Origin of the sequence: Bradyrhizobium barranii subsp. barranii (genome assembly GCF_017565645.3) — a bacterium.
In the GTDB taxonomy this organism is placed as follows: domain Bacteria; phylum Pseudomonadota; class Alphaproteobacteria; order Rhizobiales; family Xanthobacteraceae; genus Bradyrhizobium; species Bradyrhizobium barranii.
Genome location: NZ_CP086136.1, coordinates 3,212,946 through 3,269,392 on the forward strand (window position 1 = coordinate 3,212,946; position 56,447 = coordinate 3,269,392).

Annotated in this window: 50 protein-coding genes (2 of these 50 cut by a window edge); 24 read left to right on the plus strand and 26 right to left on the minus strand. The window is 64.0% G+C overall.

The window, feature by feature from the left end:
* The 3 genes from J4G43_RS55135 to J4G43_RS15490 form a co-directional block, all read right to left on the minus strand.
* A protein-coding gene (locus tag J4G43_RS55135; protein ID WP_208085296.1) for an outer membrane protein crosses the window boundary here: on the minus strand, window positions 1–74 show its 5' end (the start). It extends 166 nt beyond the left edge of the window; the window shows 74 of its 240 coding nt (coding positions 1–74); the start codon lies at window positions 72–74; its stop codon lies beyond the left edge, outside the window.
* A gap of 19 nt (window positions 75–93) precedes the next feature.
* On the minus strand, window positions 94–597 hold the full coding sequence (locus J4G43_RS55140; RefSeq protein ID WP_208085297.1) for an outer membrane protein: 504 nt from the start codon (window positions 595–597) through the stop codon (window positions 94–96).
* A 258-nt stretch (window positions 598–855) separates the two neighbouring features.
* Window positions 856–2,100 (minus strand): MFS transporter, encoded by a 1,245-nt coding sequence (locus J4G43_RS15490; protein ID WP_208085298.1) that lies wholly within the window; start codon window positions 2,098–2,100, stop codon window positions 856–858.
* A 58-nt stretch (window positions 2,101–2,158) separates the two neighbouring features.
* Here J4G43_RS15490 and J4G43_RS15495 point away from each other — a divergent pair, with 58 nt between their 5' ends.
* The 3 genes from J4G43_RS15495 (at window position 2,159) to J4G43_RS15505 (ending at window position 7,329) form a co-directional block, all read left to right on the plus strand.
* Window positions 2,159–2,626, plus strand: a complete 468-nt coding sequence (locus J4G43_RS15495; protein ID WP_208085299.1) for a hypothetical protein — start codon at window positions 2,159–2,161, stop codon at window positions 2,624–2,626.
* A 310-nt stretch (window positions 2,627–2,936) separates the two neighbouring features.
* Window positions 2,937–4,145 carry an efflux RND transporter periplasmic adaptor subunit gene (locus J4G43_RS15500; protein WP_208085300.1) on the plus strand — a complete coding sequence of 403 codons (1,209 nt, stop codon included), beginning with the start codon at window positions 2,937–2,939 and terminating at the stop codon, window positions 4,143–4,145.
* Between the two features lies 1 nt (window position 4,146).
* On the plus strand, window positions 4,147–7,329 hold the full coding sequence (locus tag J4G43_RS15505) for an efflux RND transporter permease subunit (protein WP_208085301.1): 3,183 nt from the start codon (window positions 4,147–4,149) through the stop codon (window positions 7,327–7,329).
* A 173-nt stretch (window positions 7,330–7,502) separates the two neighbouring features.
* On the opposite strand, the gene J4G43_RS15510 is transcribed toward J4G43_RS15505, so the two are convergent.
* On the minus strand, window positions 7,503–8,090 hold the full coding sequence (locus J4G43_RS15510; protein ID WP_244623191.1) for a LysR substrate-binding domain-containing protein: 588 nt from the start codon (window positions 8,088–8,090) through the stop codon (window positions 7,503–7,505).
* 294 nt (window positions 8,091–8,384) lie between these two features.
* Between J4G43_RS15510 and J4G43_RS15515 the strand changes: the two genes are divergently transcribed.
* The 3 genes from J4G43_RS15515 (at window position 8,385) to acuR (ending at window position 11,377) form a co-directional block, all read left to right on the plus strand.
* The gene (locus tag J4G43_RS15515) at window positions 8,385–8,903 is read left to right on the plus strand and encodes a hypothetical protein (protein WP_085404515.1); all 519 of its coding nucleotides are present in this window, start codon (window positions 8,385–8,387) and stop codon (window positions 8,901–8,903) included.
* Between the two features lie 85 nt (window positions 8,904–8,988).
* Entirely contained in the window at window positions 8,989–10,617 is a 1,629-nt protein-coding gene (locus J4G43_RS15520; RefSeq protein WP_208085304.1) for an alpha/beta hydrolase domain-containing protein, read from the plus strand.
* 127 nt (window positions 10,618–10,744) lie between these two features.
* The gene (gene acuR, locus J4G43_RS15525) at window positions 10,745–11,377 is read left to right on the plus strand and encodes an acrylate utilization transcriptional regulator AcuR (RefSeq protein WP_085404513.1); all 633 of its coding nucleotides are present in this window, start codon (window positions 10,745–10,747) and stop codon (window positions 11,375–11,377) included.
* 324 nt (window positions 11,378–11,701) lie between these two features.
* Here acuR and J4G43_RS15530 read toward each other — a convergent pair whose 3' ends face one another.
* Together J4G43_RS15530 and J4G43_RS15535 are read right to left on the minus strand one after the other, a co-directional pair.
* Entirely contained in the window at window positions 11,702–11,971 is a 270-nt protein-coding gene (locus J4G43_RS15530; protein ID WP_208085306.1) for an HGGxSTG domain-containing protein, read from the minus strand.
* Window positions 11,968–12,639: a hypothetical protein gene (locus tag J4G43_RS15535; RefSeq protein WP_208085308.1), complete on the minus strand. Its 672-nt coding sequence runs from the start codon at window positions 12,637–12,639 to the stop codon at window positions 11,968–11,970. Before J4G43_RS15535 ends, J4G43_RS15530 begins: the two co-directional genes overlap by 4 nt.
* A 422-nt stretch (window positions 12,640–13,061) precedes the next feature.
* Here J4G43_RS15535 and J4G43_RS15540 point away from each other — a divergent pair, with 422 nt between their 5' ends.
* Entirely contained in the window at window positions 13,062–14,036 is a 975-nt protein-coding gene (locus tag J4G43_RS15540; protein WP_208085314.1) for a Bug family tripartite tricarboxylate transporter substrate binding protein, read from the plus strand.
* A 158-nt stretch (window positions 14,037–14,194) separates the two neighbouring features.
* On the opposite strand, the gene J4G43_RS15545 is transcribed toward J4G43_RS15540, so the two are convergent.
* From J4G43_RS15545 to J4G43_RS15555, 3 genes are all read right to left on the minus strand, one after another.
* Entirely contained in the window at window positions 14,195–14,470 is a 276-nt protein-coding gene (locus tag J4G43_RS15545; protein ID WP_208085316.1) for a hypothetical protein, read from the minus strand.
* Between the two features lie 79 nt (window positions 14,471–14,549).
* On the minus strand, window positions 14,550–15,407 hold the full coding sequence (locus J4G43_RS15550; protein WP_208085318.1) for a VOC family protein: 858 nt from the start codon (window positions 15,405–15,407) through the stop codon (window positions 14,550–14,552).
* A gap of 152 nt (window positions 15,408–15,559) precedes the next feature.
* Window positions 15,560–16,750 (minus strand): urate hydroxylase PuuD, encoded by a 1,191-nt coding sequence (locus tag J4G43_RS15555; RefSeq protein WP_208085320.1) that lies wholly within the window; start codon window positions 16,748–16,750, stop codon window positions 15,560–15,562.
* Between the two features lie 236 nt (window positions 16,751–16,986).
* Here J4G43_RS15555 and J4G43_RS15560 point away from each other — a divergent pair, with 236 nt between their 5' ends.
* Window positions 16,987–18,327, plus strand: coding sequence for a PQQ-dependent sugar dehydrogenase (locus tag J4G43_RS15560; protein ID WP_208085322.1), 1,341 nt, complete (start codon window positions 16,987–16,989; stop codon window positions 18,325–18,327).
* Window positions 18,328–18,373: 46 nt separating this feature from the next.
* On the opposite strand, the gene J4G43_RS15565 is transcribed toward J4G43_RS15560, so the two are convergent.
* From J4G43_RS15565 to J4G43_RS15575, 3 genes are read right to left on the minus strand one after another with little or no spacing between them, the layout of a single operon-like run.
* Window positions 18,374–19,174 carry an SDR family NAD(P)-dependent oxidoreductase gene (locus J4G43_RS15565; RefSeq protein ID WP_208085324.1) on the minus strand — a complete coding sequence of 267 codons (801 nt, stop codon included), beginning with the start codon at window positions 19,172–19,174 and terminating at the stop codon, window positions 18,374–18,376.
* A gap of 1 nt (window position 19,175) precedes the next feature.
* Window positions 19,176–19,730 (minus strand): carboxymuconolactone decarboxylase family protein, encoded by a 555-nt coding sequence (locus J4G43_RS15570; RefSeq protein ID WP_208085330.1) that lies wholly within the window; start codon window positions 19,728–19,730, stop codon window positions 19,176–19,178.
* A gap of 11 nt (window positions 19,731–19,741) precedes the next feature.
* Entirely contained in the window at window positions 19,742–20,554 is an 813-nt protein-coding gene (locus J4G43_RS15575; RefSeq protein ID WP_208085332.1) for an SDR family NAD(P)-dependent oxidoreductase, read from the minus strand.
* A 233-nt stretch (window positions 20,555–20,787) separates the two neighbouring features.
* Here J4G43_RS15575 and J4G43_RS15580 point away from each other — a divergent pair, with 233 nt between their 5' ends.
* Genes J4G43_RS15580 through cyoD form a run of 4 tightly spaced genes read left to right on the plus strand, consistent with a single transcriptional unit; the run spans window position 20,788 to window position 24,638 of the window.
* Entirely contained in the window at window positions 20,788–21,621 is an 834-nt protein-coding gene (locus J4G43_RS15580; protein WP_208085333.1) for a cytochrome ubiquinol oxidase subunit II family protein, read from the plus strand.
* Window positions 21,611–23,611 (plus strand): cytochrome o ubiquinol oxidase subunit I, encoded by a 2,001-nt coding sequence (gene cyoB, locus J4G43_RS15585; protein WP_208085335.1) that lies wholly within the window; start codon window positions 21,611–21,613, stop codon window positions 23,609–23,611. The genes J4G43_RS15580 and cyoB overlap by 11 nt, the downstream gene beginning before the upstream one ends.
* Window positions 23,611–24,252, plus strand: coding sequence for a cytochrome (ubi)quinol oxidase subunit III (locus J4G43_RS15590; RefSeq protein ID WP_028150138.1), 642 nt, complete (start codon window positions 23,611–23,613; stop codon window positions 24,250–24,252). The genes cyoB and J4G43_RS15590 overlap by 1 nt, the downstream gene beginning before the upstream one ends.
* On the plus strand, window positions 24,249–24,638 hold the full coding sequence (gene cyoD, locus J4G43_RS15595; RefSeq protein ID WP_028150137.1) for a cytochrome o ubiquinol oxidase subunit IV: 390 nt from the start codon (window positions 24,249–24,251) through the stop codon (window positions 24,636–24,638). Before J4G43_RS15590 ends, cyoD begins: the two co-directional genes overlap by 4 nt.
* Before the next feature lie 214 nt (window positions 24,639–24,852).
* Here cyoD and J4G43_RS15600 read toward each other — a convergent pair whose 3' ends face one another.
* Window positions 24,853–25,641 (minus strand): thermonuclease family protein, encoded by a 789-nt coding sequence (locus tag J4G43_RS15600; protein ID WP_208085337.1) that lies wholly within the window; start codon window positions 25,639–25,641, stop codon window positions 24,853–24,855.
* A 201-nt stretch (window positions 25,642–25,842) separates the two neighbouring features.
* Here J4G43_RS15600 and J4G43_RS15605 point away from each other — a divergent pair, with 201 nt between their 5' ends.
* From J4G43_RS15605 to J4G43_RS15615, 3 genes are all read left to right on the plus strand, one after another.
* The gene (locus J4G43_RS15605) at window positions 25,843–27,441 is read left to right on the plus strand and encodes a GMC family oxidoreductase (protein ID WP_208085338.1); all 1,599 of its coding nucleotides are present in this window, start codon (window positions 25,843–25,845) and stop codon (window positions 27,439–27,441) included.
* A 7-nt stretch (window positions 27,442–27,448) separates the two neighbouring features.
* The gene (locus tag J4G43_RS15610; RefSeq protein WP_208085340.1) at window positions 27,449–27,898 is read left to right on the plus strand and encodes a hypothetical protein; all 450 of its coding nucleotides are present in this window, start codon (window positions 27,449–27,451) and stop codon (window positions 27,896–27,898) included.
* Window positions 27,899–28,004: 106 nt separating this feature from the next.
* The gene (locus J4G43_RS15615; RefSeq protein ID WP_208085342.1) at window positions 28,005–29,024 is read left to right on the plus strand and encodes a S1C family serine protease; all 1,020 of its coding nucleotides are present in this window, start codon (window positions 28,005–28,007) and stop codon (window positions 29,022–29,024) included.
* 9 nt (window positions 29,025–29,033) lie between these two features.
* Here J4G43_RS15615 and J4G43_RS15620 read toward each other — a convergent pair whose 3' ends face one another.
* Window positions 29,034–30,098, minus strand: a complete 1,065-nt coding sequence (locus J4G43_RS15620; RefSeq protein WP_011084514.1) for an IS630-like element ISRj1 family transposase — start codon at window positions 30,096–30,098, stop codon at window positions 29,034–29,036.
* A gap of 105 nt (window positions 30,099–30,203) precedes the next feature.
* On the opposite strand from J4G43_RS15620, the gene J4G43_RS15625 reads away from it, so the two are divergent.
* Both J4G43_RS15625 and J4G43_RS15630 read left to right on the plus strand, forming a co-directional pair.
* Window positions 30,204–31,934 (plus strand): FAD-dependent oxidoreductase, encoded by a 1,731-nt coding sequence (locus tag J4G43_RS15625; RefSeq protein ID WP_208085344.1) that lies wholly within the window; start codon window positions 30,204–30,206, stop codon window positions 31,932–31,934.
* Window positions 31,935–32,126: 192 nt separating this feature from the next.
* The gene (locus J4G43_RS15630) at window positions 32,127–33,302 is read left to right on the plus strand and encodes an IS481 family transposase (RefSeq protein ID WP_208085346.1); all 1,176 of its coding nucleotides are present in this window, start codon (window positions 32,127–32,129) and stop codon (window positions 33,300–33,302) included.
* Between the two features lie 47 nt (window positions 33,303–33,349).
* Here the strand turns inward: J4G43_RS15630 and J4G43_RS15635 are convergent, their stop codons facing one another.
* A complete protein-coding gene (locus tag J4G43_RS15635) occupies window positions 33,350–36,826 on the minus strand; it encodes an indolepyruvate ferredoxin oxidoreductase family protein (protein WP_208085348.1) in 3,477 nt (1,158 codons plus the stop codon).
* A gap of 164 nt (window positions 36,827–36,990) precedes the next feature.
* On the opposite strand from J4G43_RS15635, the gene J4G43_RS15640 reads away from it, so the two are divergent.
* The 3 genes from J4G43_RS15640 to J4G43_RS15650 all read left to right on the plus strand — a co-directional run bounded on the left by J4G43_RS15640 (window position 36,991) and on the right by J4G43_RS15650 (window position 40,638).
* Window positions 36,991–37,941: a hypothetical protein gene (locus tag J4G43_RS15640; RefSeq protein WP_208085349.1), complete on the plus strand. Its 951-nt coding sequence runs from the start codon at window positions 36,991–36,993 to the stop codon at window positions 37,939–37,941.
* 322 nt (window positions 37,942–38,263) lie between these two features.
* Window positions 38,264–38,968, plus strand: a complete 705-nt coding sequence (locus J4G43_RS15645; protein ID WP_208085351.1) for a cysteine hydrolase family protein — start codon at window positions 38,264–38,266, stop codon at window positions 38,966–38,968.
* A gap of 2 nt (window positions 38,969–38,970) precedes the next feature.
* Complete coding sequence (locus J4G43_RS15650) at window positions 38,971–40,638, plus strand: regulator (RefSeq protein ID WP_208085353.1); 1,668 nt, start codon at window positions 38,971–38,973, stop codon at window positions 40,636–40,638.
* A gap of 56 nt (window positions 40,639–40,694) precedes the next feature.
* Here J4G43_RS15650 and J4G43_RS15655 read toward each other — a convergent pair whose 3' ends face one another.
* The 11 genes from J4G43_RS15655 to J4G43_RS15705 form a co-directional block, all read right to left on the minus strand.
* Window positions 40,695–42,626: a S9 family peptidase gene (locus J4G43_RS15655; RefSeq protein ID WP_208085355.1), complete on the minus strand. Its 1,932-nt coding sequence runs from the start codon at window positions 42,624–42,626 to the stop codon at window positions 40,695–40,697.
* Between the two features lie 160 nt (window positions 42,627–42,786).
* The gene (locus J4G43_RS15660) at window positions 42,787–43,641 is read right to left on the minus strand and encodes a carbohydrate ABC transporter permease (protein ID WP_210387335.1); all 855 of its coding nucleotides are present in this window, start codon (window positions 43,639–43,641) and stop codon (window positions 42,787–42,789) included.
* A complete protein-coding gene (locus J4G43_RS15665; RefSeq protein ID WP_208085356.1) occupies window positions 43,638–44,576 on the minus strand; it encodes a carbohydrate ABC transporter permease in 939 nt (312 codons plus the stop codon). Before J4G43_RS15665 ends, J4G43_RS15660 begins: the two co-directional genes overlap by 4 nt.
* Window positions 44,573–45,922, minus strand: coding sequence for an ABC transporter substrate-binding protein (locus tag J4G43_RS15670; protein ID WP_071915996.1), 1,350 nt, complete (start codon window positions 45,920–45,922; stop codon window positions 44,573–44,575). Before J4G43_RS15670 ends, J4G43_RS15665 begins: the two co-directional genes overlap by 4 nt.
* A gap of 58 nt (window positions 45,923–45,980) precedes the next feature.
* Complete coding sequence (soxA, locus tag J4G43_RS15675; RefSeq protein ID WP_208085358.1) at window positions 45,981–46,760, minus strand: sulfur oxidation c-type cytochrome SoxA; 780 nt, start codon at window positions 46,758–46,760, stop codon at window positions 45,981–45,983.
* On the minus strand, window positions 46,757–47,074 hold the full coding sequence (gene soxZ, locus J4G43_RS15680; protein ID WP_014497100.1) for a thiosulfate oxidation carrier complex protein SoxZ: 318 nt from the start codon (window positions 47,072–47,074) through the stop codon (window positions 46,757–46,759). Before soxZ ends, soxA begins: the two co-directional genes overlap by 4 nt.
* Complete coding sequence (locus J4G43_RS15685; RefSeq protein ID WP_063984851.1) at window positions 47,074–47,541, minus strand: SoxY-related AACIE arm protein; 468 nt, start codon at window positions 47,539–47,541, stop codon at window positions 47,074–47,076. The genes soxZ and J4G43_RS15685 overlap by 1 nt, the downstream gene beginning before the upstream one ends.
* A 4-nt stretch (window positions 47,542–47,545) precedes the next feature.
* The gene (gene soxX, locus J4G43_RS15690) at window positions 47,546–47,998 is read right to left on the minus strand and encodes a sulfur oxidation c-type cytochrome SoxX (RefSeq protein WP_071915994.1); all 453 of its coding nucleotides are present in this window, start codon (window positions 47,996–47,998) and stop codon (window positions 47,546–47,548) included.
* Window positions 47,991–49,274, minus strand: coding sequence for an NAD(P)/FAD-dependent oxidoreductase (locus J4G43_RS15695; protein WP_208085360.1), 1,284 nt, complete (start codon window positions 49,272–49,274; stop codon window positions 47,991–47,993). Before J4G43_RS15695 ends, soxX begins: the two co-directional genes overlap by 8 nt.
* A gap of 46 nt (window positions 49,275–49,320) precedes the next feature.
* A complete protein-coding gene (locus J4G43_RS15700) occupies window positions 49,321–51,507 on the minus strand; it encodes a xanthine dehydrogenase family protein molybdopterin-binding subunit (protein WP_208085361.1) in 2,187 nt (728 codons plus the stop codon).
* A gap of 11 nt (window positions 51,508–51,518) precedes the next feature.
* On the minus strand, window positions 51,519–51,968 hold the full coding sequence (locus J4G43_RS15705) for a (2Fe-2S)-binding protein (protein WP_014497095.1): 450 nt from the start codon (window positions 51,966–51,968) through the stop codon (window positions 51,519–51,521).
* A 266-nt stretch (window positions 51,969–52,234) separates the two neighbouring features.
* Here J4G43_RS15705 and J4G43_RS15710 point away from each other — a divergent pair, with 266 nt between their 5' ends.
* The 4 genes from J4G43_RS15710 to J4G43_RS15725 form a co-directional block, all read left to right on the plus strand.
* Window positions 52,235–52,489 carry a hypothetical protein gene (locus tag J4G43_RS15710; RefSeq protein ID WP_028150121.1) on the plus strand — a complete coding sequence of 85 codons (255 nt, stop codon included), beginning with the start codon at window positions 52,235–52,237 and terminating at the stop codon, window positions 52,487–52,489.
* A gap of 70 nt (window positions 52,490–52,559) precedes the next feature.
* Window positions 52,560–53,618, plus strand: coding sequence for a radical SAM/SPASM domain-containing protein (locus J4G43_RS15715; protein ID WP_208089331.1), 1,059 nt, complete (start codon window positions 52,560–52,562; stop codon window positions 53,616–53,618).
* Window positions 53,615–55,579, plus strand: coding sequence for a RiPP maturation radical SAM C-methyltransferase (locus J4G43_RS15720; RefSeq protein WP_208085368.1), 1,965 nt, complete (start codon window positions 53,615–53,617; stop codon window positions 55,577–55,579). Before J4G43_RS15715 ends, J4G43_RS15720 begins: the two co-directional genes overlap by 4 nt.
* Window positions 55,576–56,447, plus strand: the 5' portion of a protein-coding gene (locus tag J4G43_RS15725) for a radical SAM protein (RefSeq protein WP_208085370.1). The gene runs 289 nt beyond the window's last position; 872 of the gene's 1,161 nt are visible here — the first part of the coding sequence; the start codon lies at window positions 55,576–55,578; the stop codon falls past the right edge of the window. The genes J4G43_RS15720 and J4G43_RS15725 overlap by 4 nt, the downstream gene beginning before the upstream one ends.

Consider the following 56,447-nt stretch of genomic DNA (forward strand, 5'->3'; position numbering starts at 1 on the left):
TTGTATTCGGCCTTCAACGACAGGTTTGGCAGCAGCGCATATTCGAGGCCGGCGCCGACGACGAATCCCGTCACATCGCGCGACCCCTTGAAATCAACCGAGAAGGCGGCAGAAATCGGTCTGCGTCATCTGATAATTGAAGTGGGCGAAGGCGGCGCCGCCCTTGGCGTAAAACAGCACGCGATCGAAGGCGTAGCCGATGCGGCCGGTCGCGGTGGCGACGCGATCGAGCTGGGTCGTCAGCAGGAAGCCGGCGGCGCCGCCCGGAATCAGTGTCGTGCTGGTGTCCTTCATATCGGCCCAGTCGAACTGGCCTTCGAGGCCGACCACGAGGGAGCCGACCTGATAGTCGCAGCCGCCCTGCACACCGGCGAGCCAGCCGCTGTTGTGATTGGCGGTGAATGCTTGCCCGACGATGGGCTGCTGCTCGTTGACCCCGCGGCCACCGCCGCCATTGCCGCCGACATAGCAACCGGTCCAGGAGAAGGCCGGGGCCGCAGGCGCCGCCTTGTACGGCATCGACACGTCCGCCGCCATGGCCGAGGTCAACGTCGAAACGGCCAGCGCAATGGCGCTGAAAAGGGTTTTGGTGGTCATGCGAGGATCTTCCTTCAACTAACGGCAATGGCGCCTGAGGCGCATCGTGCGTGTCGGCATCGCACAGGCCAGCGACTTCATCTGGTGAGTTGTCCGACTTCGCGATCGGGTCACAGTATCCGGCGAGTCACGCGGCGGCTGTAACCACCGGGTCACAGTGGAAATAACGGCCACTGCAGGTTGCGACTTTTCACAGAGGCTGGCGCGACAGGAAGAATCGGGAGCATCCCCTGCGCCACGCTGTTGTACGAGGCTGCTTCACGCAGTGCGCGTATAGGCCAGGAAGATCAGCGCGCCCAGAAGTAGCGCCGCCGCCATGAACAGCAGCACCGCCGGCAGCCCCGCGAATGCCGCCACCGCGCCTGTCATCGACTGCATCAGGGCGGCGCCGAGGAAGAAGGCGAGGTTGATCGCCGCGAGCGCCTTGCCCGCGGTTTGCGCATCGACCAGCTGCCGCGACATGCCGAACAGCAGCGGCTGGGCGGAGGTCGCAAGGCCGATGAGCACGAACAGCACGAGATCATATTGTGGCGGCATCACGGGAACGCCGAACAGGATCGCGACTGCATAATGCGGCGCCCCCAGCGCCATCAGCGCCAGCAGCAGCGCGCCGACCATATGCGTGCCCGCCACCAGCTCGCGGCGGCGACTGAGCCTGCGGTCGATCATGCCGATGCACAGGGGACCTGCGATCATCGCCAGCGTGAACGCGCCGAGCTGGTTGCCGGCCTCGACCCGCGTCAGTCCCTTGATCTCCATCAGCCAAGGTCCGCCCCACAGGCCGCGCAGCACCAGCGAGGTCGCGAGCGACACCAGCGCCAGCGCGATCAGGCCACGCAGGGGGCGCGAGAGTCCGAGCCTGAGCACCTCGATCATCTGCGACAGCGGCGAGGACTCGTCCTTGTGCTCGGCCGGCTGCCTCGGCACCAGCACGAACACCGCGAGCGCGACGAGGACGCCGCCGAGCGCCGAGATCCAGAATCCGGCGCGCCAGCCGTAGTGATCGACCACGAAGGCGAGCGGGCTCGACGACAGCAGCATGCCGATATTGCCGATCGAGAGGATCGCGCCGGACCACAGCCCGAACCGCGCCGCCGACAATTGCTTGGCCGCCAGCGTCATTGGGCACATCAGCATGCCTGATGTCGCGATGCCGAGCATCACCTGCCCGACCGCAAAACTTTCCGGCCCCGTCGCGAATCCCGACGCGATGGCGCCGATCACGGTTCCCGCAAGCAGGCTCAGCGACACCGGCCGCACGCCAAAGCGATCCATCGCCGCGCCGACCGGAATCTGCGCGGCGGCAAAGGCAAAGGGATAGACCGAGGTGAGGCTCGCCAGCGCCTGCGGCTCGATGTGGAAATCCGCCGCCATCAGGTCGAGGCTGACGGCGGGAATCGTGCGCAGCAGGGTCGAGAGCATGTGCCCGCAGGCGAGCGCAAGCAGCGCAAAGATCAGCGCGCGGGTGCCATCTCCCGCGTTATCAGTGGCAACCGCACTCATCAGCGTCCCGTCCCGGCGAGGGTTTCGGCCGAGTTACACGATTGGCGGGACGGTGCCAATGGGGTCTTCCGGACCTTCGTTCCTCGTTGAAGGCAAGCCGGACATCGCTGACATCCGTGCGAACGCCGGTTGGCCGACACGCCTGCCGCTGAAACTGCGATTCGTCGTTACGTCGTCAGTTGATGACGAACGCTGTTCAATTCTTGCATTCCGATTTATCGAAGCAAAGGTTCGATTGCTCGAGCCTGGAAAAGTCCTCTGTTGCAATGAATACGAGAAGCCCGAGCAGAACCATTGCCGCGATGTTGGAACGCATGCTGGGGCGGCTCTCGACAGTGGCGCGATGGTGTTCGAACTTCGAGAGGTCGAGCATGCGCAAGATGTTGTCGGGCCGTGCATCATCGACCGGATCTCTGCCGCCTCCCGATCGCGTTCGAAACGGTACGACATTTCCCTGGTGGTTCGGTTGATCAGCCTTCATCCCGCGCCTCGTTCCCATCAAGCAGCGCTTGCTGAGTTTCAATGATAAGGCCTGACTTGAGGCGAGCGATCCTGAAATTCGCGAGCGCTGGCGCAATTCAGCGTGATGCCGCGGTGACCTCTCACGTCTCTCCATTTCGTTTCTGTTTGTTTCTGCCTCTCCTTCGTTGGACGGCTTTGATCGAGCGACTGCGTTTTGCGGCGAGCGAACATGAAAATTTGTACAGATTTTCGCACGCGATCGTCATTTTGACGCTGGGATTTTGTCCGCGATACTTCCAATCAGAGGCGGCGGTTTCACCTGCAATCAGTCGGGTCACCCGTAGGCAGGTACAAACAGTTAGAGGGCCATCAATTTGTCAACGCGACCGAAGCTCAGCGTTGCGCTGTTTGGAATCCTTGCAATAGCCGCGGTGGCCTATGGCGTATGGTATGAGCTCCTCGGGGGCGTCAAGCCAGCCGCAGCGGCCGCCCAAAGCGCTGCCAGTCAGGCCGCGGCGAAGATTCCCGTCACCTCGTTCGTAGTGAAGAAGGCCGACTTTCCCGTGCGCGCCTACGGTCTCGGAGTCGTCTCGCCGTTCAAGACGGTGACGGTCAAGAGCCGCGTCGACGGTCAGATCATCAAGGTGTTCTTCAAACAGGGGCAGATGGTGAAGGAGGGCGATCCACTTCTGGAGATCGATCAACGCCCCTTTACCGCGGCTCTCGAGCAGGCGGTGGCGAAGAAGGCCCAGGACGAGGCCAATCTGAGGAACGACCGGTTGAACCTGGAGCGCTTTCAGAAGCTCGCGAAGCAGCAATTCGAGACCCAGCAAAATCTCGATACCCAGCAGGCCCTGGTCGATCAGATGATCGCGCAGGTGAAGGGCGACGAGGCCGCCATCGACAATGCGCAGACCAATCTCGGCTACACCTCGATCAAGGCGCCGATCAGCGGACGAACGGGTTTCCGGCTGGTTGACCCCGGCAACATCGTGCATGCCGCGGATACGACGGGGATCGTCACCATCGCCCAGCTTCAGCCGATCGCCGTGCAGTTCACGGAGCCTGAAGAGCAATTGCAGGCCATCGACAAGGCCTTTGACGCCGGCGAGGTGCCCGTCGAGGCGCTGACCTCGGACGGAACCAGGACACTGTCGCAAGGCAGGCTCGTGGTCATGGACAATTCGGTGAACCAGGCCACCGGGACCATCAGCCTGAAAGCGCGCTTCGACAACAAGGACAATGCGCTGTGGCCCGGCCTGTCGGTCACTACGCGGATGCTGATCGATACGCGCAAGGACGTCATCGTCGTGCCGCAGGATGGCGTGCAGCACGGGCCGTCGGGTCTGTTCGCCTACATGATAGGCGACAATGGCAAGGTCAGCGCGAGGCCGATCAAGGTCAGCCAGAGTGGCGACGCGAATGCCGTGGTCTCCGAAGGGCTGAACGTCGGAGACAGGATCGTCGTGGCCGGGCAGTCGCGCCTGTTCGATGGCGCGCTGGTCGACGACAAGCCGCAGGCCGCGCCGACGGCGGATGCGAGCGCCAGTGCCACCCAGGTCAAGACCGGATCGGCTGACTGACATGGCTGGCGGTATCTCGGCTCCCTTCATTCGCCTCCCCATCGCGACGTCGCTGCTGATGGTCGGCATCGTCTTCGTCGGGATCATCGCCTATCCGCAATTGCCGGTGGCGCCGCTGCCGGAAGTCGACTTCCCCACCATCCAGGTCTCCGCCAACCTTCCCGGCGCGGATCCGGAAACGATGGCTTCTTCGGTGGCGCAACCGCTCGAATCGCAGTTTGCGCTCATTCCCGGCGTCTCGGAGATGACGTCGCAGAGCCAGACCAGTTCGACCCAGATCGTTCTGCAGTTCGATCTCTCGCGCAACATCGATGGCGCCGGCTCCGACGTGCTCGCCGCCATCAATGCCGCGAGCGGGCAATTGCCCAAGAACATGCCGACCCCGCCGACCTACAGAAAGGTCAATCCGGCCGACTCACCCATTCTCACGCTCGGTGCCACATCGACGACGCTGCCGATGACGCAGGTGTCCGACGAGACCTACACCAAGCTCGCGCAGGCGATCAGCCATATCAGCGGCGTCGGCCAGGTCAGTGTCGGTGGACAGCAGGCGCCGTCGATCCGTGTCCAGATCGATCCCGCCAAGCTGGTGGCCAAGGGCCTGTCGCTGGAGGACGTGCGCACCCCGCTCTCTGTGATCACCGTCAACAATCCCAAGGGAACCCTCAACGGCGACACCCGCACCTACACCGTCTATGCCAACGACCAGTTCACCAAGGCCGAGGCCTGGAACGACATCGTCATCGCCTATCGGAACGGCAGTCCCGTCCGTGTCGGCGACATCGGCCATGCCGTGAGTGCACCGCTGGACAATACCCAATACGGCTGGGTTGACGGCAAGCCCGGCGTCTTCCTGGTCATCTTCAAGCAGCCGGGCGCCAACGTCATCGACACCGTCGACAGCGTCATGAAACAGCTTCCGCATCTGCAGGCCGGTATCTCGCCGGCCATCAAGGTCTCGGTGCTGTCGGACCGCACGCAGACGATCCGCGCGGCGGTGAAGGACGTGCAGTTCACGCTGCTGCTGACGATCGGCCTCGTCGTGATGGTGATCTTCGTCTTCCTGCGCAGCGTCTGGGCCACTATTATTCCGTCGATCACGGTGCCGCTTGCGTTGCTGGGCGCCTGCGCGCTGATGTGGATAGCCGGCTACAGCCTCGACAATCTGTCACTGATGGCTCTCACCATCGCGGTCGGCTTCGTGGTCGACGATGCAATCGTGATGCTGGAGAACATCACCCGCTACATCGAGGAGGGCGAGACGCCGATGGCCGCCGCGCTCAAGGGCGCCAGCGAAATCGGCTTCACGATCATCTCGATCTCCGTTTCGCTGATCGCGGTCTTGATTCCGCTATTGCTGATGAGCGGGATTATCGGCCGCCTGTTCCGCGAATTTTCGGTGACGCTCGCGATGACGATCGCCGTGTCGGCCCTGGTATCGCTGACGTTGACGCCGATGATGGCGTCGCGCTTCCTCAAATCGCACGACGAGGAGCATCACGGCAGGCTCTATATGCTCAGCGAGCGGATGTTCCAGGCCCTCGTGAACGGCTACGAGCGAGGCCTCGACCTCGTGCTGCGTTTCCGCTTCATCACCTTGATGGTGTTCTTCGCGACGATCGCGCTGACGGTCTATCTCTTCGTGATCATCCCCAAAGGGTTCTTTCCGCAGCAGGATACCGGGCTGATCACCGGAATCGTCGAAACGTCGCAGGACGTGTCGATCGCCGATATGGCGAAGCACATGCAGGAGATCGGCGCGATCGTGCTGAAGGATCCGGCGATCGACCACATGGCGATGCGGATGGGCGGAAGCGGCAATACGCTCAACGACGGCACGATGTACATTACGTTGAAGCCGCGGGATGAACGCACCGACTCGGCCGACCAGGTCATCCGTCGTCTGCAGGTCCAGACGGCGAAGGTCCAGGGCGCGCGGCTCTATCTCCAGTCGGCGCAGGACGTACGTGTCGGCGGCCGGGCGTCCCGGACGCAATTTCAGTTCACCCTGCAGTCGACCGACATGGACCAGCTCAACGCATGGGCCCCGAAGCTGCTCGCGAAGATGAAGGAGATGCCCGAGCTTCGCGACGTCGCGTCCGACCAGCAGACGTCGGGCACGACGCTGACGCTGTCGATCGACCGCAACCAGGCCGCGCGTTTCGGGATCACGCCCGACGTGATCGACGCGACCCTGTATGACGCATTCGGGCAGCGGGAGATCGCGACATATTTCACCCAATTGTCCACCTACTATGTCGTCCTCGAGGTGCTGCCCTCGCTGCAGAAGAATCCGTCCACGCTGGAGCAGATCTACCTCCGTTCCCCGACGACGGGAGGCGAGGTGCCGCTGTCGGCGTTCACCAAGTGGACCACGGCTCCGGTCCGGCCTCTGGCCATCAACCATCAGGGCCAGTTTCCCGCGGTGACGATCTCCTTCAACCTCGCGCCCAACGTCGCGCTCGGCCAGGCGACGCAGGCGATCGACGCGATGGAACAGCAGATGAACGTGCCGGCCGCGATCACCTCGACTTTCGCAGGCACGGCGAAGGCGTTCCAGGAGTCTCTCTCCTCCGTGCCTTTGCTAATCGTGGCGGCGCTGATCGTGGTCTATCTCATTCTCGGCGTGCTCTACGAGAGCTACATTCACCCCTTGACGATTCTGTCGACCCTGCCGTCGGCCGGTGTCGGCGCTCTGGCGACGCTCCTCATCTTCCATTTCGACTTCAGCCTGATCGGGTTGATCGGCCTCGTCCTGCTGATCGGCATCGTCAAGAAGAACGGCATCATGCTGGTCGACTTCGCGATCGCTGCGGAGCGGGATCAGGGCCTGTCGCCGGTTGAGGCCATTCGAAGGGCATGCCTGCTGCGCTTCCGTCCGATTCTGATGACCACGATGGCGGCGGTGCTCGGCGGCGTGCCGCTGATGCTCGGCCACGGCACCGGCTCGGAGCTGCGTCAACCGCTCGGCTACGCCATGGTCGGCGGTCTCTTGGTCAGCCAGGTCCTGACGCTCTTCACCACGCCGGTTGTCTATCTTTATCTGGACCGTGTCTCGCAATGGTTCAGTCCGAAACCACACGCAGGAAGCGATCCTCAGGAAGAGGACGTTGTCGACGACGGCGATCTGGACGTCGTCGAAAAGCTGGACCCGAAGAAATCAAGGGTCTTTGCGGCAGAATGACTGTTTGACATCCGCGCCGACGACGGCGAGCGCGGCGATCTGGCTCATGTATGCATGGCCAACGCGCGGCGGCTAACCATGCGCAAATTCGGACTGGTTGTACCTGATTTTCGTGATTGTCGGACCGTTTGACGATCAGCATTTCAGCTTCCGTCTGACAGTCTCCCCCTGCTTCACGCCACCGCCTGGGCAATGAAGTTGCGGACGATCTTCGAGGTCTCGCCACGCCGGAACGCCAGAGCCAAGCGCACGATTGGAGCGATCCCTTTGACCTCACGATAGGTGACGCCGGTTACATGAAGCTGGCGCATTGACGCCGGCACGAGCGAAAAGCCAAGCTCAGCTGCCACCAGGCTGACGACAGAGCTGATCTGCGGCGCGGACTGCCCGAGGGTCGGCTCGAAGCCCGCCCGCCGACAGGCCGCGATGACTGTGTCAACCCAGGCCGATCCGCGCGGCGTCAGAATGAGCGGATCCCCCTTCAGCCTGATAAGATCGATTTCAGTCGACTTCGCCACCGGATGGCTTGCGGGCAATACGACGAGCATCGGCTCGTTGGAGAGACGCCGAAACTGTAGATCGTCCTCGCCCTCATCGGGGCGCAGGAACACCGCGTCCCGCTCTCCTTCCCGAAGGCCCGCAAGGAGGCGGGATGTGCTTGCTTCCTCCAACGTCAGATCCACATCGGGATAAGCTCGGCGAAACGATCGGATTGTCGAGGTAACAACGGGATTAAATGGTGCCGAGTTGGTAAAGCCCACCCGCAGCGAACCGATTTGACCCCGCGCAGCCCTCTGCGCGGCGCGAATGGAGCGCTCCGTCGGCCTTGTCCGACAAAGCGCTGTCAAAAAAGATTGATGGGCGAAATCGCTTGCAGCCAAGCCGAATACGAGACGATCGGTCTAATTTATGGCACCTCGGAAAAGCGCGGTGAAATCAGCTTTGGTTGGGGCTCGGTCGCTACCGAGCGCTGACTGGTTGATGAGGGAATCTTCAACAAACATCGTCCGACCATATCTTCATGGTTGGGTGGATTTCAGCATGAGAGGTCACGCATGTTTCGCAGTATCGCGCTTGGAATGATGATCACTCTCGCAATGGCTCTAACCGCGCCGGTGGCCATTGCGCAGCAAAAGCACCACGTCAGCTATGATACGCCGGCAACTCAGACGGTATACACCCAACAACACGTCATCGACGTTGGCGACATTCCGGGACATCAAGCTCGGCTCTTCGAAATTCGGCGGACCTATGGTGACGATGCCCCCCTTATCAACGGATCGAGGTTGAAGGAGCAGTGGACACGCGGCATGTCGGACTACATCGACAACAACGGTCCGGCTCTCATCTACAACGTTTGGATACTGGAGAACGGGGAGAAGTTTTTTGTCAGGACATCTCTGGTCGCTCAAAGCAGTGGAGATGGGAAACTTACGAACATGACATCGGGCGTCATTACCGGTGGCACGGGTAGCCTCGCCAGAATGCGTGGCATCATCAGCAGTCATGGCCCGTCCGAGCCGAAGGCCGGCACCAATGCAAATCAGACGGACATCGACTATTGGATGGAGTGAGAAGGCCTTCGCCATAGGCGATGGACCGGTGAAAAAGTTGCCGGTCCATCATGTCCGTTCTGATACGGCGTGTCGTGATCAAAAAATGCTCGAAACCAGCCGCTATCCCCTATGGAGAATTCTCATGCCGCACCGTCGAAACGGGCGAATTGTGATGTTCTTGTTTTGCGTGTTCAGCCTGATCTCTACGGCGCGGCCAGTGAGCGCAGAAGTTACCCGGATCGAGTTCACGTCGAAGCAGCCTTACGGCACATTTCGCGCCGGCGACTATGTGATCTGGCAGGGCAAGATCCGCGGCGACCTATCGCCGCAAGAAGCCATCCCTGGGATCAACAAGGCGCCGCGCAATGAACGCGGGCGCGTCGACTACGCGGCGAAGGTCATTCTCATGATGCCGGCGGCTCCGCGCGGGGAAAACGGCGCGTTGCTGGTAGACGTACCCAACCGCGGGCAAGTCTGGGCCGAGGCGATCTACAACTCGCCACGCGACGTGCGGTTTCTCCCGGGCACGCTGGAGCAGGGCACCGGCTTTCTTCAAGACCATGGTTTCGCGGTTGCGGAGGTATTTTGGGAGCTTGGACAGAGTGCGGACCTGCCTTCGTTCGCTGACGCCGATGGCAAGACACGGTTCGTCGAGGGAGTGGGCTTTGCGATCGTCCGCGATGCCGCGGATTTCTTCGCGCATGCAGCTTCTGACAAGGGTGGAACGCCCAACCCGCTCAAGGGAGCGATCAACCGCGTGCTCGCGAGCGGCAGGTCGCAGGATGGACGATTCCTGAAGACCTTTCTCCTGAACGGCTTCAACATGATGGGCAACCGGCGCGTCTTCGACGGAATGCATGTGTTCGTCTCGGCCGCTGGCCTTCTACCGATCCTGCAGACGGGCCTTGGACCAATGTCGAGCGCCGAGGGGGCTCCAACATTCGACAACCCGGATTTTCCCGGCGTGAATGACGGACCGCTCACGATCGGGGAGATCACGGCCAAGGTCGAGGCGCGCGGCGAGGTGCCTCCGAGGATGATACTCGTGAGCTCCACCACGGACTACTATTCGCTGCGCGCTTCGCTTGGCCGCACGGGCGCGTCCGGAACCGCGGATCAGCCACTGCCCGCCAATGTGCGGATGTACGATATCGCGGGAGGCCCGCATATACCCGCCCCCAAGGCACCGGCCTGCACACTGACGCCAGGCCGCCTCGATTGGTCGCCGCTGTCGCGGGCCCTCCTGCTGCACCTTGATGCCTGGGTAAGCCGCGGCACCAAGCCGCCCGCCAGCGAGCTGATGTCGCTTGAAGCCGCGGGCGGCGAGCCACCTGCGCTGCGCGCCCCGACTCGGCTTTCCGCCGCAGTGATACAAGTGCCAAAGCGCGATCAGGACGGCAATGCGCTCGGCGGCGTGCGGCTGCCGGATGTCGCGGTGCCGACCGGCACCAATGGCGCCCAGAACCAGCCGCAGACATTCACCTGCATGCTGATCGGGTCCTTCTCGCCATTCGCAGCGACGAAAGCGGAACGAGAGCGTACCGGTGACGCCCGCCCGTCGATCGAAGAGCGCTATCACGGCCGCGACGATTACGTGAACCGGATCCGGATCGCCGCCCAGGATCTGCTAGCGCGTGGGTTTCTGCTGCCGGAAGACGCGGCAGTGATCGTTCAGGAAGCCGCGTCGACTAACCTGTTCGCGCCCGCACCAACGAATGCCGAGCCACGTTGAGTGAGCCAAGCCGGAGCCTAGGCCTACCACCGAACTGGTGGATGGAGTGAGAGGGTTTCCGCCACCTGCAGAACGCCGCATCACGGGCAGTTTGCTTCTTCTAGACGATCGGTCTATTACGATTTGCATGAGCAAGACGCTGCCTCGCCGCCGTCGCGGGCGACCTCCTAAGGAACTTGCCGGCACCAGCGCGACCCGTGACGCGCTTGTCCGTGCAGGTGTCGTTATGCTGACGGAGAAGGGCTATTCCGCGACGGGGATCGAGGAAGTCTTGCGGAGCGTCGACGTGCCAAAGGGGTCGTTCTACCACTACTTTCCGAGCAAAGAGGCATTTGGAGCGGAGCTGATCGACAGCTACGCTGGCTACTTTTCGCGAAAGCTCGACAGCTTCTTCCTGAACGAGCAGCATTCCCCGCTCGAAAGGCTCAGAAGTTTTACCGACGATGCTACGTCCGCCATGAAGCGCTTCCGTTATGCGCGAGGCTGTTTGGTGGGCAATCTTGGGCAGGAGATGAGCGTACTTCCACAATCATTTCGCCAGCAGCTGTTCGATGTGTTCATCGACTGGCAGCAGCGCACTGCCAAGTGCTTGAGAGCTGCCCAGGCTACTGGTGCAATCTCTTCCAACCAAGATTGCGACTGGCTTGCCGAGTTCTTCTGGATCGGTTGGGAGGGCGCGGTTCTTCGCGCCAAACTCGAACGCCGTTCCGAACCGCTTCATTCCTTCTCGAAGGGCTTTTTCAAGCTCCTCGGTGAATGAGTCGTTTTTCGTGTAGATGGCCGAAGGCACAATCCACCACACTATCTCCGCGCTATCATTTCAACCGACTTGATCAGCCGCTCGCGCTCGGCCGCGAGAGCCTGCCGATCTAGAGCATCCCGTTGAGCTGATCGATCTCATGCTCGTGGCAAACGGCGCTAAGGTTGCGATTCTTGGTTTTGCAAGTGCATCCCCGAGTTGATCTGAATAAATGTCGCCTTCTGGCCCATCGCGACCTCTTGCCTTGCCGCACGAACCTGGTCGCTATTGGGGCAACGCAGACGTAGCCTTCGCATCACGCCGCGGGGTTTATGGGCACACGGCCTAGCCCAGCTCCTGCAGCAGCTTCCGCGTCTCGCCCAGCAACGCCCGTATCGCCCTTCGTTCTGCGATCCGGTCCTGCGTGAATAGCCCATGCTTCCGCGCATTTTGATTTCCCTTCGGTGCGCCTGATCTCGCGGCGCTGCCATGCATGCGGCAGCGGGTCTTGCCGTGCACCGCCGGCGCGAGGCAGGCGCTGCCGCTGCGTGTCCTGGCGCCGCAGCGTGGACTCGCCAGCATCGCAGCCATGATGCGGGGGTGATCGCCGCTCATGCGGTGGCACCTTGTGCGGCATCGACCAGTTCATGTTCGCCTTCGCCGGCTTCGTGAGGCGAGACCGATCCTGCTCCCATCGGCGTGTCCGCGACGCTTTGCTCCGTTACGATCATGCCCGTGTGCTGGACGGGGTGGCTCGCGATGGCTCCTGCGCCATCCTGCACCGTCAGACTCTCCACCGTGATCGCCCGCTCGCCATTGTTGCGGTACCGGTTGAGCGCCTCGACCTGGGCCGGAAAGATTCGCGCCAGCTTGGCGAGCGCGCGTGAGGCGCTGTCCTGCCGCGGGATGTCGTCAGCGAAGGCGAGGCGATGGGCGCAGCGCATCGCCAGGACGTGAATGGAGACCATCTGTGCCGCCAGCATGGCCTCGATGGAGTCCCTCGGCGCGATGCTCTTCATCATCGAGATCATGAAGGCGAGATTGGCCTCGTCCGGCTTCTGCGCAGTCACGCTGGCCTTCACCAATTGCTTCAGGATGCCTTGCAACGCGTCACGGTCGACGGCACCGAGCGCGTCGGCTAGCAGCCGTTCGCCGGTTCTCGGGTCGGGATGATCGATGGCAATGCGCCGCCTGTAGAGTTTGACGCGCGGGCTCGCAGCCGGGTCGCTGCGATCGTTTGCCGCAACCGGCGGCGTGGTGTGGCGATCGGGGGATGTCGTCATGTGTCGTGTCCTTTACCGGCGCAGGTGCGCGAACGACCGCTCGCGTGCTGCGCGCGGCTACGAATTTTGAGATGTCGATGAGAGGCTTGCGCGCGATCGCGGCGAGGCGGCCGTGGAGCGGGCGGCGTGGACGCTGGCGATTGTTGCGATGATGCCATCATGCCGGTGTTTTGCCCGACGTGTCAAATTGCATTTCGTGGTATCCGAAGGTGCTTGTCCTGCGCAAGTCCTTGTCCTGACCGGGGCCGGCTACTGTGCATGGGGTTGTTTTCGCATTTTTTGTTTGGATGCGGCTCTCGCGTGCCGCGCGACGGAATGCCGGCGTGCAAACGCGATTGCGAAATCCGGCGCGGCCGCTAATCATGATCTCCAGAGGCGCCGCACCATGCAAAAGCGGCAGCGCGGGTCCGGGGAGAGAACGAATGCAACGAACGCTTCGCCTGCTGGCGATTGTCGCCGGATTGTGCGTGACGACCGAGGCTCTCGCGCAGAAATATCCGACGCGTCCGTTCAAGATCATGGTCGGCTTCAGCGCGGGCGGCCCGGTCGATGTGGTCGCGCGCATCATCGGCGACCGGCTGAGCAACAAGCTAGGCCAGCCCTTCGTGGTCGAGAACCGCGCCGGCGCCAACGGCATGATCGCAGCCGAGGGCGTGGCGCGCGCGGACGCGGACGGCTACACCATCCTCGCCTGCAACTCGTCCACCATCACGCTCAACAAGACGCTGTTCAAGGACGCCCGCTACGATCCGCAAGGGGACTTTGCGCCGCTCACCACCGTCATCTCGGCGCCGCTGGTTCTCGTGGTCAATCCCGAGAATCCCAAGACGGCCAACATCAATACCGTCGCCGATCTGGTCGCGGCGGCGAAGGCCGCGCCGGGCGCGCTCGCCTACGGCTCGGGCGGCAACGGCAACCTTGCCCATCTCGCCATGGAGCTGCTCAGCCAGAAGGCCGGCATCAAGCTGATCCACGTGCCCTATCGTGGCGGCGCGGCGTCCGAGGTCGGCATCCTCGCGCAGGAGGTTTTGGCGGTGTTCGATCCCTTGTCCGCCGTGCCGCTGGTGAAGGCCGGCAAGCTGCGCGCGCTCGCGGTGTCATCGGCCGAGCGGCTGCCGGCGCTGCCTGATGTGCCGACCGTCGCGGAGGCCGGCTATCCCGGCTTCGACATCTCGTTCTGGGTCGGCTTCTTCATGCCGAAGGCCGTGCCCGTGCCGATCCGTGAGACGCTGCACCGTGAGATCGTCGCCGCCGCCAAACATCCGGCGGTGCAGGAGCGCCTGGAGTCGCAAGGCGTCGTCAGCGTGCTCAGTCCGGCCGACTATGCCGCGAAGATCGCGAAGGAGACGACGGAGCTTGCCGAGGTCGTCGCGGCCGCGAACATCAAGGCGGAGTAGGGGGCGTCACGGCGAGAGGATCTGCTTGCGGTAGCGGATCAGCGCTCGCTCGATGCAAGGCGGATGGCGCGGGCCTTCGCGCCGGTCGTCTTCCTCGATGCGCCGACGGAATCCTCATTAAAGCAGCAGGGAAAACCGGCCGCGAAGCGGGCTTCGAGCTAGTCCTTGGGAAAGTCTTTGCGCATCGCGATCTCGGCGGCGTCGCCGGGCGACAGTACGGTCTGCTCGAACGCCGCTTGCGGCTTCGTCATGATGTCGTAGAGCGAGATGCCCTTGATCGGCTTATCCATGAGCACGCGAACGCAGTCGGCGAGCGTGCCGTTGTAGGCGAGATAAGGCGGACCCCGGTCCTTCTGTCTCTCGCCTTTCAGCGACGGCCACTTCTTCAGTTCGGCCGGCGCGTCGTAGGCGATCGGCGATTCCTCTTTGAACATGCGCTTGGCCTCGGGCGGCGTGAAAAGCCCGAAAAGCCTAGGCTTGCCCGGTAAACGCTCGTTAAAGAATTAGTTCAAATCAGCCGGCAACGAAGGCGAGCAGGGTGCCGTTGGCCTTGGCCGGTGGCACCACGATTGCGGTCCCGCTTCGTACCGCGGCCGGACCCAGCGCCTTCTCGGTGGCTGCGAGATCGCCGCTGACGAGGACCAGGGCCGCGCCACCGCGCGCGGAAAGACCGGTGAGCGGCACGCCGGGATAGCGTTTGCCGAGCTGCTCCAGCGTCAGATAGACGAAGTCGGCGCGGTCGCCGCCGGACGGCACGGCGACTGCACCATCGGCTTCCGTCCTCGGTTCGCGGTCGATCAGGCGGCCGAGATGCGCCGCATCCTGCGCGGGCTCGGGCGTTGCGATCAGCGTCTGCCTGATCCGCTTCGCCGCATTGGCGTGCTTCATCAATTCAGGAATCCACACCGTCTCGCGGGTCTTGTGCTGGCAGGCGAAGATGCGCACGCCGCCGGGCGCCTCAGCGGTCGGCCACATGAAGGTGCGGAATTTTGCCGCCGAGATCGTGCCATCGGGCAGCGTCACCGGCCGTTCGAAATCGGTCGGGCCGATCGGCGTCAGGCCGCGCGCACGGATCTCCTCGGCGCCTGCTGCGCTGTCTACCGCCGTGAAGGCGATGCGCTCGATGCCCTCGCCGTGCCTGTCGACGAAGGCGCGGGCAGGTGCGTTGTGCTCGGTCGCCACCAGCACGCCGAGCAGCTCCATATAGTCGGGGTCGAACATGATGGTGTAATTGCCGGTGCCCATATGCGCGCTGTGGGTGCCGCGCGGCGACAGGGTGAAACCGAGCTGCCTGTAGTTTTCGGCGGCCTTGTCGAGGTCCGGAACCATGACCACGGCGTGGTCGATACCGATGATGTTCTTGAGGGCCACTGTTCTTTCCCCGCAGCAAATGCAAATTACGACCTGGACCGCGCCGGCGGCCGCTGGCCCTGTCTACGCCGGATAGGCGATCAAGTCATTTTCAAATCGGCGCTAGATGCGGAATTTCATTTCGCGAAATGCGGTATCGACGCGTGATGGCGTCACTGCGCCTGCTCGATATAGGCGGCGAGGATGGCGCGCTCCTCGCTGGTCATGTCGGTGATGTTGCCCGGCGGCATCGCATTGGACCACGCCGCCACGCGGCCGATCAGGCGGATGTTGCGATGGATGTGCTCGGGCGCGTCGAGCAAGATGCCCTTGGGCGCGGTCACGATGCCGGCCCAGACCGGCTCTGCCGCGTGGCACATGCTGCAACGGGACATCACGATCTCCTCGACATTGGCGCGCGTCGGCTGTGCCGACAGCGCGCCCGTCTTGACCTCGCGGGGGCCTGCGGCGGAGAGCAAGAGGATCGCGATCACGCCCAACGCGGCGACACCCCACACCCACCACGGCGATTTGCGCCCCGCGTGCCGCTCGTTGAAGAAGTGGCGGATCACGGGGCCGAGCGCCAGAATGATCGCGACGATGATCCAGTTGAAGCGCGTCGCGTAGAGCAGAGGATAGTGATTGCTGATCATCAGCACGACGACGGGCAGGGTCAGGTAGTTGTTGTGAACCGAGCGTTCCTTGCTGGCCTTGCCGAGCTTCGGATCGGGCGCCTCTCCCGCGATCAGGCTGGCGACGATCTTCTTCTGGTTCGGGATGATCAGTGCGAAGACGTTGGCGACCATGATGGTGCCGATGATCGCCCCAATCTGGTTGAAGGCGCCGCGCCCGCTCAGGACGTGGGTGAAGGCGTAAGTGAGCGCGACCAGGAACAGATAGCCGCCGATGGCAAAGGGCAGCTCGCGCTGCGCAAGCCCGGTGCGGCAGGCCGCCTCATAGAGCAGCCATGCCAGCGCCAGGCTGCAGAAGCTGAACAGCCCGGCCTGGACCGGTGTGAGGTCGAGAATCGACTTGTCGACCAGGAACAGGTCGGCATCGAGATAGTACACCACCACCATCAGCGCGAAGCCGGACAGCCAGGTGGTGTAGGCCTCCCATTTGAACCAGGTCAGCTCCTCCGGCATCTGGCTCGGAGCCACCAGATATTTCATGATCCGGTAGAAGCCGCCGCCATGGACCTGCCAGGCTTCGCCCTGCACGCCGTCCGGCAGGTCAGTCTTCGGCTTCAGGCTGAGATCGAGGGCGATGAAGTAGAAGGAACTGCCGATCCAGGCGATCGCCGCGACCACGTGCAGCCAGCGCAGCAGCAGGCTCGCCCATTCCGATATGATGGATCCCCACATGATCACCCCATCAATTGCGACCTGGATGCCGCAGCTTTGATGACCGCAACCGGCGGTCGCGCCCTTACAATGTGTCGCACCGATCTGCCGCATTTTCCAGTACGATGGGCCGCGGCTGATGCACATCGTGCGGGCATGAGCTGACGTGGGATTCGGCAGGTGTTTGAACTGCCGCAGAACATTTGCGGACCTATAAGCGTCGACGTTCAGGACGCGCTGGCTGGGAGGAAGACGACGTGAAAAGCAGGATCTCGTCCGCAGCAACGGCTGCGGGATTGCTGGTCGCGGTTGCTGCCAGCGCGCAGGCCGAGCCGATTCTGCAGGGCAAGGACGCCTATGGCGATTGGCAGGCCGACAAGCCCGGCACGGTCAGGTTGATCCGGCCGCAGGACCTCGTCAGGCCCGGCGCGACACGGTCGGTTGCGAGCACCGCGCGTGTGGCGTCGCGACCGCCGGAGGCCCCGCCACGTGTGCCGGCGGGTTTCAAGATCGAGCTGTTCGCCGAAGGCTTGCGCGCGCCGCGCATTGTGAGGGTCGCGCCGAACGGCGATGTCTTCGTCGCGGAGACGCGGGCCGACGCCATCCGCGTGCTGCGCGCCGGGGATGACGGCAAGGCCGCGACCAACGAGGTGTTTGCCAGCGGATTGAGACGGCCGTTCGGCATCGCCTTCTTTCCGAACGGCGACAATCCGCAATGGGTCTATATCGCCAACACCGACAGCGTCGTCCGGTTTCCCTATCAGGCCGGCGATCTCAAGGCGCGCGGCAGGGCGGAGACGATCGTGGCAAGCCTGCCGCAGGACGGCAGCCATTCCACCCGCGACATCGTCTTCACGCCCGACAACAAGCGCATGCTGGTCTCGGTCGGCTCGCTCAGCAACGTCGCCGAGGGCATGGGGACGCCGCCGGGCGGGTTGGATGGCTGGTCGAAGACGCAGCCGCTCGGCGCGGCCTGGGCCAGTGAGCTCGAGCGCGCCACCGTGATGGCCTTCACGCCTGACGGCAAGGACCGGAAGATTTATGCCACCGGCATCCGCAATTGCGTCGGTCTTGCGATCGAGCCGCAGAGCGGGCTGCCCTGGTGCTCGACCAATGAGCGCGACGGGCTCGGCGACGATCTCGTGCCCGATTACGTCACCAGCGTGAAGGAGGGCGCGTTCTACGGCTGGCCGTGGTTCTATATCGGCGGCAACGAAGATCCGCGTCACGCCGGCGCGCGGCCGGATCTCAAGGACAAGGTGACGGTGCCCGACGTGCTGATCCAGCCGCACTCGGCTTCGCTCGGCATGACTTTCTATCAGGGCACGCAGTTTCCGTCCGACTATCAAGGCGATGCCTTCGCCGCTGAGCACGGCTCCTGGAACCGCTCCAAGCGCACCGGCTACAAGGTGATCCGTATCAGGATGAAGGACGGCAAGCCCACCGGCGAGTACGAGGATTTCGTCACGGGGTTTGTCGTGAGTGACACGGAAGTCTGGGGAAGGCCGGTTGGTGTCGCCGTGGCGAAGGATGGATCGCTGCTGGTGTCGGAGGACGGCAATGGCACCATCTGGCGGGCGACGCGCGCACCGCAGTGACGCTGTTTCCCTCCCCCTCCAGGGGAGGGTAAGCAGCGCGCTCGAATTACCCCCGTCTCACACTCGCGCCACCATCCACCGGCAGCGTCACGCCCGTGATGAAATTCGCCTCGTCCGACGCCAAAAACAGTGCGGCATTCGCGACGTCCCAGCCGGTGCCCATCTTCCTGCGCAGTGGCACCTTGCTGTCGCGCTCGGCTTCGACTTCAGCGCGGGGCTTGGACCATTCGCGGGCGCGGGTGTCGACGGCCATCGGCGTGTTCATCAGGCCGGGCAGGATGACGTTGGCACGGATGCCGTATTCGGCGTTCTGGTAGGCGAGCTGCTCGGTGAAGGCGATCATGGCCGACTTCGTCGCCTTGTAGGCGACGTAAGGATAGGTCGTGATCGCGGCCATCGAGGAGATGTTGACGATGGCGCCGCTTCCTTGCGCGCGCATGATCGGGATCACTTCCTTCGCTGCCAGAATACAGCTCTTCAGATTGATGGCGACGACATGGTCGAACGCCTCCTCGGTGATTTGAAGCAGCTCGGCATCGCCACCGGACAGGCTGACGCCGACATTATTGTGCAGCACGTCGATGCGGCCCCAGCGCGCCAGCGCATCCGCGACCATCGCCTTGATGTCCGCGGATTTGGTCACGTCGGCCTTGAAAGCCGCGGCGGTGCCTTGCTCCGCTGCGATCAGATCGACGGTTTCCTGCGCCGATTCCAGGTGATGGTCGACGCACAGCACTTTGGCACCCTCGCGCGCGAAGGTCAGCGCGGTGGCGCGGCCGTTGCCCATGCCTTCACCGGGGCTCTGGCCGGCGCCGACGACGATCGCGACCTTGTCCTTCAAGCGCATGTCACTTCACTCCCGGGATCGGGTACTGCTGGAGTACCTCTTTGTAATACGGTTCGTTGTCGATCTTCATAGTGGCGAGCACGCGTACCACGCCGCAATAGAAGGCGATGGTGAGCACGAGGTCGACCATGTGCTCGTCGGAGAGATCTTTCTTGATCTCGGCGAAGGTCGCGTCCGACATCGTGAGCTCGCGCACCATCTCGCGGGCGCCTTTCAGGATCGCCCTGGCGAGCGGCTCCAGCTTCGACGGCTTGCCGTCGGTCTCCGCCATCAGACCTGCGATGTCCTCGTCGGTGACGCCGAACTCCTTGCCGATCTTCACATGGTGGGTGAATTCGTATTCCGACTTCTCCATCCAGCCGACCTGGAGGATCGCGAGCTCCCGCAACCGCGGGTCGAGCTTGCTCTTGAAGCGAATATAGCTGCCGATGCCGTTGAAGGCGCGCGCCATCTCCGGCGAGTTGACCAGCAGCTTGTGCAGGTTGGTGTTGCGCTTGAGCATGTCGCGATATTCGGGCGCGACCTGGTCGGCCTCGAGATAGGGCAGGCGGGCCATCCGTGTTCCTTTCAGTGTTCCTGTGATTCACGTTCCGGCGCTTGCAGCGTCACGCCGCCGTCCACCACCAGCACCTGGCCGGTGATATAGCGTGCGAAGTTGCTGAGCAGGAATTTGACGGCGTGGCCGACATCCCAGCCGGTGCCTTCGGTCTTGAGCAGGGAGGCCCTGGCGCGGTTGGCGCGGGCCTGCTCGCTCATGCCGCGGGCATAGACCATCGGCGTGTACATCGGTCCGGGGCAGATGCAGTTGACACGGATGTTATCGCGACCGTGATCGACCGCCATCGCGCGGGTCAGGCCGATGATCGCAGCTTTTGAGGTCGTGTAGGTCGTGAGCCCGCGCGGCCGCAGCGCCGAGATCGAGGAGATATTGACGATCGCGCCGCCCTTGGCGGTCTTGATCATCGCGGGGATCGCGTGCTTGGAGAGCAGGAACATGGTCTCGACGTTGACCTGCATGACGCGGCGATACTGCTCGGGCGTCTCGTCGACCACGCTGCCGCGGCTGCCGATGCCGACATTGTTGTCGAGGAAATCGAGCCGGCCCCAGCGGTCGAGCGCGGCCTCGACCAGTGTCTTGCAATCGGCTTCGCTGGTGATGTCGCCGCCATGCGCTGATGCCGTGCCGCCCTCGGCCATGATCATCTCCACGGTGCGCTCGGCGAGCTTGAGGTCGCGATCGGCCACCAGCACTTTTGCGCCGGCGCGGGCCAACAGAATTGCTGCAGCGCGGCCGTTGCCGATGCCGTCGCCAGCGGCGCCGCCGCCGCTGATCAGCGCCACCTTGCCGGCGAGGCCGGCATCGTCCTCGGGGCCCTGCATGTCGTTTCATCCCAATTATTTTCGTGCAGATTAGCAATCGCCCTGACAGGAGAGAAGGCCGGTGGTCCCGCGCAGATGTCATTGACATCGCATGGAATTGCATGCCGCCGGGCGGCACGGCGCACAATTAAGCGGGCGTATCGCGGAACCGTTCTGCCGAGCTTGCGTTTGTTGCGGGGGCTTTTCCGCGCTAGGCTCTCGCCTGGGGTTTCCCAATCGCCAGTGGCTTGCCGATGAATCTGCTCGATCCAAAAGGGCCGGTGGCTGCCGCCAACAGCACCATCCTGGTCGATTCCGTCTTCATCATGCTCGTGATCGTGGTGCCGACCATTTTCGCGATTTTGGCCTTTGCGTTCTGGTTTCGCGCGTCCAATCCGAGAGCACGTTACCAGCCTGACTTCGTCTATTCCGGCCGCGTCGAGATGGTGGTGTGGGCGATCCCCGCGCTCACCGTGATCCTGCTCGGAGGCGTCGCCTGGATCGGCTCGCACCAACTCGATCCCGCCGCGCCCGTGCCGGGCACCGGCAGTCCGGTCCGCATCCAGGCGGTCTCGCTCGACTGGAAATGGCTCTTCATCTATCCGGACCAGCGCATCGCCACCGTCAACACGCTGACGGTGCCGGCCGGTGCCGAGCTGAATTTCCAGCTGACGTCGTCGAGCGTGATGAACGTGTTCTTCATCCCGCAGCTCGGCAGCATGATCTACACCATGAACGGCATGGTGACGAAGCTGAACCTGCGCGCCGACAATGAGGGCAAGTTGCAGGGTCTGTCGGCGCATTTCTCCGGCGACGGCTTTCCCGACATGATGTTCGACGTCAACGTGATCTCGCCGCTCGCGTTCCCGGATTGGGTCGCGACCACGGCGAAGACCGATGCCGTGCTGAACGAGGAGAGCTACACGAAGCTGATGCAGCAGGGCATCGAGAAGAACAGGCTGACCTTTCGCCTGGACGATCCCCGTCTGTTCGACCTGATCGCAACCCAGCACATTCCGCCAGGGCCCGGCCCGGAGCTGCTCTCCGATGCCGGCAGGCCGCACAGTGGAGGCCACGATGCTCGGTAAGCTCGATTGGTCGGCGATTCCGTTCGACCAGCCGATACCCCTCGTCGCGGGTGCCGTGGTGCTGGTCGCGATCCTCGGCGTGCTGATCTGGGTCGTCGTGAAAGGGCATTTGCCGTATCTCTGGCACGAATGGATCACCAGCGTCGATCACAAGCGCATCGGCGTGATGTACATCCTGCTCGCTTCGGTCATGCTGCTGCGCGGCGGCAGCGACGCCATCATGATGCGGCTCCAGCAGGCGGTCGCCTACCAGTCACAAGGCTATCTCCCGCCGGAGCACTACAACCAGATCTTCTCGGCGCACGGCACCATCATGATCTTCTTCACGGCGATGCCGTTCGTGATCGGGCTGATGAACCTGATCGTGCCGCTTCAACTCGGCGTGCGCGACGTTGCTTTCCCGACGCTGAATTCGGTCGGCTTCTGGCTGACAGCGACCGGCGCGCTGCTGGTCAATATCTCGCTCGTGGTCGGCGAGTTCGCGCGCACCGGCTGGCTGGCTTTTCCGCCGCTGTCGGAACTGTCCTATTCGCCGGGCGTCGGCGTCGACTACTACGCCTGGTCTCTCCAGATCTCCGGCGTCGGCACCCTGGTCGCCGGCATCAATCTGGTGACCACCGTGCTGAAGCTGCGCACCAAGGGCATGAACTATCTGCGCATGCCGATGTTCTGCTGGACCACGCTGGCCTCCAACCTGCTCATCGTCGCCGCCTTTCCGATCCTCACCGCCACGCTCGCGATGCTGCTGCTCGACCGTTACCTCGGCTTCCACTTCTTCACCAATGAAGCCGGCGGCAACGTCATGATGTTCATGAACCTGATCTGGGCCTGGGGGCACCCGGAGGTCTATATCCTCGTATTGCCGGCCTTCGGCATCTTCTCCGAGGTGGTGTCGACCTTCTCGGGCAAGGCGCTGTTCGGCTACCGCTCGATGGTGCTCGCGACCATGGCGATCTGCGTCATCTCCTTCATGGTCTGGCTGCACCATTTCTTCACGATGGGCGCTGGCCCCGACGTCAACGCCATCTTCGGCATCGCCAGCATGATCATCGCGATACCGACGGGCGTGAAGATCTACAACTGGCTGTTCACGATGTATGGCGGCCGCATCCGCTTTGCGACGCCGATGCTGTGGGCGGTCGGCTTCATGGTCACCTTCATCATCGGCGGATTGACGGGCGTGCTGGTCGCCGTGCCGCCGGCCGACTTCATGCTCCACAACAGCATGTTCCTGGTGGCGCACTTCCACAACGTCATCATCGGCGGCGTGCTGTTCGGCGCCTTCGCCGGCTTCGAGTACTGGTTCCCGAAGGCGTTTGGCTTTCGTCTCGACGAGCGCTGGGGCAAGGCCGCGTTCTGGTTCACCTTCCTCGGCTTCTACGTCACCTTCATTCCGCTCTACATCGCCGGCATGCTCGGCATGACCCGGCGCATGCAGCATTACGACGTCGCGGCCTGGCGGCCATGGATGTTCGTGGCGGCCGCCGGCATGGCCGTGCTGTCGATCGGCGTGATCTGCCAGATCGTGCAGCTCGTGGTCAGCATCCGCAACCGCGAGGCCCTGCGCGACCGCACCGGCGATCCCTGGGACGGCCGCTCGCTGGAATGGGCGACCTCGTCGCCGCCGCCCGTGTTCAACTTCGCCTTCTATCCGGATGTGCGCGGCGAGGATGCTTATTGGGATCAGAAGGCCCATGCCAAGCAGCAGCAGCTCGAGCATGATCGGCCGGAGTATCAGGATATCGACATGCCCAGGAATTCACCGACCGGCTTCGTCTGCGCGTTCTTCGCCACCATCATGGGCTTCGCGCTGATCTGGCACATCTGGTGGATGGTGATTTTGGGCGGCATCGGCGCATTCGCGACCTTCGTCGTGTTCGCCTGGCGCGACCATGACGAATACATCATTCCGGCCGACGAGGTCGCTCGCATCGACCGCATCAATCTCGAGGAACGGCGCAGCCTCGTCAGCATGGCGGGAGCGCTCTGATGTCGATGACGGCGACAGCCGGCCGCGCGCATGCCGACCCCCACCACATCGGGCTCGTCGTCGAGCATCCAGGCCCGGCATCGAAGCGCATCGTGACCGCCTACGGCTTCTGGGTCTTCCTGCTCTCCGATATCGTAATGTTCTCCTGCTTCTTCGCGGCCTATGCGGTGCTGTCCGGCCAGACCGCGGGTGGCCCCAGCGGCTCGGAGATCTTCGAGCAGCGAAACGTCGCGATCGAGACGGTCTGCCTGCTGCTGTCGAGCTTCACCTGCGGCATGGCCAGCATTGCCGCCGACGTACGCAACCGGTTCTGGTTCTATCTCGGCATGACCGTGACCTGCGTGCTCGGACTGATCTTTCTCACCATCGAGTTCCGCGAGTTCGCCGACCTCGTTGCACGCGGCTATGGCCCGTCGCGCAGCGCGTTCCTGACGTCGTTCTTCTCGCTGGTGGGCTGCCACGGCCTGCACGTCTCGGCCGGCATATTGTGGCTGCTCACCATGATGGCCCAGGTCTTTGCAAAGGGCTTTCGCGCCGACGTCCTGCGCCGGATGATGTGCTTTGCGCTGTTCTGGCATGCGCTTGACATCGTCTGGGTCGGGGTCTTCTCCGTCGTCTACCTGCTTGGGAGTGCCGTATGAGCGATCAGACGCATGTGCGGACCGGACACGATCTCGCACCGGGCGAGGAAGAGCAACACAGCGTCGGCGAGCGGGTGCTCGGCTACGTCGTTGGTCTCGGCCTCGCGCTATTGCTCACGGCAACGTCATTCTTCATCGCTGGAACCGACCTGGTCTGGCAACCATCGATCCCTGTTGCTCTGATCGTGCTGGCGATCGCGCAGATGGGCGTGCACCTCGTGTTCTTCCTGCACATCACGACCGGGCCTGACAATACCAACAACGTGCTGGCGCTCGCCTTCGGCCTTCTGGTCGTCTTCCTGGTCGTCGGCGGCACCGTCTGGATCATGGGGCATCTGAACGCGAACATGCCGCCGATGGACCAGATTATGCCGATGCGGAAATAGGGCGCACAAAAAAGAAGAGCCGCTTGTTTTGACAAGCGGCCCAAGTCTAGGGAGGAAACGCCCGAGCAAAGCAATCGGACCGAAGCCGGATTGCTGCCAAGGAACGCTCGCGCAAAGCGCTTGCGTACATATTAGATGTAGCAACCACCGAGAGAGTTCAATTCCGGATCAATACTGTCTCCGGCTACCGCTCACATGCTCGTGACGGGCTTCCTCATTTCGGCCGACGGCAATTGTAGGCCTTGCGGAAGCCGGCGGCCTGCGCGTCGTCCTCCGAGCAGAACCAGCGGTCCGGCTTGGTGGTCGCGGGATAGCTCGGGCAGCCCCTCAAGTGATAGATGCCGATATTGCCGGTGACGCGTGCGCGCACGGCGAGCTTGCCCTTGATGCTGCAACTCGGCGGCATGGTCAGCTCCTCCGGAAACAGCGCCGCGCGGATTTCCTTGTCGCGGTCGGCGCGGCAGGCGGCGCCGAGCAGCGTGCCGTCCTTCTTGCCCATGCGGAATTCTTGCGGTGCAACAAAGCAGCCCTTCCAGATGCCGGCTGACGCGGTTTTGGCATCGGCCGCGGCAGCCTTGACGTTCGCCTTGATCGGCTCGCGGGCGATGCCATAGCCAAGCTTGACCAGCTGCTCGTTCAACGAGACCTTGTCGCCCTCGGCGGTGCAGATCGCCCGGTGCCGTTTGCCGAAGCTCTTTTCCGGCCCGACATCGTCACAACGCACGCTGCGTTTGTTGATCAGCTTCGCCAACTGGTCGCGGGCCTCGATGCCGCAGGTCCAGGGATCGGCGTGATCGTCGATGCAGACCTGGTCCAGCTCGGGCGCGTCGACGCCGTCGAGGCGGTAGGTGACGTCGCCGAGCTGGATCGAATTGGCGTCCCGGACGGTCGCCGCCGCCGTCAGCGCGGAGGCCGGCCCGGAAGAGGCCAGAAACCCGGAGAGAGCGAGAAACGAAACAAGCGCGAAGGCGCGGGCGGCGGCAAATGAATTCCTAAGGGACATAACGTCTCGCTATCGATTGCTCTGGCGCCTCGTTCCTAGCATCCGGAGGTCGCGATACCAATGGTCTGCGCCCTGCGAAGTGCGACATTCGCGGGCCAGCCTTTACTGACCGGCCGGTCTGCCCCTATCGTTCGGCACGATCAAAAACCTGCGTAGACCGAATCGCCCTTGAAGCGGCGAGGGCGGGAGGAAGAAAGTTCGATGAAAGACCCCGTGGACGTCCTGATCATCGGCGCCGGCGCTTCAGGTGCCGCGATCGCGTGGTCGCTGGCCGAGACCAAGATGCACATCCTCTGCCTGGAGCAGGGCGGCTGGATGAACCCGGCGGCATATCCCAGCACGGGCCGCGACTGGGAGGCCAAGTTCTACGGGGAGTGGTCGTCGAGCCCGAATGTCCGCGGCCGGCCCGAGGACTATCCGATCAACGACGACAATTCGCCGATCAAGGTCGTCAACTACAACGCGGTCGGCGGCTCGACGGTGATGTACACCGCGCACTGGCCGCGGCTGCATCCCTCCGACTTCAAGGTGAAGACGCTCGACGGTGTCGCCGACGACTGGCCGATCGACTACGACGCGCTGACGCCGTTCTTCGAAGAGAACGACCGCATCATGGGCACGTCTGGGCTATCGGGCGATCCGCTGTCGCCGCTGACGCATCCGCCGATGCCGCAGCAGCCGATGGGATTGTCCGGCGCCATCATCGGCAAGGCCATGAACAAGCTCGGCTGGCACTGGTGGCCGTCGGATACGACAGTCGCGACCACGGACTATGAGGGCCGCGCGCGTTGTATCAATCTCGGCCATTGCACGCCGGCCTGCGCCCAAGGCGCAAAATCCTCGACCGACATTACCTATTGGCCGCACGCTATCCGCGCCGGCGTCGAGCTTCGCACGCATTGCCGGGTGCGCGAGATCACCACCGACGAGAACGGCATGGCCTCGGGCGTGGTCTATTACGACAAGGACGGCGTCGAGCAGTTCCAGCCGGCGCATGTCGTCATCATCGCCTGCAATGGCGTCGGCACGCCGCGGCTGCTGCTCAACTCGGCATCCAACCGCTTCCCGCACGGTCTTGCCAATTCGTCGGGCCTCGTCGGCAAGAACCTGATGTTCCATCCCTATGCGCAGATCTATGGCTATGTGAAGGAGCCAACCGACAGCAACCGCGCGCCGCCGACCTGCCTATGGAGCAAGGAATGGTATGACACCGACCTGTCGCGCGGTTTCGTACGCGGCTACGGCGTCCAGTTCGTGCGCGGGGCAGGGCCGGTGTTCGAGGCTGTCGTGAGCGAGCAGAGGGGCATTTTGCCGTGGGGCGCGGATCATCACCGCGTCTTCCGCAAGCTCAATGGCCATCGGCTGGGATTCTCCGCGATCTGCGAGGACCTGCCGGAGGAGCACAATCGCGTCACGCTCGATCCTGTCCTGAAGGACAGCCACGGCATTCCAGCGCCGAGGATCGACTACACCATCAGCGAGAACAGCCGGAAGATGATGGAGCATGCGCTCGCGCGCGGCCGCGAGGTTCTGGAAATGGCGGGGGCGACCGACATCTGCGTCAACTCGCCGATCCCGTGGGGCGGCTGGCATCTGCTCGGCACCGCGCGGATGGGCACCGACCCCGAACGCTCCGTCGTCAACGAATGGGGCCGCACGCACGACGTGAAAAATCTCTTCATCGTCGACGGCAGCATCTTCGTCACCTCGGGCGGCGTCAATCCGACGTCCACCATCCAGGCCCTCGCGCTCTACATCGCCGACCAGATGAAGCAGCGCCTCGCAAACTTGTTCGACTGAGGCCGTCATGTCCGCAGACAATCAACTCAACCGCGCCCAATGCAACGATCTCCGCACCATCGCTGCGATGATCGTTCCCGCCAGCGATGAGTACAAGGTGCCCGGCGCCGACGATCCCGCGGTCCAGACCGACATCCTGACGACGCTGGGCCGCGACACCAAATTGGTGGCGGCGGCGCTGGACCATCTGGCGCGGCTCGCGGGGCAACCGCTCGCCGGGCTCGATGCCGCCAGGCGCGATGCGGTGGCGCAGGAGTTCCGCAGCTCCGGCGGCGCGGCTGCCGCAACGCTCGTCCGCGTCGTCCTGCAATGCTACTACCGCGACGACCGGGTGCTGCGCTCGCTCGGGCTCGAGCTGCGCGCGCCGTTCCCCAAGGGTTACGTGCTCCCGGACGGCGACTGGTCGCTGCTCGACCCGGTTAAGGCGAGGGCGGGCACGCTGCGGCGGGCGCCCTAGCCACCTTGGTAGGTCAAGTCCTGACAGCCCAGCCTTGCGCCCCAGGCGGGTCCCTTGCGCTGGCAGGAACAGGCCACCATTTGTGTGAGCCTCAAGGACTCTTGCCATGCTGGATTTTACCTCAGACATCGTCGATGACGCCGCGTCATCGCGAGCGACAGCGTCTGCCCCGGTCGACGACCGGGCCCTGCTGGACGCCTATTCCAATGCCGTGATCGACGTGACCGACCGTGTCGGTCCCGCCGTCGTGCGCGTCGAGACCGGGCCAAAGGTGCCGAACGGCCGCGAGCGCGGCGGGCTCGGCTCCGGCATCGTGATCTCGCCGGACGGGCTCGTGCTCACCAACAGCCACGTGGTCGGTTCCTCCAAGGAGATCCGGCTGCGGGACGTCGAGGGTAACGTCGGTGAGGCCCGGGTGCTCGGCGTCGATCCCGACACCGATCTGGCGCTGCTCCGCGCCAACGGCGTGCGCGACTTGCCCTATGCCGCGCTCGGCAACTCCAAGACCCTGCGGCGCGGCCAGCTCGTGATCGCGATCGGCAATCCGCTCGGCTTCGAGTCGACCGTGACCGCCGGCGTGGTTTCGGCGCTGGGGCGCTCGATCCGCTCGGTGAGCGGCCGCACGATCGAGGACGTGATCCAGACCGATGCTGCGCTCAACCCCGGCAATTCCGGCGGTCCGCTGGTGTCGTCGAATGCCGAGGTGATCGGCATCAACACCGCCATCATCAACGGTGCGCAAGGCATCTGCTTCGCGGTCGCCAGCAACACCGCGCAGTTCGTGCTGTCGGAGATCATCCGCCACGGCTATGTCCGCCGCGCCTATGTCGGCGTCGCCGGGCAGACTGCACCGGTGCCGCGGCGGCACGCGGTGCTGGCCGGTGTCGACAACAAGATGGGCGCGCTCTTGATGCAGATCGAGCCGGACGGACCGGCGGCGAAGGCGGGCCTGTTGCCCGGCGACGTCGTCATCAAGCTCGACGGCGTCGAGATCAACGGTGTCGACGATCTGATCCGCGTGCTCGACCGCGACCGGATCGACCGGCGGCTCGCCATGGACGTGCTGCGGCTCGGCCGTTTGCGGGCGATCAATATCGACCCGATCGAACGCAAGCCGGCGCGCTAGTACCCGGAATCAGAGCTGAGTGATACGGCGGCCTTTGAAACGGCGTTGACGGACCTTTTTCTTGGTCCAGACGAAGGGCTCGGCTCTGTCGTTGTATGCGTTGACGTAGGCATCGATGTGTTCCTGAAGCTGCTTGAGGCTCGTGAAGGAGGTGCCGCTGAGCGACTGCCCCTGCAAGATGGAAAACCATACTTCGACCTGATTGAGCCATGACGCACTTGTCGGCGTGAAATGAAATTGCACGTTGGGGTGGGCCTTGAGCCAGTCCTCGTTCTTTTTATGGGTGTTGAGGTTGTCGAGGATGACGTGAAGCTTGCGGTTCGGAAAAGTCGCGGTGACGCTGTTCATGAAATCGAGAAACTCGACGCGGCGCCGGCGTTTTGAATGGGTCGCGATGATCTTTCCGGTGGCGACTTCGAGCGCCGCAAACAATGTTGTGGTGCCATGCCGCTTGTAATCGTGGCTTTGGCCGGTTAAGGCGCGGCCATTGGGCAACTTCAGATAACCCTGCGCTCGCTCCAAAGCCTGGATCGAGGGCTTCTCGTCCACGCACAGCACAATGGCCTTCGCCGGCGGCGCGACATAGAGGCCGACAACATCGGCGGCTTTGGCCGTAAAGTTCGGGTCGTTGCTCTCGCACCAGGACTTGCGAGCCACCAGGTCAATCTTGTGGCTGCGCAGGAACCGCCAGACATATTGGACATCGACATCGCCCAGCGCCTCGGCCAGCAGGGGGCCGGTCCAGCGCGCAAACCCTTGCGGTGGCGGCTTATCCAGCAGCTTCAGAATCCGCTTGTCGGTCGTCTTCGTATAGATCGGCTGCTTGCCAGGCCGCGGCTTGTCTTGCAGCCCTTCAAGGCCATGGTCGGCATAGCGATGCCGCCAAAGGCTGACAATCCGCGGCTGGACCCCAACTTCCTTGGCGATCGACCGGGTGCTGCGCCCATCCGCCGCCAACAGAACTATCCGCGCCCGCTTCAAATCGCGCTGCAACGTCACCGGTGAGCGACAGCACGCCTCAAGCACCTTGCGATCTTTCCTCGAAAGGTGGACTTCTCTTGCTTCGGGTATCATCCCGACCTTGAATCACGACTCACGTTCCAAGAAAAGTGGGTACTAGCGTTGGTGCCTCCGGGCGAGGTATGACGGTGTCATGCCTCGTTCCCGGACCCTTGCCGCATGATGCCGGCGCATGAGACCTACGATGTCATCTTCGTCGGCGCTGGTGCCGGCGGCATGACGGCCGCGGCCGTTGCCGCCGCTGAAGGCTTGCGCGTGCTGGTGATCGAGAAGACGGCGTACGTCGGCGGCACCACCGCCTGGTGCGACGGCATGGTCTGGATCCCCGCCAATCCCAAGATGAAGGACGTCGGGCTGTCCGACAGCATCACGGACGCGGTCCGGTATCTGTCGAGCACGGTGCCGGAGCCTGCCAATGCCGGCTTGCGCGCTGCCTTCCTCGCGCGCGGGCCGGAGGCGGTCGCCTATCTCGAAGCCAACACGGAAGTGCGCCTCCAGCCGGTGAAAGCCTGTCCGGACTGTTATCCGGAGCGGTTGGGCGCAACGCCCGGCGGGCGCGTGCTGGAGCCGGTCGCGTTCGACGGCGCCCGGCTCGGCGCGCCTGTCGCACGGCTGCGCGCGCCGCTGCCGGAGTTCACGCTGTTCGGCGGGATGATGGTCAACCGCCTCGACATCCCGCATCTACGCCGGGCCGGAAAATCGTTGCGTTCGACCCTGCGCGCGGCGCGGCTGGTTTCCGAATATGCGTTGCAGCGGCTGCGCAACCGGCGCGGCACGACGCTGCATCTCGGCAACGCGCTCGCGGCGCGGCTCTATGCCTCGCTGCTGGCGCGGCAGGTCGAGATTCTCTTCTGCGCCGATGTCGAGGACCTGTCGATGCAGGGCGATCGCGTCGGCGGCGTTGTCATCCGCCACGGCTCCCGCGACCGCCTGATCGCCGCGCGTCGCGGCGTGGTGGTTGCGACCGGCGGCTTTTCGCACGCCGCTGTGTTGCGCAAACGCTTCTTCCCGGCCGCGGCTGGTTTCGTCTCGGCGGCCAGCACCGCTGGCACTGGCGACGGGCTCCGGCTTGCGGCCACGGCCGGTGCCGCGCTCAACACGGAGGCGACGAGTCCGGCCTATTGGGTGCCGGCCTCGCTGTTCCGCCGCGACGATGGCAGCCGAGGCGTTTTTCCGCATACGGTGACCGACCGCGCCAAGCCCGGCGTGATCGCCATCAACGCGGCCGGCCGTCGTTTCGTCAACGAGGCGCAGTCGCACCATGAGTTCGTGCTGGCGATGTTGCGCGACGGCAATGGCGAGCCGGACCGGCCGTTTTATCTCGTCTGCGACCGTCAGTTCCTGTGGAGCTATGGCCTCGGCCGCATCAAGCCGTTTACGCTCAACCTCCGGCGCTATGTGGCGGGCGGCGAGTTGCTCAAGGCTCCCGACATCGCGCAGCTCGCGGCGAAGATTGGCGTCAATCCGTCCGTGCTCACGGCGACGATCGCAGGTTACAACGTTGATGCGGAGCAGGGCCGCGATCCCGAATTCGGTCGCGGCAGCACCATCAATCAGCGCCACCTCGGCGATGCCACCCACAAGCCCAATCCCTGTGTCGCACCGATCCTCCGCGCGCCGTTCTTCGCGATGCGTATCTATCCGGCCGATCTCGGCACGGCCATCGGCATGAAGGTGGATGCCCAGGCGCGCGTGTTGCGCGAGGACGGCACGCCGGTCGCGGGGCTCTATGCGTGTGGCAATGACATGGGCTCGATCATGAATGGGAATTATCCGGGGCCGGGGATCATGCTCGGGCCGGCGCTGACGTTCGGGTATATCGCGGGGCGGCATCTGGCGGAGGGTGGTGCGGCGCGTGAGACGGCTGCCGGCGTGTCAGCTTCGGTCTAGCCACTACCTCCACCGTCATGCCCCGCGAAGGCGGGGCATCCAGTACGCCGCGGCCTATCGATTCAACCACAACCGCCTCGGAGTACTGGAACGCCCGCCTTCTGTTTAGCCCGGACAGATCACTGACGGGTGTTCGGAGACATAGCTGACACATCAACATTGGCTGGATTGGTCCGATTCGGGAGGCCGTCCATGCCTTGGAGCGAGGTGTCAGTGATGGATCAGCGTCACGAGTTTGTGCGGCTGGCTTTGCAGGAGGGCGCCAACCGGCGCGAACTGTGCCGTCGGTTCAACGTCAGTCCTGACGTCGGCTACAAGTGGCTGGCGCGCTGGCAGGCCGGCGATCGGGAGCTGGCCGACCGCTCCCGGCGCCCGCATGCGATGCCCAAGCGGAGTGAGGCTGCGGTCGAAGTAGAAGTCCTGGCTGTACGCGACAAGCATCCGGCTTGGGGAGCACGGAAGATTGCCCATTGCCTGAAGCGGGGCGGGCAGACGGTGCCTGTGCCATCAACGGTGCACCAGATCCTGTGTCGGAACGGCCGGGTCAAACCGAGTGAGAATGCGCCGCCCAATCCGGGCCACCGGTTCGAGAAGGAAGCTCCCAATCTGCTGTGGCAGATGGACTTCAAGGGCCACCTGCCGCTGGCCGACGGGACACGATGCCATCCGCTGACCATCGTCGACGATCACTCGCGCTACGTGCTGTGCCTGAAGGCATGTGCCGACGAGCAGCGTCTCACCGTGCAGAATCACCTGTCGACGACGTTCCGCTGCTATGGCCTGCCAGAGGCCTTCTACACCGACAATGGCTCACCCTGGGGCGATACGTCCGGCATTCGTTGGACCGGACTGAAGGTGTGGCTGCTCAAGCTTGGCGTCAGGGTGGTGCACGCCAGGCCATGCCACCCACAGGCCCGCGGCAAGAACGAGCGCTTCCATCGCACCCTGAAGGCCGAGGTGTTTGCAATGCGCCGCTTCCGAACTCTCCCGGAAGTCCAGCGCGCCTTCGACGCCTGGCGGCCGGTCTACAATCTGGAGCGGCCTCACCAAGGCCTCGATATGCAGGTCCCTGCCGATCGCTTCCGGCCAAGTGCTCGCCCCATGCCGGCCCGCGTTCCGAACGTCGAATACGACAGCGGCGAGATCGTGCGCAGGGTCTCATCGACAAGACCCTACATCTCCTTCAAGGGACGCTTCTGGAAAGTTCCCCAGGCCTTCGCCCGCGAACGCCTTGCCATCCGGCCACTGGTTCGTGACGGCCACTACGGAATCTTCTTCGCCAGCTGGCAGGTCGCATCGATCGACTTGACCAATGGCCAACCTGTCAGTGATGTGTCCGAACAGGTGTCAGCCATGTCTCCGGACTAAACATCAAGCCGGGCGATGACACCGAGAATGAGGCGACAGCTCCCCCGCTACTCCGCAGCCGCGGCAAAGCGGCTGTTCTCCAGCTCGGCCGCCAGCCGCGCTGTCTCGGCCGCCGCCAGCTTGATGTTGGCTTCCTTGACGTGGCCGAAGCCGCGGATCGTCTCGGGTACGCGGGCGAGCCGCGCCAGCAGCGGGATCTGCTCCGCCTTCAGCCCGGCCATCCGCTGGTCGATCATACCGAGATAATCCGCGACCAGCTTCCGCTCGGTCCGGCGCTCTTCGGTGCGGCCGAACGGGTCGAACGCGCCGCCCCGCAGGAATTTCAGCTTGGCGAGAACGCGGAAGGCGTGGACCATCCAGCCGCCGAACTCCTTCTTCTGAAGGTGTCCGGTCGTCTTGTCGCGCTGCGCGAAGATCGGCGGGGCGAGGTGGTATTTCAGCGTGAAGTCGCCGTCGAACTTCTCGGATACCTTCCTGGCAAAGCTGCCGTCGGTGTAGAGCCGCGCAACCTCGTATTCGTCCTTGTAGGCCATCAGCTTGAACAGGTTTTTCGCGACCGCCTCGGTCAGCTCGGTGGAGGCGGGCGAGACTGTGCTCTCCGCCTTGCGCACCTTGGCGACGGCTGCGAGGTAACGGTCGGCGTAGGCCTTGTCCTGATAGCCGGTCAGAAACTCCGCGCGGGTCGCGATGACGTCGTCGAGCGACTTCGTCGGCGCGGAAGCGCGGCTCTTGAACTGGAGGACGCTGCGCACCCGCGACATGTCGTGGGCGGCCAGCCGTCCCCAGGTGAAGGCGAGCTTGTTCATCTCGATCGCCGCGCCGTTGATCTCGATGGCGCGGAGCAGGGCCTCCAGCGACAGCGGGATCGCGCCCTTTTGGAAGGCGAAGCCGAGCGTGAAGGGATTGGTCGCGATGCTGTCACCCATCAGGGCCGAGGCAATGCCTGTCGCGTCGATGATGTCGAGGTTCTTGTCGCCGACGGCGTCGCGCAGCACGGTCTGCATCGTGCCCATCTCGAAGTCGAGATCGGGGTTTTGCACGAAGCTCGCGGTCGGCTGCAGGTCGGCGTTGATATAGGCCTTGGTCACGCCGCGCTCGGCACGGCTCAGCGCGGCGGGACCTGCCGAGACGATCATGTCGCAGCCGAGAATGACGTCGGCGCCGCCGGTGGTGATGCGGACCGCGGAGATATCCTCCGGCCTCTGTGCGATGCGGACATGGCTCATCACTGCGCCGTTCTTCTGCGATAGGCCGGTGAAGTCGAGCGCCGAGCAGCCGCGGCCGTCGACATGGGCCGCCATGCCGAGCAGCGCGCCGATGGTGATGACGCCGGTGCCGCCGATGCCGGTGACGAGGATGTTGTACGGCGCCTCGAGCTCGCGGGCAGGAGGCAGCGGCAGGTCGGCGAACAACTGTCCGGAGTCGACCGCCGACGTCTTCATCCGCTTCAGGCTACCGCCATGTACGGTGACGAAGCTCGGGCAAAAACCTTCGACGCAGGAAAAGTCCTTGTTGCAGTTGGACTGGTCGATCTGCCGCTTGCGGCCGAACTCGGTCTCCAGCGGCTGCACCGAGACGCAGTTGGAGGCCTGCGAGCAATCGCCGCAGCCTTCGCAGACGAGCTCGTTGATGAAGGCGCGCTTGGCGGGATCGGGATAGAGACCGCGCTTGCGGCGGCGGCGCTTCTCCGCCGCGCAGGTCTGGTCGTAGATGACGACCGTGAGGCCCTTGATGTCGCGCAGCTCGCGCTGGACGGCATCGAGCTCGCGGCGGTGATGGATGGTTGCGCCCTGCGGGAAGTAATTGCCTTCCGGATATTTCGTCGGATCGTCCGAGACGATTGCCAGCCGCTTGACTCCCTCGGCCCAGACCTGGTGCGCAATCTGCGCGACGTTGAAGGCGCCCTCGGCGGGCTGGCCGCCGGTCATCGCGACGGCGTCGTTGTAGAGGATCTTGTAGGTGATGTTGATGCCGGCCGCGGAAGCCGCGCGCAGCGCGAGCAGGCCGGAGTGGGTGTAGGTGCCGTCGCCGAGATTCTGGAAAATGTGCTTCTCGGTGGTGAAGGGTGACTGGCCGATCCAGTTCACGCCCTCGGCGCCCATATGCGAGATCAGATCGGTCCGGCGGGTCGGCATGCTCAAGGCCATGCCGTGGCAGCCAATGCCGGCCATGGCGCGGCTTCCTTCGGGCACGCGCGTCGAGGAGTTGTGCGGGCAGCCCGAGCAGAAGAACGGCGTGCGCGCGAGCTTGATCTGCGTGCTTGATGTGACGGGATTGTCGAAAGCCTCGAGCCGGGCGAGGCGCTGCTCCAGCACCGGGCTGTGATGGCCGAGCTTGCGCAAGCGCGCCACCAGCGCCCCTGCGACAATGGTCGGCGTCAGCTCGCCTTCGCTCGGCAACAGCGGCGCGCCGCGCTCATCGCGCTTGCCCGTGACGGTCGGGCGCTTCGATGCATCGATATTGTAGAGGATGCGCATCAGCTGGTCTTCGATGAAGCCGCGCTTCTCCTCGACCACGAGCACATCCTGAAGACCTTCGGCAAAACGCTTCGCGCCGCTTTCCTCCAGCGGCCAGGTCAGCGCGACCTTGTAGATGCGCAGGCCCAGGTCCTGCGCGTCCTTGTCGGTAATGCCTAAGTCAGCGAGCGCCTGGCGGAGGTCGAGATAGGCCTTGCCGGTCGCGACGATGCCGAGCCGGGCCGGCTTGGAATCGAGCACGATGCGATCGAGCTGGTTGGCGCGGGCGAAGGCCTGTACGGCGGCCATCTTCGGGCCGAACAGACGCCTCTCGGCCTCTAGCGGCGGATCGGGCCAGCGGATGTTGAGGCCGCCGGGCGGCATCTCGAAATCGTCGGGAAGCTTGATCTGGATGCGCCCGGGATCGCTGTCAATCGAGGCCGAGCTCTCCACCGTCTCGCTGATCGCCTTGAAGCCGACCCAGCAGCCGGAGAAGCGCGACAGCGCGAAGCCGTAGAGGCCGAGATCGAGATAGTCCTGGAGCGTCGCCGGATTGATCACGGGGATCAGCGCCGCCGCGAACACCTGCTCGCTCTGATGCGCCAGCGTCGAGGACTGGCAGCCATGGTCGTCGCCGGCGAGCGCAAGCACGCCGCCATTGAGCGAGGTACCGGCCGCATTCGCATGCTTGAGCGCGTCGACCGAGCGGTCGACGCCGGGGCCCTTGCCGTACCAGATGCCGAACACGCCATCGACCTTGGCGCCGGGAAACAGGCCGACCTGCTGGCTGCCCCAGACCGCGGTCGCCGCCAGATCCTCGTTGAGGCCGGGGACAAAAGCGATGTCGTGCTGCTGGAGGTGCGACTTCGCGCGCCGCAGCGCGTGGTCATACATGCCGAGCGGGGAACCGCGATAGCCCGAGATGAAGCCGCCGGTGTTGAGGCCCTGAAGCCGGTCGCGTTCGCGCTGCAACATGGGCAACCGAACCAGCGCCTGCGTGCCGGACAGGAAGATCCGCTTCGATTCGAGCCGGTATTTGTCGTCCAGCTCGACCTGCATCAGCGTCATTTCAGGAATCCTCGTCTCTCGTTCGGCGTGGGGGTTTGCGCTGCGGGAGGGATAGCGGCGGCGCGACGCGAATTGTGACAGTCAAAAGCATGGGCTAGCGAAGTCAATACGGCTAGCCGCATCCGTGGCGCTCCTGCTAGTCATGGCTTCCAGTGGAGAACGCCATGGCTGCAAACGCATTCGACACCGAGATCGCAGAAACGGCTGGAGCCCTTGTCGGGCCGTGGCGCCAGCCGCGGCAGATGCTCCACGCGCAGACTTATGACGCGCACGCCTCCATCCACGACGACGCCACCGCGCAGAAGCTCGGCTTCAAGGGCGGCACCATCGAGGGCCCGACCCATTTCAGCCAGTTCGCCCCGCTGGGCGCTCGGCTGTGGGGAGATGCCTGGTTCGAGAGCGGGTGCCTCTCTGTGCATTACCGCAACGCCTGTTTCGAAGGCGAAGAGGTGCAGGCGATCATGTTGGCATCCTCGGCTGAGCAGCAGCCCGAGTGTCAGATCCAGATGTTCAAGCGGGACCGCACCGAGGTGCTGCGCGGCACGGCCGATATAGTTGGTGCGCCGACCGCGCTCGACGTGCGCCTTCGCGAACTCAAGCCGCTCGCGGACCCCGTGATCCTCCAAGATTTGAAAGTTGGCATGAAGTGGAAGAGGCAGACGGTGCGGATGGCGTTCGACCAGAACATGGGCGACCTCTATCCGTTCTCGCTGCGGCAAAAGCTCGCCGTCATCACCGAGAACTCGCCGTATTATTCCGGAGCGGATAACCCGTGGGGCAAGGCCATCATCCCGATGGAGATGCTGAGCGTGTTGTTCCAGTACCGCTCCAAGGACGATCCGCTGCCGGCGAAGGGGCCGGCGGTCGGTCTGTTCGCTGACCAGGAGATCAGGCTGATCAAGGGACCGCTCTTCGTCGATGAGGCGTATGAAATCGAGCGCGAGGTTGTCGCGCTCTCCGGCAGCCGCCGCACCGAGAGCGCCTGGGTGAAGACCCGCCTGTTCGACAAGGCGAACACGGTGGTCGCGACCATGCTGCTCAACATGGCGACGCTGAAGGACTCCTATGCGCCGTATGAGAATGAGTATCGGCAGCTGTACGGCGCGGGGCGGTAGGCTCCGCTCGTCATTCCGGGGCGCGCGTAGCGCGAACCCGGAATCCATTTCACCTCACACATTGCGGCCCGATGGATTCTGGGCTCGACGCTTACGCGTCGCCCCGGAATGACGGCTGATGGAATGTCTCGTCCCCGCTCATCCTTTAAGCAACTGCACGTCGCAAAGCCGCCGCACAGGGAATAAGCAACCGCCTGTCGCGGACGTAAGCTTCTGACCGTACAGTGAATTCTCTCGCGGCCCGCGCTCCCCCGCTATTGTACACAATGGCACGGCGTTTGCAGAACTCCTGGCAAAGAGAGTTCTCGCGAGGGCGGGCGTCATGTTGAACTCAACCAAGCCGACACTGGGCGTCATCAGCGCCGAGCCCGAGCCGATCAGGCTCGACTGGCCTGCCACCGCGCTTCTCATCATCGACATGCAGCGGGATTTCATGGAGCCGGGCGGCTTCGGCGAGACGCTGGGCAACGATGTCAGCCAGCTCGCGCGCGCGGTGAAGCCGATCGGCGCGGTGCTGAAGGCGGCACGTGACACCGGCATGCTGGTGATCCATACGCGCGAGGGGCATTTGCCCGATCTGTCCGACGCGCCGTCGGCGAAAGTCGAGCGCGGCGCGCCGTCCTTGCGCATCGGCGATCCCGGCCCGATGGGGCGCATTCTCATTCGCGGCGAGGCCGGCCACGACATCATTCCCGAGCTTTATCCGCTCGACAGCGAAGTCGTGATCGACAAGCCCGGCAAGGGCGCGTTCTACGCCACTGAGCTCACCGACGTGCTGGAGAAATACGGCATCGAGAACTTGCTCGTATGCGGCGTCACGACTGAGGTGTGCGTCAACACCACCGTGCGCGAGGCCAATGACCGTGGCTATCGCTGCGTCGTCATCTCGGACGGCTGCGCGTCCTACTTCCCCGAGTTTCACGAGATGGGCCTGAAGATGATCAAGGCCCAGGGCGGCATCTTCGGCTGGGTCGCGGACTCAGCCGCAGTCTTGGAGGCAATGAAGACTTCGACCACACAGGGGTAGCAATGAGCACATTGACAGGGACGGCCGGCAGATCTGATCTGAACAAGTCCGAGTTCAAGCCGGCACTATGGACATCGGGCGACTGGAACGCGTTCTTCGGCTTCGGCACCAACATCCTCGTCAACATGCTGGTGCTCACGGGCCTGCTGCGCTTCGTCCTGAAGATGCCTGATAGTCTCGTGTTCGGCCGCATCCTGCCCGCGCTCGGGCTGATGATGTGCCTCTCCACCTTCTACTACGCTTACCTCGCCTATCGCCTCGCGCAGAGGACCGGCCGCAACGATGTCTGCGCACTGCCGTCGGGCGTCAGCGTGCCGCACATGTTCATCGTCACCTTCGTGATCATGCTGCCGATCACGATCAAGACCGGTGATCCGCTCAAGGGCTGGTCGGCTGGCCTCGTCTGGGTGTTCTTCCAGAGCTTCATCCTGATGATCGGCGGCTTCATCGCGCCGTTCATCCGCAGGATCACGCCGCGTGCGGCGCTGCTCGGCACGCTCGCCGGCGTCTCCATCACCTTCATCTCGATGCGTCCTGCGTTAGAGATGTACATGACGCCGCAGATCGGCCTGGTCTGCTTCGCCATCATCCTGGTGAGCTGGTTCGGCGGCGTGAAATACTGGCGCGGCATCCCTGCCGGTCTCGTCGCGATCGCGGTCGGCATGGTCATCGCCTGGGGCTCGAACCTGTTCGGGCTCGGCCTCGGTGGGTTGAGCATCGCGGGCGTCGGCGCTGCCTTTGCCAATTTCGGCTTCTCGGTGCCGATCCCGGCCGTGGGCTACGTCTTCTCCGGCTTCGAATTCCTCGGCATCATCCTGGTCACCGCCATTCCGTTCGGCATCTACGACCTCGTCGAGGCCATGGACAATGTCGAGAGTGCGGAAGCGGCCGGTGACGAATATCCGACCACGCGGGTGCTCACCGCCGACGGCGTCGTCAGCCTGATCGGCTGCCTGATGGGCAACCCCTTCATCAACGCCGTCTATATCGGTCATCCCGGCTGGAAGGCGATGGGCGGCCGCATCGGTTACTCGGCGGCGACCGGCATCATGGTGGTGGTGCTGGCCTGGTTCGGCATCATCTCGGTGCTGCTGGCGCTGGTGCCCGTCGTCGCGATCTCGCCGATCCTGCTCTATATCGGCATGCTGATCGGCGCGCAGGCATTCCAGACCACGCCGGTCAAGCACGCGCCCGCGATCGTGCTGGCGCTGACGCCGCATCTTGCCGCCTGGGCCAAGCTCCAGATCGACACCATGCTCGGCTCGACCATGATGGCGGCGACCTCTGTCGGCGGTCTTGCCGCCGACAAGGCCGACGCGGTCAAGGCCGCCGCGATCGCCGCGCTGCCACAGCAGGGCGTGTTCTATCATGGCTTGGAGGTGATGGGCGGCGGCTCCATCCTCGGCGGCCTCATCCTCGGCGCGATCGGCGTCTTCATCATCGAGCGCGACTTCGAGAAGGCCTCGGCCTTCGCGCTGGTTGGTGCCGTGCTCACTTACTTCGGCTTCATGCATGGCGAAGCCGTCGGCATCGGCGGCGGCTTCGGCGTCACGCCCGCGGTGGCGTTCGCCTACGCGGTGATGGCGGCGGGACTGTTTTCCGCCAGCAAGCTCGGCGCCACCGAGCATTATGCCACCCATCCGGAGATGCACGCCGCGCCTGCGGAGTAGGCATCGGCCAGTATTGATCGCCGCCGGGTGACACCATGTCGCCCGGCGGCGTTTTTTCAGGCGACGCCCAGATCGGACAGGATATCGGCCCCGGCACGAACCTCGTGACTGGATCCCCGGAAATCCTCGCCAACGGGCTCGCAGGCGCCACCCAGATGCCGTGCAAAGAACGCCTCGGCAATTGCGAGATAGGAGAGCTGGTTCGGCGGCCTCTGGAATCCGTGCCCCTCATCGGGATAGACGATGTAGGTCACGGGAATGCCTTTCGCCTGCATAGCCGCTGCGATGGTGTCGCTTTCCGCGATCTTGCAGCGAACGTCGTTGGCGCCATGAAAGATCAGCATGGGCTTCTTGATGTTGTCGACCTTGTTGATCGGTGAACGTTCGGCGAGCAGCTTGCGGCCTTCCTCGGTGCGGGGATCGCCGTAGCTGCGATACATGAATTCCGCAAAGCCGGCCCAATAGGGTGGCATCGACTCCAGCAGGGTTTGCAGGTTGGAGATGCCGACGACCGGCACGGAACAGCAGAAGACGTCCGGCGTGAAGGTTGCGCCGACGAACGAGGCCAGGCCGCCGTAGGACAGGCCGAAAATCGCGACTTTGTCCTTTTGCGCGATGCCTTCGGCGATCGCCCAATCGACCATGTCGATGAGATCGTCGTGCATCTTTCGCGCATGCTCTTTCTCGCTCGCCGCGACAAACGCCTTGCCGAAGCCCGTCGATCCCCGATAGTTGACCGAAAGCACGGCGTAGCCGCGATCGGCCAGCCATTGGTGATCCCTGCAATAGCCGTAGATATCCCGTCCCCACGGACCGCCGTGGACGATGAGGACCATCGGCAGCGGCCGAGGCGGGCGATCGCCATCGATGTCGGCGGGCAGCGTGAGGTACGAGACGAGGGGCAGGCCGTCGCGCGATTTGCCTTGCACTTCCTGCATCGAAGCGAGGCGGTAGGGCTTCAGCTCGGGGCGCGCCGAAAACAGCTCGGTGATGGTCTGCTTGTCGCGGTCAAGGAGATGATATGTGATGGGTTGATCCGGCGCGTGGCTCGCCACGACCCATCGGCGGCCATCGTCGCTTTGGCTCTCCACATAAAACGCGTGGTCGCGTAGTCGCGCCTTGATCAGATCAAGCTCGGCCGCAATCGCAGGCGTCAAAGCCGTCCATTCCTGCCGACCGGGATCGATGCAGACCGCTTCGGGTTCGAGTGTCCGGGTGTTGAATATGGCTCCCGTCACATCGGCGCGGTCGCTTGCGAACAAGACACGTTCGTCACCCGTGGACCAGTTGATGCTTAGCAGGGCCGACTTGTCGTGCGTGACGCTCGAAGTCATATGGAGGTAGTTGCCCTCCGCGTCGAAATTCCAGGGCCGGGTGCTGATGTAGGCCTCGTATGAGGTATCGCGCCAATGCGTGACCTCGCCGTCGTCAATACGCCAGAGCCGTGTGCCTCCGTCAGGCGCGTTGCTGTGCGCGTAGCGCGGCTTCAACTGCCAGTCGAGCCCGACGTAGTGGAACTCCTGGCGATTTTCCCAAACCAGGCTGCGTTCGCCGGTTGCGAGGTCGAGCACGTAGACATCGTGCCAGCGCGGGTCGCGATCGTTGAGGCTGACTGCAATCTTGTCGGGAACCATGTGCGACCAGTGCGTCGGCATCGCTCGGACATTGGCAAAGGGCGTGAGATCCCGGAGCTCTGAACTGCGGGGATCGACGACGAACAGGCGCAGATTCTCATCGCCGTTCTCGTCGTTGAGAAACATGATGTAGCGGCCGTCCGGGCTCCAACTCTGCCAGTTGATTGGTCGGCCCGTGGTGCGTGTTACGGGCTGGCCCGCCGCAATGCTGTCGACCGGAGAAACCCAGACGTTCAGAACGTCATCGACAGGGGCGAGCCAGGACAGCCATTGCCCATCTGGTGACAACTTGGTGCCGACGTAGGTCGGATTGCCAAACAGTTTTCGGCGCGGAATCAGAGGGCGAGCTGACATGTGGCGTCTCGTACGCAGGCGCGACTTCCATCACGCATCGTAGTGCTACGACATGTAGCATATACACGCGAAAACCTTGCGTCAACTCCAAGTAGAGCGCGTGCTCGTGGCGCGGGAAGCGCGCAAGAGTGCGCTCCCCAGAGGATTGAGATTGGCGCAGCTACCCGCCCTTGACGGCGCCCGCAGTGAGCCCCGCCACGATCTGTCGCTGGGCGAACACCGTGAGCAGCAGCACCGGGAGAGTGACGATTAGCGCGGCGGCGGCCAGGGGTCCCCAGCTCAACTGGTCGAACGAGATCATGTTGTAGACGGCGACGGGCAGGGTGCGCGTCTCGCGTCCAGCCAGCACGATGCCGAACACAAAATTGTTCCAGGAGAAGATCACGGCGAGGATGAAGGCGACCGCGATCCCGGGCTTGGCGATCGGCAGGGCGACATGGCGAAAGACCTGCCAGCGCGTGGCGCCGTCAATGAGGGCGGCTTCCTCCAGCTCCAGCGGCGTGGTCTCGAAATAGCCGATCATGATCCAGATCACGATCGGCACCGTCACGACGAGATGGATGATGATCTGCGGCACCAGCGTTCCGAGCAATCCCAGCCATTGGAACAGCAGGAACAGCGGGATCAAATAGGACAAGCCGGGCGTGATGCGCGCGATCAGGATCACGATCGCGGATTTGTGCGCGGCCATGCGCGCGATGCCGTAGCCGGCGGGAACGCCGACGAGCAGGGCCAGCGTGGTCGCGCCGCCGGTGACGATCAGGCTGTTGACGAAATAGGTCAGGAAGCGGTTGGAAGCGAGCACGTCGGCATAGTTCTTCCAGGCGATGCGATCGGGGATAAACACCGGCGGGTAGGCGGCATTGTCGACCTCGAACTTGAGCGACAGAGACGCCATCCAGAGGAAGAACAGGATCGCCGGCGACACGATGACGAACACCGACAGCCACAGACCGATCCTGCCAATGACCTGACGTAGGTTGATTTGACTTGGGCTGATTTGACCTGGGTTCATGCGCCGCTCGCAATTTCGGTCCACAGCATGCGCTGGCGGGCATAGAGCATCACGGCCGCCAGGGCGACGATGAGGAGGAAGAACACCACCGCGATCGCCGAGCCGTAGCCGAGGTCGTAATAGGTGAAGGCGACGCTGTAGAGATAGATGTTGATCGTCTCCGACGCCGAGCCCGGTCCTCCCTGCGTGATCGCGAAGATGATGTCGAAACTCTTCACGGCATCGATCATGCGGATCATGCCGGCGATGAACAGGAACGGCATGATCAGCGGCAGCGTGATGAAGCGGAACACCTGCCAGAAGCTGGCGCCGTCGATCTGCGCGCTTTCATAGGGCTCGGTCGGGATGGCGGCGAGGCCGCCGAGCACGATCAGCATGACCAGCGGCGTCCATTGCCAGGTCTCGACCAGCACGAGCGAGGGGATGACGGTCGCGGGGTGGAAGACCCAGAGCTGCGCAGGTATCCCGACCAGCGACAAGAGGTAGTTCAGCACGCCGAGCTGCGGGTGGAACATCATGGTCCAGACCAGCGCGATCGCGACGGGGGTCGCCATCATCGGCATGATGAAAATACCGCGCAGAAAGCCGCGGCCGGCGAATTTCTGGTGAAACACCACGGCTGAGGCCGTGCCGAGGATCAGGGGCAGCGCCACCGACAGCACGGTGTAGACCATGGTATGGCCCACCGCCTCAATGAAGCGCGGATCGCTCGTCAGCCGCAGATAGTTGGAAAACCCGACGAAGGTGGTCGGTGAGCCGACCTTCCACTCGTTCAGGCTCATCCAGATGGTGAAGACCCACGGGAAGATGATGATCGCGAGCACGACGACCAGCGCCGGCACCACGAACGGCCAGTAGGATGGCGGCCGCAACGCCTTCTCCGGCGCGGCATCAGACTGTGCCGCGGCCGGAGTCGATTGTGTCAACGCACTCACGCTTTTTCGCTGCGCTCCAGGATCGGCCGGTACTGATCGTGAGCCTTCTTCAACTCGGTCGCGGGATCGGCGCCCGATAGTGTCGAGGTGAGGGCCGCGCCGACGAGATCGCGGAATTCGGCGACCGGGATCACGACGGGAAGGCCGAGCTTGCTGATCTTGGCGGAATCGATCACCGACTGCAGCCACTCCTTGGGCATCTTCACGCCGTTCTGGACCTCGGGATCGCCGAGGATCGAGTTGCGGAACGGCACGCCGCCGCCGGCCTGCAGCAGCCGCGCGCCCTGCTGCTTCGAGACTGCCCACTGGCAGAGCAGATAGGCGGCTTCCTTGTTCTTGCTCGCCGCGGCAATGCCGATGCCGTCGCCATAGGTGGCCGAATATTGCCCCTTCGGTCCGGCCGGGACGACGGTGTAGCCGACCTTGCCGACGACGCGCGAGGCGGCGGGGTCCTCCAGCGGCGGCGCCCAGCCGACGCCGTCGATCCACATCGCCGAACGTCCTTGCGTGAACGAGGCCATCGACTCCATCCAGTTGAAGCCGGCGACGCCTGGCGGGGCGACCTTCGTCAGCAGCGTCTGATAGAGCTTTGTCGCCGCGACCGCCTCTGGACCGTCGGTCAGGATGTTGCCCTTGGCGTCGAGGAATTCGCCGCCATAGTTGAGGAAGAAGTTGGTCCACAACGTCATGTTGGCGTTGCGCAGGCCCCGTCCGACGAAACCGTAGGTGCCTTCCTTGGTGTCGGTCAGTTTTTCGGCGGCCGCGACCATCTCGTCGAGGGTCTTGGGGACCGCGACGCCCTTCTTCTGGAACAGCTCCTTGTTGTAGTAGAGGATGAAGTAATCGACCGACCAGGGCAGCGACAGCATCTGGCCCTTGTCGTTCTTGGCGTATTGCAAGCCGGCGGCCGAGAAATCGCTCTCGACGAGATCGGGTGCCGTCAGCGTCGGATCCTTCATGAAGGGCGTCAGGTCGGCGAGCCAGCCCCCCTTTTCGAACTGCCGCTTCTGGACGTGATAGCTGAGATGGACGACGTCGAAGCTCGGCCGGCCCGAGGTCAGCTCGATCACCACTTTCTGGCGCTGCTGCTGCTCCGGGATCTGTTCGGATTCCACCTGGATGCCGGTGAGCTCGGTGAACTCCTTGATGTTTTTTTGCAGGTTGTCGCCGCGCGGACCCTTGGCGAGGATCACCTCCAGCTTGGTCCCGGCGTATTTCTTCCAGTTGACCTCGGCGCGTGCCGGTAGTCCGGTCAGGCTGAGCGCGCCAGCCGCGGCGGTCCCCGTCAACAGCGTGCGGCGCGAGATGTTATGGTTGGCCACGTCAAATCCCTCCCTCTGATTCATTTTCTTTGGGAGGGATACTAACGGCCGTGCCACGCCTGCCTAGTCCTAATCTGGGGACTCAGGGACGCACGGCAGGCGTCTCCATCGGCAGGCCGCGCGCCCGCGACATCAGGTAGAGTTCAAGCGCGAGCAGCTCGGGCGCGCCGTAATCATAGGCCTGGGCGCGTACGCCGGTCATGCAACTGCGCAACCTTCGCTCGATCGACCCCAGCGTCTGCCACTCCAGGCGGTAGAGCGGATAGCCGGTCGGCTGCGCTTGCGTGATCGGCGCGCCCGCAAGACGCTTGTCGAAATTGTCGTCGTGGCAATTGGTGCAGGCGAGGTTGAGCTGGCCCTCGCGCCGCATGAAGAGGTCGCGGCCCTGCGCCACGAAAGGTTTCAGCTCCGGATCATCGCCGGCCGTGATCGCGACGCCGCGGGACTGGTGGGCGACGAAGGCGGACAGCGCCAGGAGGTCGCGGCTCTCGTAGGGCAGCGCCGGCGCCTGCTGATGATTGGCACGGCAGAGGTTGATGCGCTGGTCGAGGGTGACGGGGCGCGCCAGCGCCTTGTCGAAGGCCGGATAGCGCGCCGCGACGCCCTTCATGCTGGTCGTTGCATCGCCGTGGCAGTCCGCACAGGCCTTGTCGGCGCTGCCGGCCTTCTTCGCCCAGAGCGCCTCGCCGTCGAGCACGAAAAGCATGCCCGGATTGGACGTGTCGTCATCCTGCATCGCGCGCGTGTCCGGCCCCATGAACGAATAGCCGGAGCGGCGCGCGTCCGGCGGAATTTCGCCGGCGAGCAGGGCAGGGGCCGCGGCCAACAATGTTGCCGCCGCTATCGCGCGCCAAAAGATCATTCGACCGTGATCGAGGCCGATGCGGTCGACGAATAGCCGTTGTCGCCGATCCATTCGAATTCGAACTTGCCGCTCTCCTTCGCGACCGTGAAAAAGGAGAGATATGGGTTGGCCGCGATCGCCGGAAACAGGTCGGCGCGGAAAACTTCGGTGCCATTGTAGCGGCACGTAAAACTCGTGATGATGTCGCGTGGCACCAGCGCGCCGTCCGCGGTGTGGCGGAAGCCCGTTTCCATGATGTGCGAGGTCAGCGTGCGGATCTCGATGACATCGCCGCGTTTGGCTTTTGCCGGGACGTTGATGAGCGCGGCCATCAGTTCATCTCCTCGGTACAGGCGGCCAGCGTCACGACGATGTCGGCGGCGACCTGCCAGAAAGTGTCATCGGACATGCGTGCGATTGCCACCACCTTCTGGGTGTCGGCGAGCCGGATCCGGGTCGAGACCTGGGCGCGGCCGGAGGAGGGGTTGAGATAGAAATTGCCGATGTTCGGCTGCGGGTTCTTCTCGTTGAAGACGTGGATGCTCTTGACGTAGTCGTTTGCGGTCATCGGGCTTGCGACACTCACCGTCATCGGCACCGTGTTGCCGTTCTCGACCAGCGGTGGAATGTCGAGCTTGACCTTGCCGGTGCGAATCTGGGCTTCGCCGACGACGTTGCGGATGGCGGTGCTGAGCATCGCGGGCGTCGCTTCCAGCGGTCGCAGCGTGACGATCGGAATCGTTCCGGCGACCGTCGCGCCGCCTGCAATACTCAGGAATTGTCGTCGCGTGGTTGGCATGAAGCTAGTTCCGAAGCGTTACAAGAAAGGCCACGATGTCTTCGATCTCCGCGGCGGATAATATCGGCTTGCCGGCAAAATTGCGCCCGACCCGGACCAGCCCGTCGTTGCGATAATAGGACGGCATGATGGTCTGCGGGTTGTAGCGCGATGCATCGACCAGCCGCAGCCGCAACTGGCCCGCCGACCACCAGTTTCCGGTGCCGGTGAGATCGGGTGCGAGGTCACCCTGGAACCGCGCCTCCGGGAACGGACCGGAATGGCAAAGGATGCAGGTCGTGGTGCGCGCAACCACCAGCGCGCGTCCACGCGCGGGATCGGCTGGTGAGCCCGTGAGCGGCTCCGGGATGGTGTCACCGATGATCTTGTAGGGCACGAGCTCGTCGGCTCTTGCGCCGCAAGCCAAGGCAACGCCGGTGGCGATCAGCGCTGCGATATGAAGGAATTCTCTAGCCAAAGGTGTCCGCCGTGATGGTTTGAAACCAGCGTTCTGCCTCCGCGGCCTCGCGGGCGCGCAGCTCGCGCGGCGCATCGACCGGGCTGGTCGCGCCGCCCTCGACCTCGGCAAAGATGTCACCCCTGGGCTGGTAATTGCCGGCGAGCGAGAAGCCGTAGCCGGGCGCGGCGGTTGTATAGCAGACGCCGGTCAGCCGCGGCGCTTCCGGCGCGCGGCCCGCGAACAGGTTGACGATGGCGGCGGCGCAGGCCTTGCCCTGTGCGCTCGCGGCCGACGCCGATTTGGGAATGCCGCCGCCGAGGCAGGCATCGCCGATGACGTGGATGTTCGGGACGAGCTTCGACTCGAAGGTCACGGGATCGATCGGGCACCAGCCGGTCGCATCCGCCGCGCCCGCGATCTCGGCGATGCGGCCGGCGCGTTGCGGCGGGATGACGTTGGCGACATCAGGCGTGTAGTTGCCGAACTCGGTGATGATGGTCCTTGTCGAAGGATCGACCGAGGTGACGCGACCGCCCTGCGACAGCGCGATGCGCTCGATCATGTCGCCATAGAGCTCCTTCCACGCCTTCTCGAACAGCCGCTGCTGCGAAAAACTGTCCTTGGCATCGAGGACCAGCACCTTCGAGCGCGGCTTCTTCGTCTTCAGGTAATGAGCGATCAGGCTGGCGCGTTCGTAGGGCGCGGGCGGGCAGCGCGAGGGATTGGCCGGGATCGCGATGGCGACCGTGCCGCCGTCCGCCATTGCCTCCAGCTGCCTGCGCAGCAGCAGCGTCTGCGCCCCGGCCTTCCAGGCGTGCGGCATTTTTTCGGATGCCGCTTCGTCATAGCCGGGCAGGGCCTCGAAATGGAAGTCGATGCCAGGGGAGAGTACGAGACGGTCATAGGGCAGCGCGACGCCGTCGGTCGTCACGACGCTGCGCCGCTGCGGCTCGATCGTGGTGACGGCCTCGCCGATCACGGTGATGCCCTCGGCGGCCAGCTTGTCATAGTCAAACTGCTGCGCGTCGATCTCACGCAGGCCCGCAATCACCTCGTTGCTGAAGGGGCAGGAGGTGAAGACCGTGTTCGGTTCGATCAGGATGATTTGCAGGTTTTCCTGCGCGCGTTTCAGCGCGCGGGCGCAGGCCGCGCCGCCGAACCCGCCGCCGACCACGACGATACGTGCTGCCGATTGCGCGCGCGGGACCGATGGCCGCGCCAGCGTTGCGGCGGCCGCGGTGATGCCGAGCACGGCATTCCGCCGTGTCACCGGGCGCGTGGTCATCAGGATCATCCAGGCAAAAATGCCGCGGCGGCCGTTGCAGCCGCCGCGGCGTTTCTCAGGCGAAGGTGATGTTCTGGTCGCGCAGCGGCACCGAGCGGATGCGCTTGCCCGTCGCCGCGAAATAGGCGTTGAGCACCGCCGGCGCCGCGACGCCGATGGTCGGCTCGCCGACGCCGCCCCAGAACCCGCCGCTCGGCACCATCACCGATTCCACCTTCGGCATCTCGTTGATGCGCATCGAGTTGTAGGTGTCGAAGTTGGTTTGCTCGATCTTGCCGTCCTTGACGGTGCAGCCGCCGTAGAACAACGCGGACAGGCCATAGACGAAGGAGCCGGCGATCTGCCGCTCCACCTGCGCCGGATTGACGACGTAGCCGGGATCGGTGGAGGCAACGATGCGATGCACCTTGATCTTGTTGCCGTCGGTCACCGAGATCTCGGCGGCGCCGGCGACATAGCTGCCATAGCCCATGACCTGCGCGATGCCGCGATAGACGCCCTGCTGCGCCGGTTTGTCCCAGCCGATCTTCTCGGCCACGGCATTGAGCACCGCCAGATGCTTGGGATGGTTGCCCATCAGCTTGCGGCGGAATTCGAGCGGGTCCTGACCTGCGGCCTGGGCCAGCTCGTCCATGAAGCATTCCATGTAGATCGCGTTATGATTGACGTTCACGCCGCGCCAGAAGCCGGGCGGAACGTGCGGGTTGCGCATCGCATGCTCGACCAGGAGGTTCGGCACCGAATAGCCGAACGCGGCTTCGCCGGACTGGGCGACGCCCTGGAATGCGGCCGGATCCATACCGTTCTGCAGCGCTTCGGGGCGCAGCGAGAACAGGATCGACTGCCCGGACAGGCGGTAGTGCAGCGCCACCAGATTGTTGTTCGCGTCGAACGCGCCGGTCATCTTGCACTGGGTGATCGGGTGATACCTGCCGTGCGCCATGTCCTCTTCGCGCGACCACAACAGCTTGATCGGCACGCCCGGCATCTGCTTGGCGATCATGACCGCCTGGCGGACATAGTCGGTCTGGCCGCGCCGGCCGAAGCCGCCGCCGGGCATCACCTTGTACATGTCGCACTTCTCTGCCGGCAGGCCGGAGGCTTCCAGCACCGCCGCGAAGACGGCCTCGCCGTTCTGCGTGCCGCACCAGACCTCGCATTTGTCGGCCGTGTAGAGCGCGGTGGCGTTCATCGGCTCCATCGTGGCGTGGTTCTGGTAGGGGTAGTTGTAGACGGCTTCGACTTTCTTCGCGGCGCCGGCAATCGCGGCTTTGACATCGCCGTTCTTGTTGCCGACATAGGCCGGCTGCGCGTCGTCGAGGCCCTCAGCCAGCCACTTCGCGATCGACTCGCTGGAGACCTTGGCATTCTCGCCCTCGTCCCAGACGATCGGCAGCGCTTCCAGCGCGGTCTTGGCGTGCCACCAGGTGTCGGCAACGACCGCAACCGCGGTATCGCCGACCTTGACGACCTTCTTGACGCCTTTCATGCCGGTGATCTTGGCTTCGTCATAGCTCTTCAGCTTGCCGCCAAACACCGGGCAGTCCTTGATTGCGGCGTTCAGCATGCCCGGCAGCTTGATGTCGATGCCGTAGACCATCGTGCCGGTGGTCTTGTCGGCGGTGTCGAGCCGCAACAGGCCCTTGCCTGCGATGGTCCAGTCCTTGGGATCCTTGAGCTTGACGTCCGCCGGCGGCGTCAGCTTGGCGGCGGCTTCGGCGACCTTGCCGTAAGTTGTCGTCTTGCCCGACGCCTTGTGGGTGATGACGCCCTTGGCGACGGTGCATTCGGAGGCCGGCACCTTCCACTCGTTCGCGGCGGCCTCGATCAGCATCACGCGCGCGGTGGCGCCGCCCTTGCGGACATAGTCTTGTGAGCTGCGGATGCCGCGGCTGCCGCCGGTCGAGAAATCACCCCAGACGCGCTTGCGGGCGACGCTCTGGCCGGGAGTCGGGTATTCGGTCGTGACCTTCGACCAGTCGCATTCGAGTTCCTCGGCGACCAGCTGGGCCAGGCCGGTGAGCGAGCCCTGGCCCATCTCCGAGCGGGCGATGCGGATCACGACGGTGTCATCGGGCCTGACTACGACCCAGGCGTTGACTTCCGGCGCGCCGTCGGCCGCGCGGACCACGGCGGGGCCACCGAAGGGGAGATCGAGCCCGATGGCGAGGCCGGCGCCGACAGCGGCGGTGCCGATGACGAAGGCGCGACGGTTCATCTTGGGAGTAACATGCTTGTTCATGGGGCGGCTCCTCAGGCGCTGGCGATCGTGTGGATCGCTTCGCGCACCTGCTGGAAGGTGCCGCAGCGGCAGATATTGGTGATGGCCTCGTCGATATCGGCGTCGGTCGGCTTCGGCTTTTCGGCGAGGAGTGCGGCCACCGCCATGATCATGCCGCTCTGGCAATAGCCACATTGCGGAACGTCCTTGGCGATCCAGGCTGCCTGCACCTTGTGCAGCGTGTCGCCGGATGCGAGCCCCTCGATTGTGGTGATCTTCTTGCCTTCGGCCTCGCTGACCGAAATCCCGCAGGAACGGGTGGCAACGCCGTCCATGTGAACGGTGCAGGCGCCGCATTGCGCAATGCCGCAGCCATATTTGGTGCCGGTCAGGCCGGCATTTTCTCGAATCGCCCAGAGCAGCGGCGTATCCGGCTCGACGTCGAGCGTGAAGGTTTTTCCGTTGATTGTTAGGTTTGCCATCGCAAGTCCCCTGATTGGCCCAATCCACCGATCGGACTCAGGGAACAATGTGTCTGGCAAATTGGAACTGTTCAAATCAATAGTCCGAGGGGTGGCCAACAGCGAGGCTGGCATGCGCGGGGAAGAATGTTGGAAGCGCGGTGTTGCGTTGTGAACGGCGGTGCAAATCCGCAGCCGTTGGTCGCATCGAATTCGTTTGACTATCTGAGGGTATTGTACAACCTTTGGTTTGATGGATCATTAGTCCATCCTAAGGGAGAATCTTCATGGGCCGCATCGTCACGATCGATCTCGAAAAAGTTCTCGCGTCAGGTAACGATCTCAAAGCCAAGTCACCGTCCGGACTCACCACCCACGCCGATCTGCTCAGCCTTGCCAGCGACGTCAGCAAGGACCCGGTCTCCTATCTGAGCAGCGTTGGCGTACAGCTCGACGACCAGACGGCGTCGATGCTGCGGAACAAGCTGGCCACGCGTAGCGGCGGCGTACAGGCCGGTACGATCCATATCGACATCCTCTGATCCCGCATCTGCAGATCACGATGGCCGGCTGACCGGTTCGCCGGGCAGCCGGGATATGAGGTCGTCGGCCATGGCGTTCGGCGCACAATTTTTATCCGATTTCCGCGCGGCCAGGGTGACGCCTACCAATCTCGTTCTGAACGTCACTCTGAAATGCCCGCTCAAATGTTCGCATTGCTGCTTTTCATCTGACATGTTTCACGGCGGGCACCTGTCCGCCGCGGACGTTCATCGTTGCATTCAGCAGGCCGCACAGATCCCGTCGATGGAGATCATCCATTTCGTCGGGGGTGATCCGATGCTGCATGCGGATATCGTTGCCGACGCCGTGGCACTGGCCGCGTCGCTGGGCTTGCGCGCGGGTATCACCACGAGCGCGTTCTGGGCCAAGTCGCCCGCGCGCGCAACGGCGGCTGTTCGGCAATTGCGCGCGGCCGGGCTCACCGAAATGACCTTGTCTTACGACGATCCCCACGCCGAGTTCGTGCCGCTGAATTTCATTGCCAACGCGGTCGCGGCTGCGCGCGAATGCGGCCTGCTGCTTCGGATCGCCGTGGTGGTCGAGGCGGGTTCGAAGATCACCGCCGCCAGCCTGCGCGCCGATCTCGATCTTCAGGACGAGCCCGGCATCAACATCTATGAGACCGTCGCCAACTCGACCGGACGCGGCGAGGGCACGGACGAGGACACGCAGGCGGGGCGCGTTCGCCACGCCTCGGCCTATCGCGGTCCCTGCGAGTCCGTTCTCCACACCGTCACGGTCGATCACGAGGGCGGCATCCGGCCCTGCTGCGGCGTGCTTCCCCATTACGACTCGCTGAAGGTCGGCCACATCGCGAAGGAAGGGATCGAGGCCGCGATGCGGGCGGCCGCGGACGATCCGCTCTACAGATGGATCAGGCTCGAGGGACCCGTCGCCATCCTCGCCGCAGTCACGGCCGCCGATCCCGTGCCGATGCGCGTTGAGGATTTCGACGGCATCTGCACCGCCTGCGACCGCATCTTCCGCTCGCCAGAGCTGCTGGCGCGCGTGCGCGAAGCCGCCGAAGCGCGCCGCGGCCAGATCGAAACCTGCGAAATCCTGCTGGACGGGCAAGCCGCATCGGCCAACCTCGTGGCCGCACAATGAGCGTCGATGTCCTCTTCTGCTCGGCGCCGGTAATGTCCGTGGTGCGGCCGTCGGCGGCGCTCGGCCTGTTGCAGGCCCTGCTGCGGCAGAAGGGCATTCGGGCCAAGACGCTCTATCTGAACCTGCTCTTCGCCGACCGCATCGGGCTCGATCCGAACGAGCAGCTTGCGGAGAAGCTGCCGAGCCACCTCCTCGCCGGCGATTGGCTGTTCGGCGATTGCCTGGGCGTGCGGCCGGACCGGCCGCAGGCGCAACGTCATCTGAGCGAGCTCAGCGCCGCCATCGAGCGCAAGGGGCTGGACCAGCTCTACGAGATCCGCCGCAGCCTGATTCCGTCCTTCGTGGCGGAAGCGGCCGACCGGCTGCTCGAACGCACCCCCAAGATCATCGGCTTCACCTCGATGTTCGAGCAGACGGCCGCTTCGCTCGCGATCGCGGCCGCGGTCAAGGCGCGCGATCCGTCCGTCGTCGTCTGTTTCGGCGGCGCCAATTGCCATGGGCCGATGGGCGCGGTGCTGCTGAAGAACTTTGCGCAGATCGACTATGTCTTCAACGGCGAGGCCGATACCGTGTTCGGGCCGGCCGTCGAGGCAATCCTGCGCGGCGAAGCGCCCCGCGGCCTCCCGGGATGCCTGTCCCGCGACCAGCCGGCTGCTGGCGCAGCAGCCGGTCCGACCGCGATGGATGCGCTGCCGATTCCCGACTACGCCGACTATTTCGCGCAACTGCCCTGGATGTCCGAAGCCGCGCGCGTGCGTCCCTCTATTCCGTTCGAGTCCTCGCGCGGCTGCTGGTGGGGACAAAAGCATCACTGCACCTTCTGCGGCCTCAACGGCGATGGCATGGCGTTCAGGGCCAAGTCGGCGCCGCGCGTGCTCAGCGAGATCGAGACCCTGCATGCGGAGTTTGGCATCGGCCGCTTTGCCGCGACCGACAACATCCTGGGCATGTCCCATATCGACGGCGTGCTGGGCAGGCTCGCCGAACGCCCGGCGCACGGCTTTCGCTTCTTCTACGAGATCAAGGCCAATATGGACGAGGCGCAGCTCGAGAAGCTGGCGCTCGCGGGAACGGTCTGGTTGCAGCCCGGCATCGAGAGCCTGTCGGATCCGGTGCTGCATCTCATGCGCAAGGGCGTGAGCGCGCTGCTCAACCTCCGCCTGCTGCGCAATTGCCGCGAGCTCGGCGTCGGGCTGGTCTGGTCGATCCTGTACGGATTTCCCGGCGAGCCCCGCGACGCCTACGACGCCGTCGCAAAAATGGTTCCGCTGCTCGAACATCTTCAGCCGCCGGTCGGCTGCGGCCGTATCCGGCTCGACCGGTTCAGCCCCAATTTCGAGCGCGCCGCCGAGATCGGATTCCGCAACGTCACGCCGATGCCGGCCTATGGCGCGATCTACGATGTCCCTGACGAGGATCTCTTCGATCTCGCTTATTTCTTCGAGGGCGACGCACCCGATGCCGCGCGCGAGCAGGATCTGGTGTCGCTCAAGGCCGCGAGCGCGGCCTGGCGTGCGCGCTGGTTCGATCAGCCCTTTGCGCCGCAATTGACGATGACGGCGGTCGGCACGGCGCATCTCGTCAGCGACACCCGGGCCTGCGCGCTCCAGCCGTTCTATTGCCCGACACCGGCCGAGATCGCCGTGCTCAATCTGCTGCGCAATCCCTGCACGCGACTGAGCGTCATTGAACAGCTTGCCGATCGTTTGGATGCGGCATCAGTCGAGGCCGCACTGGATACGATTCTGGCGCGACGGTTCGCGATCGAAATCGACGGCAGAGTGTTGTCGCTCGTCACCGAGGCCGGCAGGGAGATTTTTGACGCCGACGCCCGCGCCGAATTTCCACTCGGATTCGTCCTGCCACGCGAGCGTATCGCGCTGCCGGAAGCAGACGGGTTGCTCGCGGCCTTGACGAATGCCCGCGACGAGCCGGCTGACCTCGAACGGGTGCAGCCATGACCGTCGAAGTCCGCCCCCTCGGCGACAAGTGCAACATCAAGTGCCGCTACTGCTATCAGGAGGGCATCCGCACCGCCGGCAACGTGCCGACGCGTTACGATCTCGATGCGATCATGGCGACGCTGGACAGATTGGCGGAGCCCTTCAGCCTGTTCGGCGGCGAGATCATGCTGACGCGCCGGCCCGATCTCGAGCGCCTGATGCAGCTTGGCTTCGACCGCCATGGCGGCGTCGGCATGCAGACCAACGGCACGCTGATCGAGGAGCGCGACATCGAGCTCTTCAGGAAATACCACGTGCGCATCGGCATCTCGATCGACGGGCCGGGACCGCTCAACGATGCCCGCTGGGCCGGCAGCCTGCCGGCGACGCGGCGTGCGACGGCGCGCATCGAGGCGGCGATCGAGACGCTGTGCCGGGAGGGCATGCCGCCGAACGTGATCGTGACGCTCAACCGGATGAACGCCACGCCGGCTCGGCTCGGCGTGCTGTGCGAGTGGATCGGGTTTCTCGGCAGCCTTGGCGTGCGCAAGCTGCGCCTGCACCTGCTGGAGCAGGACGAAACGGAAAGGGGCGAGGGTCTCGCGCTCACCGCGCAGGAGAACCTTGCGGCTTTGAGGCGACTGCGCCGGCTCGAACAGGAGCTGCCGTCGGTTCAGTTCGACATCTTCGCCGAGATGGCCGCGATGCTCAGGGGCGATGACGCGCAGACCTCATGCGTCTTCCACGCCTGCGATCCCTATGCAACGCGCGCCGTGGTGGGTGTCGAGAGCGATGGCCGGCTCGGCAATTGCGGCCGCACCAACAAGGATGGTGTGACCCATCTGCGTGCCGGCCGCGAGGCCTTCGAGCGCCAGCTCTCGCTTTA

Excerpts from the sequence above, each read along its gene's own strand:
- J4G43_RS15540 (WP_208085314.1), top strand. The coding sequence starts at position 13,062 with ATGCAACGAACGCTTCGCCTGCTGGCGATTGTCGCCGGATTGTGCGTG.
- J4G43_RS15490 (WP_208085298.1), bottom strand. The coding sequence starts at position 2,100 with ATGAGTGCGGTTGCCACTGATAACGCGGGAGATGGCACCCGCGCGCTG.
- J4G43_RS15635 (WP_208085348.1), bottom strand. The coding sequence starts at position 36,826 with ATGACGCTGATGCAGGTCGAGCTGGACGACAAATACCGGCTCGAATCG.
- J4G43_RS15695 (WP_208085360.1), bottom strand. The coding sequence starts at position 49,274 with ATGATCCTGATGACCACGCGCCCGGTGACACGGCGGAATGCCGTGCTC.
- J4G43_RS15580 (WP_208085333.1), top strand. The coding sequence starts at position 20,788 with ATGAATCTGCTCGATCCAAAAGGGCCGGTGGCTGCCGCCAACAGCACC.
- J4G43_RS15630 (WP_208085346.1), top strand. The coding sequence starts at position 32,127 with ATGCCTTGGAGCGAGGTGTCAGTGATGGATCAGCGTCACGAGTTTGTG.
- J4G43_RS15660 (WP_210387335.1), bottom strand. The coding sequence starts at position 43,641 with ATGAACCCAGGTCAAATCAGCCCAAGTCAAATCAACCTACGTCAGGTC.
- J4G43_RS15670 (WP_071915996.1), bottom strand. The coding sequence starts at position 45,922 with ATGAATCAGAGGGAGGGATTTGACGTGGCCAACCATAACATCTCGCGC.
- J4G43_RS15515 (WP_085404515.1), top strand. The coding sequence starts at position 8,385 with ATGTTTCGCAGTATCGCGCTTGGAATGATGATCACTCTCGCAATGGCT.
- J4G43_RS15520 (WP_208085304.1), top strand. The coding sequence starts at position 8,989 with ATGCTCGAAACCAGCCGCTATCCCCTATGGAGAATTCTCATGCCGCAC.
- soxA (WP_208085358.1), bottom strand. The coding sequence starts at position 46,760 with ATGATCTTTTGGCGCGCGATAGCGGCGGCAACATTGTTGGCCGCGGCC.
- J4G43_RS15530 (WP_208085306.1), bottom strand. The coding sequence starts at position 11,971 with ATGAGCGGCGATCACCCCCGCATCATGGCTGCGATGCTGGCGAGTCCA.
- J4G43_RS55140 (WP_208085297.1), bottom strand. The coding sequence starts at position 597 with ATGACCACCAAAACCCTTTTCAGCGCCATTGCGCTGGCCGTTTCGACG.
- J4G43_RS15720 (WP_208085368.1), top strand. The coding sequence starts at position 53,615 with ATGAGCGTCGATGTCCTCTTCTGCTCGGCGCCGGTAATGTCCGTGGTG.
- J4G43_RS15505 (WP_208085301.1), top strand. The coding sequence starts at position 4,147 with ATGGCTGGCGGTATCTCGGCTCCCTTCATTCGCCTCCCCATCGCGACG.
- J4G43_RS15615 (WP_208085342.1), top strand. The coding sequence starts at position 28,005 with ATGCTGGATTTTACCTCAGACATCGTCGATGACGCCGCGTCATCGCGA.
- J4G43_RS15565 (WP_208085324.1), bottom strand. The coding sequence starts at position 19,174 with ATGCGCTTGAAGGACAAGGTCGCGATCGTCGTCGGCGCCGGCCAGAGC.
- J4G43_RS15570 (WP_208085330.1), bottom strand. The coding sequence starts at position 19,730 with ATGGCCCGCCTGCCCTATCTCGAGGCCGACCAGGTCGCGCCCGAATAT.
- J4G43_RS15700 (WP_208085361.1), bottom strand. The coding sequence starts at position 51,507 with ATGAACAAGCATGTTACTCCCAAGATGAACCGTCGCGCCTTCGTCATC.
- J4G43_RS15655 (WP_208085355.1), bottom strand. The coding sequence starts at position 42,626 with ATGTCAGCTCGCCCTCTGATTCCGCGCCGAAAACTGTTTGGCAATCCG.
- J4G43_RS15535 (WP_208085308.1), bottom strand. The coding sequence starts at position 12,639 with ATGACGACATCCCCCGATCGCCACACCACGCCGCCGGTTGCGGCAAAC.
- J4G43_RS15620 (WP_011084514.1), bottom strand. The coding sequence starts at position 30,098 with ATGATACCCGAAGCAAGAGAAGTCCACCTTTCGAGGAAAGATCGCAAG.
- J4G43_RS15710 (WP_028150121.1), top strand. The coding sequence starts at position 52,235 with ATGGGCCGCATCGTCACGATCGATCTCGAAAAAGTTCTCGCGTCAGGT.
- J4G43_RS15705 (WP_014497095.1), bottom strand. The coding sequence starts at position 51,968 with ATGGCAAACCTAACAATCAACGGAAAAACCTTCACGCTCGACGTCGAG.
- J4G43_RS15495 (WP_208085299.1), top strand. The coding sequence starts at position 2,159 with ATGGGGTCTTCCGGACCTTCGTTCCTCGTTGAAGGCAAGCCGGACATC.
- J4G43_RS15625 (WP_208085344.1), top strand. The coding sequence starts at position 30,204 with ATGATGCCGGCGCATGAGACCTACGATGTCATCTTCGTCGGCGCTGGT.
- cyoD (WP_028150137.1), top strand. The coding sequence starts at position 24,249 with ATGAGCGATCAGACGCATGTGCGGACCGGACACGATCTCGCACCGGGC.
- J4G43_RS15650 (WP_208085353.1), top strand. The coding sequence starts at position 38,971 with ATGAGCACATTGACAGGGACGGCCGGCAGATCTGATCTGAACAAGTCC.
- J4G43_RS15640 (WP_208085349.1), top strand. The coding sequence starts at position 36,991 with ATGGCTGCAAACGCATTCGACACCGAGATCGCAGAAACGGCTGGAGCC.
- J4G43_RS15645 (WP_208085351.1), top strand. The coding sequence starts at position 38,264 with ATGTTGAACTCAACCAAGCCGACACTGGGCGTCATCAGCGCCGAGCCC.
- J4G43_RS15685 (WP_063984851.1), bottom strand. The coding sequence starts at position 47,541 with ATGCCAACCACGCGACGACAATTCCTGAGTATTGCAGGCGGCGCGACG.
- J4G43_RS15545 (WP_208085316.1), bottom strand. The coding sequence starts at position 14,470 with ATGTTCAAAGAGGAATCGCCGATCGCCTACGACGCGCCGGCCGAACTG.
- cyoB (WP_208085335.1), top strand. The coding sequence starts at position 21,611 with ATGCTCGGTAAGCTCGATTGGTCGGCGATTCCGTTCGACCAGCCGATA.
- J4G43_RS15575 (WP_208085332.1), bottom strand. The coding sequence starts at position 20,554 with ATGCAGGGCCCCGAGGACGATGCCGGCCTCGCCGGCAAGGTGGCGCTG.
- J4G43_RS15555 (WP_208085320.1), bottom strand. The coding sequence starts at position 16,750 with ATGTGGGGATCCATCATATCGGAATGGGCGAGCCTGCTGCTGCGCTGG.
- J4G43_RS15605 (WP_208085338.1), top strand. The coding sequence starts at position 25,843 with ATGAAAGACCCCGTGGACGTCCTGATCATCGGCGCCGGCGCTTCAGGT.
- J4G43_RS15600 (WP_208085337.1), bottom strand. The coding sequence starts at position 25,641 with ATGTCCCTTAGGAATTCATTTGCCGCCGCCCGCGCCTTCGCGCTTGTT.
- J4G43_RS15610 (WP_208085340.1), top strand. The coding sequence starts at position 27,449 with ATGTCCGCAGACAATCAACTCAACCGCGCCCAATGCAACGATCTCCGC.
- J4G43_RS15715 (WP_208089331.1), top strand. The coding sequence starts at position 52,560 with ATGGCGTTCGGCGCACAATTTTTATCCGATTTCCGCGCGGCCAGGGTG.
- soxZ (WP_014497100.1), bottom strand. The coding sequence starts at position 47,074 with ATGGCCGCGCTCATCAACGTCCCGGCAAAAGCCAAACGCGGCGATGTC.
- J4G43_RS15590 (WP_028150138.1), top strand. The coding sequence starts at position 23,611 with ATGTCGATGACGGCGACAGCCGGCCGCGCGCATGCCGACCCCCACCAC.
- acuR (WP_085404513.1), top strand. The coding sequence starts at position 10,745 with ATGAGCAAGACGCTGCCTCGCCGCCGTCGCGGGCGACCTCCTAAGGAA.